General features: G+C 61.5%; 42 protein-coding genes and 3 pseudogenes. 15 read left to right on the top strand and 30 right to left on the bottom strand.

Going from position 1 to position 44,981, the window contains the following annotated elements:
- Positions 1-360: 360 nt before the first annotated feature.
- The 6 genes from ACYQ6W_RS20825 to ACYQ6W_RS20850 form a co-directional block, all read right to left on the bottom strand.
- Positions 361-480 carry a TQO small subunit DoxD gene (locus ACYQ6W_RS20825; protein ID WP_459678071.1) on the bottom strand — a complete coding sequence of 40 codons (120 nt, stop codon included), beginning with the start codon at positions 478-480 and terminating at the stop codon, positions 361-363.
- A 60-nt stretch (positions 481-540) separates the two neighbouring features.
- Complete coding sequence (locus tag ACYQ6W_RS20830) at positions 541-1,689, bottom strand: glycosyltransferase family 61 protein (protein WP_459677992.1); 1,149 nt, start codon at positions 1,687-1,689, stop codon at positions 541-543.
- Between the two features lie 16 nt (positions 1,690-1,705).
- On the bottom strand, positions 1,706-2,176 hold the full coding sequence (locus ACYQ6W_RS20835; RefSeq protein WP_459677993.1) for a hypothetical protein: 471 nt from the start codon (positions 2,174-2,176) through the stop codon (positions 1,706-1,708).
- A complete protein-coding gene (locus tag ACYQ6W_RS20840; RefSeq protein WP_459677994.1) occupies positions 2,173-3,699 on the bottom strand; it encodes a hypothetical protein in 1,527 nt (508 codons plus the stop codon). The genes ACYQ6W_RS20835 and ACYQ6W_RS20840 overlap by 4 nt, the downstream gene beginning before the upstream one ends.
- Positions 3,700-3,792: 93 nt before the next feature.
- The gene (locus tag ACYQ6W_RS20845; protein WP_459677995.1) at positions 3,793-5,181 is read right to left on the bottom strand and encodes a Hint domain-containing protein; all 1,389 of its coding nucleotides are present in this window, start codon (positions 5,179-5,181) and stop codon (positions 3,793-3,795) included.
- Between the two features lie 33 nt (positions 5,182-5,214).
- On the bottom strand, positions 5,215-6,069 hold the full coding sequence (locus tag ACYQ6W_RS20850) for a hypothetical protein (RefSeq protein ID WP_459677997.1): 855 nt from the start codon (positions 6,067-6,069) through the stop codon (positions 5,215-5,217).
- Positions 6,070-6,409: 340 nt separating this feature from the next.
- On the opposite strand from ACYQ6W_RS20850, the gene ACYQ6W_RS20855 reads away from it, so the two are divergent.
- Entirely contained in the window at positions 6,410-9,460 is a 3,051-nt protein-coding gene (locus ACYQ6W_RS20855) for a glycosyltransferase (protein WP_459677999.1), read from the top strand.
- 18 nt (positions 9,461-9,478) lie between these two features.
- Here the strand turns inward: ACYQ6W_RS20855 and ACYQ6W_RS20860 are convergent, their stop codons facing one another.
- The 3 genes and pseudogenes from ACYQ6W_RS20860 to ACYQ6W_RS20870 all read right to left on the bottom strand — a co-directional run.
- A complete protein-coding gene (locus ACYQ6W_RS20860) occupies positions 9,479-10,219 on the bottom strand; it encodes a helix-turn-helix transcriptional regulator (RefSeq protein ID WP_459678001.1) in 741 nt (246 codons plus the stop codon).
- 28 nt (positions 10,220-10,247) lie between these two features.
- Positions 10,248-10,451, bottom strand: coding sequence for a hypothetical protein (locus tag ACYQ6W_RS20865; protein ID WP_459678002.1), 204 nt, complete (start codon positions 10,449-10,451; stop codon positions 10,248-10,250).
- 990 nt (positions 10,452-11,441) lie between these two features.
- Positions 11,442-11,604, bottom strand: a pseudogene (locus ACYQ6W_RS20870) (IS110 family transposase); the annotation flags it as partial.
- Positions 11,605-11,713: 109 nt separating this feature from the next.
- Between ACYQ6W_RS20870 and ACYQ6W_RS20875 the strand changes: the two are divergent.
- A complete protein-coding gene (locus tag ACYQ6W_RS20875) occupies positions 11,714-11,905 on the top strand; it encodes a hypothetical protein (protein WP_459678004.1) in 192 nt (63 codons plus the stop codon).
- On the opposite strand, the gene ACYQ6W_RS20880 is transcribed toward ACYQ6W_RS20875, so the two are convergent.
- From ACYQ6W_RS20880 to ACYQ6W_RS20910, 7 genes are read right to left on the bottom strand one after another with little or no spacing between them, the layout of a single operon-like run.
- Entirely contained in the window at positions 11,902-12,648 is a 747-nt protein-coding gene (locus tag ACYQ6W_RS20880; RefSeq protein WP_459678074.1) for an alpha/beta fold hydrolase, read from the bottom strand. The genes ACYQ6W_RS20875 and ACYQ6W_RS20880 overlap by 4 nt on opposite strands.
- Positions 12,605-13,330 carry a GntR family transcriptional regulator gene (locus ACYQ6W_RS20885; RefSeq protein WP_459678006.1) on the bottom strand — a complete coding sequence of 242 codons (726 nt, stop codon included), beginning with the start codon at positions 13,328-13,330 and terminating at the stop codon, positions 12,605-12,607. Before ACYQ6W_RS20885 ends, ACYQ6W_RS20880 begins: the two co-directional genes overlap by 44 nt.
- Positions 13,331-13,346: 16 nt before the next feature.
- Positions 13,347-14,138 (bottom strand): class II aldolase/adducin family protein, encoded by a 792-nt coding sequence (locus ACYQ6W_RS20890; protein WP_459678008.1) that lies wholly within the window; start codon positions 14,136-14,138, stop codon positions 13,347-13,349.
- 2 nt (positions 14,139-14,140) lie between these two features.
- Entirely contained in the window at positions 14,141-14,887 is a 747-nt protein-coding gene (locus ACYQ6W_RS20895) for an ABC transporter permease (RefSeq protein WP_459678010.1), read from the bottom strand.
- A complete protein-coding gene (locus tag ACYQ6W_RS20900; protein WP_459678011.1) occupies positions 14,884-15,630 on the bottom strand; it encodes an ABC transporter permease in 747 nt (248 codons plus the stop codon). Before ACYQ6W_RS20900 ends, ACYQ6W_RS20895 begins: the two co-directional genes overlap by 4 nt.
- Complete coding sequence (locus ACYQ6W_RS20905) at positions 15,627-16,472, bottom strand: ABC transporter ATP-binding protein (RefSeq protein ID WP_459678013.1); 846 nt, start codon at positions 16,470-16,472, stop codon at positions 15,627-15,629. The genes ACYQ6W_RS20900 and ACYQ6W_RS20905 overlap by 4 nt, the downstream gene beginning before the upstream one ends.
- 21 nt (positions 16,473-16,493) lie before the next feature.
- On the bottom strand, positions 16,494-17,504 hold the full coding sequence (locus ACYQ6W_RS20910; protein WP_459678015.1) for an ABC transporter substrate-binding protein: 1,011 nt from the start codon (positions 17,502-17,504) through the stop codon (positions 16,494-16,496).
- 222 nt (positions 17,505-17,726) lie between these two features.
- On the opposite strand from ACYQ6W_RS20910, the gene ACYQ6W_RS20915 reads away from it, so the two are divergent.
- From ACYQ6W_RS20915 to ACYQ6W_RS20960, 10 genes and pseudogenes are all read left to right on the top strand, one after another.
- Entirely contained in the window at positions 17,727-19,124 is a 1,398-nt protein-coding gene (locus tag ACYQ6W_RS20915; RefSeq protein WP_459678017.1) for an amidase, read from the top strand.
- Between the two features lie 22 nt (positions 19,125-19,146).
- Positions 19,147-20,103, top strand: coding sequence for a cupin domain-containing protein (locus tag ACYQ6W_RS20920; RefSeq protein ID WP_459678019.1), 957 nt, complete (start codon positions 19,147-19,149; stop codon positions 20,101-20,103).
- Positions 20,100-21,449: an LLM class flavin-dependent oxidoreductase gene (locus tag ACYQ6W_RS20925; protein WP_459678021.1), complete on the top strand. Its 1,350-nt coding sequence runs from the start codon at positions 20,100-20,102 to the stop codon at positions 21,447-21,449. Before ACYQ6W_RS20920 ends, ACYQ6W_RS20925 begins: the two co-directional genes overlap by 4 nt.
- Before the next feature lie 12 nt (positions 21,450-21,461).
- Entirely contained in the window at positions 21,462-22,247 is a 786-nt protein-coding gene (locus tag ACYQ6W_RS20930; protein ID WP_459678023.1) for an SDR family oxidoreductase, read from the top strand.
- A gap of 11 nt (positions 22,248-22,258) precedes the next feature.
- Positions 22,259-22,936, top strand: coding sequence for a maleate cis-trans isomerase family protein (locus ACYQ6W_RS20935; RefSeq protein WP_459678025.1), 678 nt, complete (start codon positions 22,259-22,261; stop codon positions 22,934-22,936).
- Between the two features lie 152 nt (positions 22,937-23,088).
- A pseudogene (locus tag ACYQ6W_RS20940) lies at positions 23,089-23,571 on the top strand (hypothetical protein); the annotation flags it as partial.
- A 42-nt stretch (positions 23,572-23,613) separates the two neighbouring features.
- Positions 23,614-25,116, top strand: a complete 1,503-nt coding sequence (locus ACYQ6W_RS20945; protein ID WP_459678027.1) for an HAL/PAL/TAL family ammonia-lyase — start codon at positions 23,614-23,616, stop codon at positions 25,114-25,116.
- Between the two features lie 20 nt (positions 25,117-25,136).
- On the top strand, positions 25,137-25,568 hold the full coding sequence (locus ACYQ6W_RS20950; RefSeq protein WP_459678029.1) for a helix-turn-helix domain-containing protein: 432 nt from the start codon (positions 25,137-25,139) through the stop codon (positions 25,566-25,568).
- Positions 25,569-25,755: 187 nt separating this feature from the next.
- Positions 25,756-26,175: an NUDIX hydrolase gene (locus tag ACYQ6W_RS20955; RefSeq protein ID WP_459678031.1), complete on the top strand. Its 420-nt coding sequence runs from the start codon at positions 25,756-25,758 to the stop codon at positions 26,173-26,175.
- A gap of 509 nt (positions 26,176-26,684) precedes the next feature.
- Positions 26,685-27,284 carry a hypothetical protein gene (locus tag ACYQ6W_RS20960; protein WP_459678034.1) on the top strand — a complete coding sequence of 200 codons (600 nt, stop codon included), beginning with the start codon at positions 26,685-26,687 and terminating at the stop codon, positions 27,282-27,284.
- 365 nt (positions 27,285-27,649) lie between these two features.
- On the opposite strand, the gene ACYQ6W_RS20965 is transcribed toward ACYQ6W_RS20960, so the two are convergent.
- From ACYQ6W_RS20965 to ACYQ6W_RS21010, 10 genes are all read right to left on the bottom strand, one after another.
- On the bottom strand, positions 27,650-28,369 hold the full coding sequence (locus ACYQ6W_RS20965; RefSeq protein WP_459678036.1) for an SDR family NAD(P)-dependent oxidoreductase: 720 nt from the start codon (positions 28,367-28,369) through the stop codon (positions 27,650-27,652).
- Positions 28,370-28,374: 5 nt separating this feature from the next.
- On the bottom strand, positions 28,375-29,145 hold the full coding sequence (locus ACYQ6W_RS20970; protein WP_459678038.1) for an SDR family NAD(P)-dependent oxidoreductase: 771 nt from the start codon (positions 29,143-29,145) through the stop codon (positions 28,375-28,377).
- Between the two features lie 57 nt (positions 29,146-29,202).
- Positions 29,203-30,036: a carbohydrate ABC transporter permease gene (locus ACYQ6W_RS20975; protein WP_459678040.1), complete on the bottom strand. Its 834-nt coding sequence runs from the start codon at positions 30,034-30,036 to the stop codon at positions 29,203-29,205.
- Complete coding sequence (locus ACYQ6W_RS20980; RefSeq protein WP_459678042.1) at positions 30,033-30,989, bottom strand: carbohydrate ABC transporter permease; 957 nt, start codon at positions 30,987-30,989, stop codon at positions 30,033-30,035. The genes ACYQ6W_RS20975 and ACYQ6W_RS20980 overlap by 4 nt, the downstream gene beginning before the upstream one ends.
- Positions 30,986-32,185 carry an ABC transporter substrate-binding protein gene (locus ACYQ6W_RS20985; RefSeq protein ID WP_459678044.1) on the bottom strand — a complete coding sequence of 400 codons (1,200 nt, stop codon included), beginning with the start codon at positions 32,183-32,185 and terminating at the stop codon, positions 30,986-30,988. Before ACYQ6W_RS20985 ends, ACYQ6W_RS20980 begins: the two co-directional genes overlap by 4 nt.
- 678 nt (positions 32,186-32,863) lie before the next feature.
- Complete coding sequence (locus ACYQ6W_RS20990) at positions 32,864-33,289, bottom strand: hypothetical protein (protein ID WP_459678047.1); 426 nt, start codon at positions 33,287-33,289, stop codon at positions 32,864-32,866.
- Complete coding sequence (locus ACYQ6W_RS20995; protein ID WP_459678049.1) at positions 33,289-34,038, bottom strand: DUF2786 domain-containing protein; 750 nt, start codon at positions 34,036-34,038, stop codon at positions 33,289-33,291. Before ACYQ6W_RS20995 ends, ACYQ6W_RS20990 begins: the two co-directional genes overlap by 1 nt.
- Positions 34,039-34,788: 750 nt before the next feature.
- Positions 34,789-37,164, bottom strand: coding sequence for a glycosyltransferase family 2 protein (locus tag ACYQ6W_RS21000; protein ID WP_459678051.1), 2,376 nt, complete (start codon positions 37,162-37,164; stop codon positions 34,789-34,791).
- 210 nt (positions 37,165-37,374) lie between these two features.
- Positions 37,375-37,536, bottom strand: coding sequence for a hypothetical protein (locus ACYQ6W_RS21005; protein WP_459678053.1), 162 nt, complete (start codon positions 37,534-37,536; stop codon positions 37,375-37,377).
- A gap of 72 nt (positions 37,537-37,608) precedes the next feature.
- Positions 37,609-38,136 (bottom strand): autotransporter outer membrane beta-barrel domain-containing protein, encoded by a 528-nt coding sequence (locus ACYQ6W_RS21010; protein ID WP_459678056.1) that lies wholly within the window; start codon positions 38,134-38,136, stop codon positions 37,609-37,611.
- A 44-nt stretch (positions 38,137-38,180) separates the two neighbouring features.
- Between ACYQ6W_RS21010 and tnpB the strand changes: the two are divergent.
- Positions 38,181-38,369: pseudogene (gene tnpB / locus ACYQ6W_RS21015) on the top strand (IS66 family insertion sequence element accessory protein TnpB); the annotation flags it as partial.
- A 537-nt stretch (positions 38,370-38,906) separates the two neighbouring features.
- Here the strand turns inward: tnpB and ACYQ6W_RS21020 are convergent.
- Positions 38,907-39,320 (bottom strand): type II toxin-antitoxin system VapC family toxin, encoded by a 414-nt coding sequence (locus tag ACYQ6W_RS21020; protein ID WP_459678058.1) that lies wholly within the window; start codon positions 39,318-39,320, stop codon positions 38,907-38,909.
- A complete protein-coding gene (locus ACYQ6W_RS21025) occupies positions 39,317-39,583 on the bottom strand; it encodes an AbrB/MazE/SpoVT family DNA-binding domain-containing protein (RefSeq protein WP_459678060.1) in 267 nt (88 codons plus the stop codon). The genes ACYQ6W_RS21020 and ACYQ6W_RS21025 overlap by 4 nt, the downstream gene beginning before the upstream one ends.
- Positions 39,584-39,947: 364 nt before the next feature.
- On the opposite strand from ACYQ6W_RS21025, the gene ACYQ6W_RS21030 reads away from it, so the two are divergent.
- Positions 39,948-41,146, top strand: a protein-coding gene (locus tag ACYQ6W_RS21030; protein WP_459678062.1) for an IS3 family transposase whose coding sequence is annotated in 2 segments (ribosomal slippage) — positions 39,948-40,218 and positions 40,218-41,146 — 1,200 coding nt in all. Because the reading frame shifts where the segments join, the coding sequence is not laid out codon by codon here.
- Between the two features lie 150 nt (positions 41,147-41,296).
- Here ACYQ6W_RS21030 and ACYQ6W_RS21035 read toward each other — a convergent pair.
- Both ACYQ6W_RS21035 and gcvA read right to left on the bottom strand, forming a co-directional pair.
- Positions 41,297-41,767 (bottom strand): helix-turn-helix domain-containing protein, encoded by a 471-nt coding sequence (locus ACYQ6W_RS21035; RefSeq protein ID WP_459678064.1) that lies wholly within the window; start codon positions 41,765-41,767, stop codon positions 41,297-41,299.
- 1,346 nt (positions 41,768-43,113) lie between these two features.
- Entirely contained in the window at positions 43,114-44,016 is a 903-nt protein-coding gene (gene gcvA / locus ACYQ6W_RS21040) for a transcriptional regulator GcvA (protein ID WP_459678066.1), read from the bottom strand.
- Positions 44,017-44,165: 149 nt separating this feature from the next.
- On the opposite strand from gcvA, the gene ACYQ6W_RS21045 reads away from it, so the two are divergent.
- Positions 44,166-44,969: an MFS transporter gene (locus ACYQ6W_RS21045; RefSeq protein WP_459678068.1), complete on the top strand. Its 804-nt coding sequence runs from the start codon at positions 44,166-44,168 to the stop codon at positions 44,967-44,969.
- Positions 44,970-44,981: the final 12 nt, after the last annotated feature.

The following is a 44,981-nucleotide window of genomic DNA, read 5'->3' on the forward strand; positions in this document are numbered from 1 at the left end:
CGAGGCCGAAGCACGCTACTATGCCAGCCTTGAGGTCATGTCCTTAGCCGCGTAACTTAAACCAAATGGCCTCCGGGAAACCCGGTGCGGTTCAATCGTCTCCTCCTAACCCTGTCGCGCCCGCGCACCGCCAAACCCAAGCCCCGTGCTCCCGCCGCAACGCTTACGTCCCGGCCCTAAGGCCGGCTTTTTTAAGGAATGCTAGGACAGAGGAAGCGACAGACTGCCGGCAGTCCACCGAAACCACGCCCTGTCGACCAGGCGCGGACTGCGTCGCAGGAGAAAGTTATCCCTCGCATAAGCACCGCCACCGACAAGGAACAGTGTGATCCGGATGCCAAAACTAGCGGCCGCCATAGTCTATTCATCGATGCACGTCGCCGCCTGCCAACCAAAGAGGAGCATCAGCACGAAGGAGAGCCCGATCGAACTTGCGCCTGCCGCACGGGTGAACAGGCCGATCATCAAGAACAGGCTTATCGAGAGTCACACGACTGGGTGATCACTGCCGCCAGCTACACCCCCGCCCCAGGACACGATCTACGCGAGCGCCATCGAAAGCTCTAACAAGCGTGAAAATTTTGTCGGATCGACTGAGAACGCGTTGCTCCCTTGCCTCAAGGATCGCTGCGCGATGGACCCGAAGATTTCCGAGTAACCGACATCGTGTTGCGCTACCAGGTCCCAAAAAAAAGGATCAGGGAAATCACCGGGGGAAAGGGCTACTACACGAGCCGACGACTTGCAAAAAAGCGCGTTGGTCAAAGACGCTCCTTTGACTCCGACGATCACGCGAGCGCTACGAAAAAGCCGCGCTTGATCCGCCAATGATACGCTCTCGGGCGCAAGCACGGATAAGCCGCTTCTCTCGCAAATACTTGCTATATTGTCTTCGTTAACGAGACGTCGCACTGATGAAGCGCCACGCGTGATGAAGAAGCCCGGGTGCGACTGAATTTTGGAAAGCTGCGAGTGGAGAAAGGCCGCGCGCAGGTAACTCAGCGACTCCGGAGATTTATATAGCGGCGGCACGCTCAGCGGCGAAACGTAGTGCAGCTCATCAAACTGCCAAATCTCATCATCTCGATGCTCCACCATCACTATGCCCGGCGCAAGAGCGGAAGTGGTCTGATGGACGACAGAGCGAAGCGCACACGGCCCGAGATCACCTATGACGATCTGCCAGTCAGCCGGCAGCTCCAGTTTCCACGCAAGAGAAAGAAGCGCCGCACCATCGACAAGCCAATGTCCGTAGTTTCGATACCAGGGCCGCTTTACAAGAAGGGCCGGAGTCTCAATACGACGCACGCCCTCCAGGTTTATTGAGAGGCGGGCCTCACCGGTGCTCTGAAAGTTCGTTGGAGTCACCCCATGCGCAAGGAACTCCGCAGCACTCTCTCGAACAAGACGATGATTTGCTGTGACTACCGAGCCTTGCCCAGTGACAATGGCGTCACGTAAGACCACATGCCTCAACGGCCCGTATTCTTGGATTTCGTGGGCTAGATATGATGCTAGAAGATCTTGCTGATCTGGTTCAAGTTCGGTGACATCCATAGCAACAGGCGAACGTCGACTGTAACGCCCGCCCGGAGAGACATCCTCCACAAAGTCAATTTGCGCCGCTGAACGCTCCGAATCCCCGAGAAGTTCAGGCAGCCCGGCGGGCGTTATCTCTAAGGAATTCATTAGCAAACGTTCTCCTTTATGGAGCAGTCGTTGGGCGATCCTTGGCACTTGTCGTTACAACCGCTGGCGATGCACCACCGACGGCAGCTCTCCATCGTGCGACATCGTCCGCGACCGCGCCGCTTGGGGCGCGCCACTCAAACACTCCTCGAAGCGTATAATGCTCAGCCGCGGACTCCCATTCTCCTGCCTTTACAGCTCTTGCTACATCGGGATTATTCCTGAAATACCACGTCTCAGAAACCTCACTGACTCCCGCACGGCCTTCAAAATAGCCGCTCCGCAAAAAATGATCACGACCGCTGGCAACTTTCCCCTGGCGCACAGCGACTGCAACATCGGGATTTCGACGAAGATATTCTTCTTCGTCAAAATCTGTACATGATGCCGCTATCGAAAGAAGAAATTGGAGCAGGCTGACAGGAATCGAGAGGCGGCCATTTTCCACCTGGGGGAGCATAGCCAGCAATGCGGAATACGGGATCATGAACAATGATGATCTCCCCAAAAGTCGCCTTCAGCACGCGGCGGCTTACTTGATTCGGATGCGGGAACCGTTAGGCGCCTGCCCGCCAAGCCCAAAAGAAAATGAACGAGGGGGTTTAACATCTCCCTTTTCATGCGCTGATGCACCTCTCCACCAGCCATCACTGGTCTAGGTGGCAAGATTTGACCCAAATGCTCAAAACGATACTTTTGTGTCTCAAACTCCGGGCTAGGGTCTATATCCTGAGTGACAGCCGCCCGGAGGAAATGCGCAAAAGGATCACGGTTTGCTCCTATGGCATCGCCGTGCCGCCGCATGTAAAACTCCACATCGAAAAATCTCGTCGGGCTAAAAGCCTGTGTGCGACGATGTTTGAGGAAATGTAGAAGCGGAGAGCATTTACTCGTGAGGTTATACTTCTCCTGATACCACTTGGGTTCGAAATAGATGATAGGGTTAAACCCTTCTCGCTCACCCTCGCTGATGTAATGCGACAGAGGATTCTGTTCCCGCTTCGCACCGAGGTAGTACTCATCATACCAAATAGGGTCAAAATAAGGGTTTGGTCTTCGTCCCTCTCGCCAGCCAAAACGACAGAAGTGATCGATTGCGTCGATGCCGACGGAACGGACATCCGGCGAATTCGCTAGATAATAGTTCGCGTCGAACAAACCCGATTGTCGAATCGCGAGCCTTTCTTTCTCAGCCGCCGAAAGACGCAAAGCCGGGGACGGAGAGGCGATCGTCTCGGACGGCGGCGCCCTGGGCAGGCCTACCTCTGTAGCGCCCAATTTGAGGTAGCGGATTAGCCGGTCCATGCTAGTCGCGCGCCCGTCGGCATCCCATTCCTGATGCCAGGTCAGTTTGAACTCGGGGCTTGGCTGAAGCCCTAAACGCCAGCCGATGGCACAAAAGTGATAGACGGGATCCATTCCACTCTTGAGAACCGAAGGATTGACTTCGCAGTAAAACTTCTCGTCAAACAACGGTGACTTGTTAATTTCGCGATAAAAAGAACTGGGATTGCGTTCATTCGCTAGCCCACGCAGACGATAATCCCCAAATGCGGAAAGACCGAATTGAATAAAAGACCCGTACGCCCGGCGGTACCAATCCGGTTCGAATCCCGGATTGGGGGAGAGTTCCTGTATAGTAAGATGGCTCATGAGATGGGATAGGCAATGATCTCTTGCACCCAAGCTGTGACGAGCCCTAAACCAGTCCGGATCAAAGTGAAGACTTGGCCATCGATGCTCGGCTTCGCCGTAGAGAAGATAATGAACAAGCGGGTTCAGACCTAGATCACGCACATCCGGATTTCGTTCCAAATAAAAGGAAACGTCAAAATACGGGTTGGGCGCATGTCCCTTTCGCCAGCCTCGGTCACAAAAATAGACGAGTGGGTCACCCTGCTCGAAGGTTGCTTCTGGGTAGCACACCTCATACCAGTGACGGTCGAACAAGGCAGATTTTGCCAGTGTGAGGATGTCCTCCGCAATGGAGACAGACGATAAGCCGGTCATCGCGCTAGATCTGCTTCAGAGCAAACCCAGAGGCCGACTGGACGAGCAGCCAGCCGACCCCAGGCCCCGGTGGCGCAGCCGCATAGGGAGCAACTAGGCCGCGGATTCGAGTGTCTCAATGCTTCGAGCACGCTCTGAGAGGAGCCTACGCACCCGATCCAACGCAGGGCCTGTCAACACCAGCGGAGCACACGAATCCTCCCAACTTTTGGGTTCCTCAGTACGATGAAGCTGAACCACGCCATCGACTGAAATTTTTCTTTGTGAGCCAAGATCAAGGAAGGACTCTGTCGGCGCCCCTTCAGCGAGCACCAGGTCATGGGGCTCAAGCTCGATATGGTAGTAGACGAGCCGCTTTCCGCAATCCACCTGGCATATTGTCGTGCCGTTCACCAGCAACCGTGCAGGCACCAGGCCCCCATCAAAGTAGAAGGAATGGTCGGGCGAAACAAAAAGATCCCGAGCCGGTACATTCGATGAAAACGCACCTTTCTGGATTCGTACCGGCATAACTTGGTCTCGATCAGAAAAGGCGGTAGAAACGCTGTTGGCCCCTACCCACCGAACGGCCACCGAACGGCCGTCTGGTGTCATCACCAGGTCACCACTGCGAAGAAGTTCGATCTCCACTTCTCCAGTGGGGGTGGTGATGCGCGTTCCTGCCAGAAAACAGGTGAATACGGAGGCGGCAGCATTAACGGTGATTGTAGACCCGCTCTCATCCACTGTAAGTGGTCCGCTTTGGCCTTGGAACACGGTGCCGGTCGCGAATGGTGTGCCGGCAACGTCCGCAGTAACGAGAGCCACGTTGTTGCTGTTGTAAAGCGCGATTTGCTGCGAGCTGCCGACCGTCGTGATGGAATAGTGGTCCACCGTGCCAGAGACGCCGACAAACTCGATCTCATCGGACGCCGCATCGAACCCATTGATCGTCGTTGAAGACAGGTCGAGAACCGCCCCTCCCGCGTTGGCGACAAACGTCCCGCCCCCAAGCCCATAATTGATGGTCGTATTGTCGAGCACGGAGGCGACCGCCGATCCGTTTCCAAAAGTTCCGCCGTTGTCGAGATACACAGTGAGGTCGCTAAGCGCTCCAGCGAGTGTTCCAGGAGCCACGGTGGCGCTGCCGCCATCAATGTGGACAGAGAGGCCGGAAAGCGCACTGACGGTCGATGAGATGGTAGCATCGCCACCGACATAAATGGTGTTGGGAACAAGACTAGCCAAAGCCACGGTGATGTCGATTGAGCCGACGACACCGGGCGGCACCACATATGTCGAACCGACGAGGGCGGATGCGATGGCCAAAGTTCCGCCACTTGCCGTCAACACGTTGGCCGCTGGAATGCCGTCGACGGTCTGTGGCGTTCCCCCTCCGACCGGAGGTGTAATGACGAGAGTATAAGTCCCCAGCAGCGGATGATAGGTTAACGCATAGGTGACACCATCGGAGTTCGTTGCGGTATAATCATTGGTGGCCATGAGTCCATCCCCCAAGCGAGTTCAGTTTTACCCTTAGAAGATTTTGTGGTCGATGCCGGCGAGGGTGATCTGGGTGCCATCATTCAGGGTAATCGTGTCCCCCAGCGAAGTCACCGTCTCGGTGGGCAAGTTGGTCGCGGAGTAGCCGTATCCGGCGAAGGCCAAGTTGTCCTTGGCATTAAAGCCGATGATGTATTCAGTGCCACCCCCATGACCCTTTATGAAGGTAAATACGTCACTGCCAGTCCCCGCTGTGACCGTTGACGCTCCTGAACCTCCGACAACCGTATCGGCGCCGCTTCCCAGTATTGCGACGAGCGTCCCCGTGTTGCCCAACGGATTCGTCGCGATCGTTAGAGGACCCGATGATGCCGATGCATCGATGCCGGTAGTTCCTGCCTGACCAGCAACACCAAGGCTGTTAGCTCCAGTCATGGTCATGAGGCTGACGCCTGTTCCGCCCACGAGGGTAGAGTTGGCTCCCGAGGACATGCCAGAAAATGAACCAGAGCCTCCTGTTGCGGAGCTGTTCTGCCCTCCCAGAGCAAATGTTGTGGTCCCGGTCGCCGCGCCGAAGAGCGTTGTGGCTGCCGAGGCGGCCGAAATGGTGTCGTTCTGTGAGGCAAAGACGACCGAAGGTGTGTCAACGCTTATCGAATTGCTACCCGTAGCCGTGGCATCGTCAATAGCAGACGCACCGGAAACTGTGACAGCCAAATTCGATTGGCCTATGACGAGAGGGCCCGACACGGAATCGCTGCCGCTTGCGGTGAGCGATTCATAGGTCGAACCCAATCCATAGTAACTGTTGAAGCTTGTGGCTGCTCCGCTCGCGTCCGAGTGGTTGGCGGGACTTACGCCTCCAGACAGGGTAGCTGTGCCGGACATGGTTGATCGCTCCTCCGCCGTTAAATCGCGCTCGCTTGGGAACAAGAAGTAGATCGCCTGATTGGATATATGCGCCCTGTTGCACCCGCAATCACAAATCTCGTCTCTGCGCAGGTTATCACGAGAACGCGATGCAGCGGCGCCAACGTCTAACCGAAGAGTCTAGCGCTTTTGCTTGGGAACGATCCAAAGGACTAGTGAATCGGGGAGTGTTCGGAGGAATTGTCTAGTACCATCCGCGTTTTTGGCGCCAAAGTATAGATCCGGAAGAAATGTTTGTTCGGGACAATGGACATTCTTGCTCTCACGCATCATGCTGCCCAAGAGGAGAGCGCGGGAGATGAGAGCGTTGTTAGACCAGTTTCTCTTCAGCCACTCATTTTATGAGACCAGCTACAATGCTCTGGCAGCACAAACACGGCTGACCGCGACGTATGAGGGAGACGAACTTTGCCAAAAAGCTTTGAGTCTCACTGCCGCTAAGCTTGATTTGGGTGATGGACTGGGAGCCCTTGAGAACATCCTTTATGCGCAGCGGCGAGCACCATCGAACAGTCTGGTCACTTTGCTAGTTGGGGATCTTCGGCTGCATTTGGGCATTCCAGAGGCGGTCCAGCCTTTCGAACTTCTCGCGCGGCGTAGCGGCTGGAACGGTAGTTTCTACCGTCTCGCGTGTGCTCATCTTCGTAATGGCTATCCGGCGCTTGCTTCATGCGAACTACATGAGACACTTCGTCGAAATGCTCCGCTTGCAGATCGCCAGAGTTTGGCGCTTGCGAGCCAAATCGCGAAATCAAACGACGCGATGGGATGGTGCGGCCTTAGCAATAGCGGGCACCTGTACCTCGGTGGACTGGTGGCGACGGCTTCTACAGCCGACCTTGTTATCGAACTTGATGGCAACGAACTTTCTTTTGCAAGACATAAGAGGCCTGATCGGACCGGAGTGCTCCGATGTGAACTAAAGGCAGACATATGGCACGGCACCCTACTTAAGGTTTCCCTAAAGGGCGTTCCTCTCATCGGGAGCCCGATCGAGTTGCGGTCCATCACCCGCGCGGAAGGGTTTGTCGACCGTGTGGCGGGCGCCGTTACCGGATGGCATTGGCTGCCCGGAGAGCCAGACTTTAGGGCGCCAGTCATAGTGGCGTCTGTAGGCAACCCCGACCAAAAGATCATCCAAGTCGCTGAAACTATCTTGGACAGTAAGGAAAACGCGGTCGGTCTCTCTTGGCAGAGGCGCTTTCGCTTTTCTCCAGAAGAACTTCCCACGGGCACCCTCTCCGTGCGCGATATGCGGGGACGCGATCTCTATGGGAGCCCGTTGAATCCGGGTGGCGAACGCACAAGTGCAAGGGTAGCTGCGGCACGTGTAGCTGCGCGCTTTTGGGCGCTGCATCCGCAGCGACCTATTCCAGAAGATGATTCCTGCGAACTGAGCATACCGGTCTATAACGTTGGACCGCCTTATCCGACCCAAGAGAAAGAATTTGCAAGGCGCGAAATGCTGGTAGCGATCCCTGTCTACCGGGGCTACGACGCCACTATACGTTGCATAGAATCAGTGCTCAGGCACCAGACCTCCGAGCGAATTGTTGTTATCTCCGATAATTCACCCGACGCGCGTATCGTGCGCGACCTTCAGAGCATGGCTAAGCAGAATCTCATCGAGTTTCGCCATGAAGAAAGGAATAGAGGGTTCCCTGCGACGGCAAATATCGCACTTCGAGAGGCAGCCGCTGCAGGATTGGATGTTGTTCTCCTCAACAGCGATACGATCGTGGCTGCGGGTTGGCTTACCAGACTCCGTTCCGCCGCCTATTCGGCCCCAAACATTGGAACGGCCACTCCCTTTTCGAATTCGGCCACTATCCTCAGCTACCCAAATCGCACCGGGAGCAATTCGATCCCTGACGTTGACCAAGTGGACGAACTTGCGAGACTGTTTTATGAAGTGAACGCCAATGCGGTTGTCGATCTGCCAACTGGCCATGGCTTCTGTCTCTATGTTCGGCATGCTTGTCTTGCCGAAACAGGCCTCCTCCGTGACGACGTGTTTGCACAGGGATATGGAGAAGAAAATGACTTCTGCATGCGGGCAACACATCTTGGGTGGCGGCATGTTGCAGCGACCGGAGTCTATGTCGGCCACATCGAGGGTCAATCGTTTGCAAACGCGAAGGCGGATCTGATCCGGCGTAACCTCCGCACACTCAATGTGCTGTATCCCGGATATGATAGTCTCATCGCTGAGTGGGAGAAGCACGATCCCGCTGCGCACTATCGCCGCAATGTGGACTGGCGCCGGGCAACAGAAGCCCGGCAACATCGCTCAGCGGTGGGCTTCATCACCCACGCGCGAGAGGGTGGGGTGCTGCGGCAGGTTCAGGCACGCGCAAGACTTGCCGAAAAGCGAGGAGAAGTTCCTCTCATTCTGCAGCCAGCAAAGTGGAGCGATAGTGGGGTCGGCTGCGCTGTCACGACCACGTCAGAGTTCTTGCCAAATTTGCGCTTCACGAAGCAAGAAGCCGCTCTTCTCTTTCAGTTTCTTCAAGAGATGAAGATTGAACGCTTGGAGCTTCACCACTTCCTGGGTCATGATCCGGAGCTCGTCGCAAACCTGGTCGAGTTCAATGTACCTGTCGATATTCATCTTCATGACTATTCCTGGATGTGTCCACGTATCACCCTGACAACTCACGACAATCGCTATTGCGGCGAGCCCAGGTTAGAAGTTTGCGCGGAATGTGTGAGTGATCACGGGAACAATATTGAGTGGAAAATTTCTCCACGAGAGCTCGTTGCATGGACTTCGACTCTCTTCGGCCAAGCGCGCGAAATCATAGCACCAAGCGCGGATGCTGCACGGCGCTTCAGCCGTCGACTTGGTTTAACCCCGACTATTTCAGCATGGGAACCAGACGACCATGTGTCGCTAGCGCGAACGATTCCCCAGATGACAAAAGATCGCTCTCGCAGAGTGTGTGTAGCAGGCGCTATCGGTTTTGAGAAAGGCTATGAGGTCATTCTTGGCTGCGCTCGGTATGCCGCAGCTAATGATATCCCTCTTTCCTTCCAGATCGTAGGATTCACATGTGATGATGCCCGCCTGCTGGAGACGGGAAAGGTGACGATCACGGGTCGATATGATGAGAATGAAGCCGTGACCTTGATTCGGAATCAGGATGCTGATTTCGGGTTTCTTCCCGCACTCTGGCCCGAAACCTGGTCCTTTGTTTTGAGTCAGTTGTGGGAGGCAGGGCTTGCGGTAGTTGCCTTTGACATTGGTGCCCAGGCTGAACGGATTCGAAGGACCGGGGCAGGACTTCTTCTGCCCATTAACCTGCCGATCGGCAAGGTCGTCGACGCTCTGTGCCGGGTTTCCTCCTAGGCGCCTTGTGCGCCCAGTTTAGAAGGATATCGTCCGCAGCTTGCGTTCGGCGTCGAGCGCGAGCTGCGTGCGGTTCGTAGCCTTCGTTTTTTGCATGATGTTTCTGACGTGCGCCTTAACAGTGCTAGGGCTCATTTCGAGTGAATCAGAAATTTCACGATTCGACTGACCCTGCCGGATTAACTCTAAGACGGCACGTTCTCGGCGAGTAAGAGTGACATCCGCCATCGTCCCGGTCCGCGGCTGCGACACTGAGATATGGGGAGAAATGGTGAGAACGTCGTCAAATGTAAAGCGCCGCTCATGGTGGGTCAGATAAAATGCTGAGACCATCAATGCTAGGCTGGCCTTTTGTGGTTGAAGGAAGGCAACTACTTTGCCATTTAGATGTTGAGCGAGTGCCGCACGGTCTGCATTTACTAGATTGGCAATAATCAATAGCCGTCGATCCGGAATCGCTCTACACACATTTACAATCTCAGATGTTGGGTCGGCTCCGGAATCATGAACATAATAAACAACTAGATCAATCGCCGCGTCAGCGTGCGGAAGATAATCATTTATTGAGGTAAACGGTACGATGGCAAGCATCGGTTGTAGCGCCGTTGCTGCGTTGGAGAGACATTCTCGTGTAAGCTGACACCGGTCAATCCATCCAACGCGCAGTGGCTGCAACTTTGGTGAGACTGCAGACCGTAGTGCAGGATCTGCTTTTTGATCGCCAAAAAGCGACGTGTCGTGCTCCAGAAAAGTCCCCATTCTGCTTCTCTCCCGGGAGCTCAAGGCTTCAGTGATCTTCCGCCGATGGCCAATTCTCGATTGCCCCGCCGGCATTGTTGATTTGCTCAACAAAACATATTTCGGAGACTAACAAAATGCAAACGCTTCCGAGAGTGAGGGTGCAATTTTTTAAGGTCACTCCTTTTTGATTGAAACGTTTATATTTTATGTGTGGCTTTGGTTTGTTGCGCTTTGTGTTCTCCTCGGCCATGGAACGCGTCTGTGTTGGCTTGCCGCCGCGATGGCAATTCCATCGCAAACTACTATTTTGGGGGGAGGATGCGATGTTTCTACCACATCCCGCTTCAACCCGCCGAGCCGGTAACATCCTGATTTTCTTGAACACCGGCACGATGTGGCGTAGCGAAAGTTGCGTTATTACACATATTACTCGCCTCGTATTTTGACCTGGTCGAGGCGATGATCACGCAGAGACTAATGGCTCCGGGACATGTATGTCCGTATACGTTCGACTGGTCCTAGACCGCGCCGCCAACGTGTTTCAATCCAAGGTTGTTGGCTTGAAGCGGGCGAGAGTGTGATCGATTAGCTGGCATAATGTTTGTTATGCCAGCTTGAGGATAAACAATCTGTTGTTGGCTCAAGCGCCAGGGACACGGAAGCGAGTCACAGGTGAGGTGGGGCAAACGTCATGTGGGGCCGCATTTGCACATTATAACATCCTTGCATGAGGGTTTTCCGGGGTCAAACCTCATTAAGGAGTGACACTCATTCCCTGAAAACAGCATCATAGCATTTAACTTGGCCGCGGTGTTGCAGTCAGGGGCCGATGCCGATGAGCCGGTGCGTGGAGGCCAGCCCTTGAGGGCAGCGCCACAGCCAAGCATCTTCTGCAGACTCTGCAGTGACTTCAACAGCCAACACCAACGGTCATCGAGAGGCGTCACTGTGTAGGGACCACGCGTTGGGGCGCGGGGCATCTACACGCTTGTCTTGCCTTGTCAGCCCGAGCTCATTCCTCACCTGCGGTAATCGAAACCGAAGAACCTCACATCCGGTCGACGTTGACCGCATCTTCACCAAAATTCCTCGCACCCGAGGTTGTCGAGGCTGGAAGAGCGTTTATCAGGGCATCTTCGGCCAGGACGTTATGGGGTCCACCCGCCGATATACGACGAGGGTTTAGCCAATCCCGCCGATGCGTGGGTATTTTGTGGTGCTGCGCTCGGTCAGGCTGCCTTCAGTCCCGCCCCCTCCGGCACTTCCCGTGTGTCGCATAGCGCCAGAGCGCGATCAGCAGCCGCCGTGTAAGCGCCACGATCGCGATCCGTCGCACCCGACCACGCCCTGTCACCGACACGGGCAGCGAACCAGCGACCTAGCGCGCTGCTAGGTTGGTCTCGGTCCACCCTCGTGGGCTTCCTGAGCAAGGTGGAAAAGCGTACGTTGCGTGAGGCGATCGTGGATTTTGCAACCGGAGGCGCCTGTTTCCAACTTGTGGGTTCGCCCGAGATGGTTGCTTCCAAGATGACCGAGGTGATGCAGGAAGTGGAGGGAAACGGCTATCTCATCGCCCTGCCGGATGTGAGCCGCAAGAGTGTCGCGGAAGTGACGGACGGGCTGGTGCCGGTGCTGCAGCGCCGTGGGCTTGTCCGCCGCCACTACGAGCACAAGCAGTTCCGCGACAATCTGCTGTCTTTCTAAGCGCGCTCCAGGCAGTGGCCCAGCAGGGCCGCGAAGCCGGCCGGGTCTTCCAGCATCGGAAAATGCCCGACGCCCGGCATGAGCCAGGGATCGAGGCCGGAGAGCCGGAGCGCGCTCTCCGGCTGGTGCAGAGGGCTTGAAAGGATCGCGGAGACCGAGCAGCGCAGGCCACCCCAAGGCTCCGCGATTTCCCAGGCGAGAAGCGCGCGCATCTGGGCGAGGCTCGGCCCAGGCTCTTCCGCCCCCATGCGCTGCGCGATTTCGGTGGCCAGGGCAGGACCGCCGGCCAGGGTGATCCGCGCCACCATCGCCGCCATGGTGCCGGGAAAATCCGCGGCAAAGGGGGCCAGCCGCTGTGCGATCTCAGCCTCCGGCCGGGCGGCGTAGAATGCGGCATCCGTGAAACTATCCACGCCGACGAGCATCCGGCACCGGCTTCCCAGCCGGTGGGCTGCCGCCACCGCCACCGCCCCGCCGCGCGAATGGCCGATGAGGATGAAGCGCGCTGCCCCGCTCGCTTCCGCCGCCCGGCACACGGCCTCTGCGGCCGCCGCGATCGATGGCCCGACGCGCCGCGGCGAAAGATCGGGCAGGATCACCGGCCCGATCTCTGCCAGTGCCGCCCGCTGTTCCCGCCACACCCAGCCGCCGCCGCACCAGCCATGGAGCAGAAGCAGGGCTGTGTCCGCCGCCAGGGGCTCAGCCCTCGTCCAGCATCGCCGGCGGAATGGCGGCGATGAAATCGGCCATGTCGTCCCCCAGGAGCGTCACGTGCTCCACGGCCGCCTGGAAGGCGCCATCGGCATCGGCGCGCTCGATCGCCTCCAGAATGCGACCATGTTCGGCAATCGTCGTCACCATCCGGCCGGGCTGATAGGTGACGTAGCGGCGATAGGCGGCGACGCGGCGGCGCAGCGCCCGGGTCTGCGTCGCGATGAACTGCGTCTGCGAGGAATCATAGAGCAGTTCATGGAACTCGGTGTTGATGTCGTAGAAGGGCAGCGGATCCCCGACCGCCAGCGCCTCGATCAGTCGTGCATGGATGGCGCGCAGGCCGGCACGCTGCGTGGGGCTCGCTCTGCGCGCCGCAAGCCGCGCGCAGAGCCCCTCCTGCACCGCCATCATCTGGAACATTTCCAGCAACACCGGGATGGAGATCGTCGCCACCACCAGCCCCTGGCGCGGTCGCATCTCCAGCAGCCCCGTCGCTACCAGCGCCTTCACCGCCTCGCGTACCGGCGTGCGAGATACCTTGAACCGCTGCGCGAGATCGAATTCGTCCAGTCGCTCGCCGGGGCGGAGCTGACCCTCCACGATCATTTCCTCGAGCTGGCTGCGCAGCGTTTCGGAGAGGGTGCCGCGCGCCCGCGCCGGTTCCTCTTCCACCTCCGCGGGCACTTCCGCCAGATCCATCTGCTGTTTCATCTGCCTCTCCCGCCGCTCAATCCCGATAGGACGGATCGAGCCGCTCCAGCAAGCGCAGGAAGGCGGGCCATTCCCGGGTGCCGGCGGCCTTGATGTCCCCATGACGATCGTTGAACTGCGCGGCCGTCTTTTCGGAAATCGCCTGCGGCGGCAAAGCGAGGCGCGCGCCCGAAGCGGTGGCCGCCTGGGCCATCATCTGCACCCGCGCCGCCTTCTCAAAATAATACATCAGGATGAAGGCCTCCGGTATGGTGCGGCCGGTGATGAGCACGCCGTGATTGCGCAGCACCAGTACATTGTGCGGGCCGATATCGGCCACCAGCCGCGCGCGCTCCTCGGTATCCAGCGCCACACCCTCATAGGCATGCACGCCCATATGCCCCTGATAGCGCATGGCGAACTGGGTGAGCGGCAGCAGCCCCTCTTCAAGGGCGGACACCGCCGTCGCCGCCTCGGAATGGGTATGCAGCACGCAGAGCGCATCTTTGCGCGCGGCGTGAATGGCGCTGTGAATCACGAAGCCGGCCTGGTTCACCTCATGGAACGAGGGTTCCACCTTCCGCCCCTGGAGATCGATCTTCACGAAGCAGGAGGCCGTGACTTCCGAAAACAGCAGCCCATAGGGATTGATGAGGAAATGCTCGGCCGCGCCCGGCACGCGCACGGAAATATGGTTGTAGATAAGATCATCCATGCCGAAATGGGCGACGAGCCGGTAGCAGGCGGCAAGCTGCGCGCGGAGCACAGCCTCGTCCTGCGTCTCGGGCTCGGCGATCTCGGCGAGGGAAAGGGCGCGTTTCGTCGTCATCATCATGTCCACCAGACGAGTTTGCGGTCCAGCGCCACGAAGGCGCCGTAGAGTGCGAGGCTGCCGAGGATCGCCACCATCACGGCGGCCCAGACGCTGAGGTAATCCACCTGCGCGGTGGACTGGTAGATGATCTGCCCGAGCCCGGCATAGGCGCCCAGCATCTCGGCCACGATCACGGCGATGGTACTGCGGCTGAGGCCGATGCGCAGGCCGGTGACGATCGCGGGGAGTGCGGCGGGTAGACGCAGCTTCCAGAGGATGCGCAAAGCCCCGCCGCCAAAGCTGCGCAGCAGATCGATATGCCCCTGCTCCGGCTGTTTGAGCCCGGCCAGCGCATTGACGAAAACCACGAAGCCCACGGCCAGTATGGCCATCGCCACTTTCGAACCCATGCCGAGGCCGAACCAGATGAGCGCCAGCGGCACGAAGGCGACGGAGGGCACGGCATTGACGGCCACCGCCAGCGGCAGCAGCATCGGCTCCAGCGGCGGCACCAAGATGAGCAGGATGGCGAGCGCCACGCCGCAGAGCGCGCCGAGCACGAAGCCCAGCACGGCTTCGCAGCCCGTGAGCCAGAGCGCCGATCCCATAAGATGGGATTGATCGAAGATCGCCATGGCAATGCCGATGGGACGCGGCAGGAGATAATCCGGCACGCCCATCAGGCTGGTGCCGATCTGCCAGACGAGAAAGAGCAGCAGAAGCGCGATGACGACCGGGAGATGTCGGGAAAGCCTGTGCATCATGCCGCCCGCCACCAGACGAATTTGCGTTCCATCAGGGCAAGCACGCCATAAAGCAGCGTGCCGAGCAGGCCGGAAGTGATGATGAGCACCCAAACCCGCACCACCTGCTCCACATAGAGCGCCTGCAGCAGCATCACGCCGAGCCCCACCGTGTCGCCGAACCATTCGCCGACGATGGCGCCAGCAAGCGCCAGCGCGATACCCACCTTGAGGCCGATCATGATGCTGGGCAGCGCGGTTGGCAGTTGCAGGCGCAGAAAGATCTTCAACCGCGAGGCGCCGAAGCTTTCGAGCAGCGCGATGCGTGCCGCATCCGCGCCCTGCAGCCCGCGCAGCGTGCTCACGGTGATCGGGAAGAAGGAGAGGAAAAGCGCGATCACCACTTTCGAAAGCAGGCCATTGCCGCACCAGATAACCACGATGGCGCCGAAGGCGATCACCGGCACGCTCTGCAAGGCCACGAAGAGCGGCAGCAGTCCGCGCTCCAGCCAGCGCGACGCTGCGAAGAGGATGCCGCCGCCGATGCCGAAGAGGCAGCCGAGCAGAAAGCCCAGCACGGTTTCGGCAAGCGTATGCCAGAGGCTGGCCAGGAGATCGCGCCAGACGGAGAGCCCATCGACCGCCACGGCGCCGAGGCTCGGCAGATAGCGCGGATTGACGTGCAGCGCCGGCACCATCAGCCACCAGAGCAGGGCGATGAGCAGGAAACCCGGCAGCGGCGAACGGAGGAAGCGCGCCATCATGGCGCAGTAGCCGCGCCTGCGAAGGTCTTCATGCTTTCCTCGCGGATCTCGGCGAGCAGGCGGCGCTTGATGGCAATGAATTCGGGCGAGATCGTCATCTCCTCATCACGCGGGCGGGGCAGATCGATCCGCTCCACGCATTTCACCGTGCCGGGCCGCGCCGTCATCACCACCACCTTGTCGGCAAGGAAAATAGACTCGTCCACGTCATGCGTGATGAAGATCACTGTGCGGCGATGCCGTGCCCAGATTTCCAAGAGCCAGCTCTGCATCATGCTGCGGGTGAGGGCATCGAGGGCACCAAAGGGCTCGTCAAGCAGCATGAGATCGCGCTCGAAGAGGAAAGTGCGCATCAGCGCCACGCGCTGGCGCATGCCACCTGAAAGCTGATGCGGATAATGCTGGCCGAATCCGGTGAGGCCGAATTCGGGCAAGAGTCCTTCCGCGCGCGCCCGTGCCGCCCGGCGCGGCACACCCTCCATCTCCAAAGCGATGGTTGCATTGTCCAGCACCGTGCGCCAAGGAAAGAGCAGATCGCGCTGCGGCATGAAGGCCACCTTGCCGAGCAACCCACGATCCCGCTGCACTTCGCCCGAGAGCAGGATGGAGCCATCATCGTCCGGCGCGATAAGGCCGGCGATCATATTAAAAAGCGTCGATTTGCCGCAGCCTGAAGGCCCGATGACGGTGACGAATTCGCCCGGCTCGATACGCAGATCGACCGAGCGCACCGCCACCGTCTCACGGCCGCGATCCTCGAACCGTTTCCAGACATTGACGAGTTCGAGATGAGCAGGCCGATGGCCGGCCGTGAGGTCAGTCGCAGAATTGGCCAGTGCCATCGGCGTGGTCTCCCCTCTCGCTCACATCGTCTTGTCGGCAGCCGGCACTTTCTCCCAGAAGGAGGGATCGAAGGCAGCCTTCAGATCAATCGGCGTTTTCAGCGCACCGAACTTGATGAGATTATCCTGCACCGCCGCGATCGCCTTCATGTCGAGTGCGCCGAGGCCCTCTGTCTTGCCGAGATTGGCCGTCATCAGCTTTTCGATCTCATCCAGCATCAACTCCTGATGCTTGCGGTTGAGGCCGGAACCCGCCGCCATCACGATGTCGATCGCCTCCTGCTTATGCTCGAAGGCATATTTCCAGCCCTCCAGCGTCGCCGTCACGAAGGCCTGCACATCCTGCGGATGGGTCTTGATCTCCTTCTCCGAGGTGAGGAGCGAATCCTGTTGCGTCGTCACGCCGTAATCGTCCGGCATGAAAAGCTTGATATTGGTGATGCCCTGCTCCTTGAGGGTGTTGAGCTCGTTGTAAAGCGTCACCGTCGCCACATCAAACTGCTTGTCGATGAAGGGTTGCATGGAGAAGGGCTGCGCGATCACATGCATGTCGTGCGGGCTCATGCCCTCATGCGCGAGCATAGCATAGAGCGTGTATTGCGGGCCGGTGAACCAGACCGCAACCTTCTTGCCCTTGAAATCCTTCACCGAGTTGATGCCGGAATTGTCGTAGGTGACGAAGGCGAAAGGCGTCATCTGCTGCGACATGCCGACGCAGACGAGCGGCAGGCCCTTTTCGCGCGCATAGAGCGTGCCCTCGGTGCCGCTGCCGATGCCGAAGGTATCGGCGCCGGAGGCGACGAGGGTTTCGACATTGATGTTCGGGCCGCCGGGATTGATCGTCATGTCCAGCCCGGCGTCTTTGTAGAAGCCCTTGGCCTTGGCGACGTAGATGCCGGCGAACTGCGCCTGCGCCACCCATTTGAGCCGGACGGAAACCTGATCCGCCGCCTGAGCCGCCCCGCTGGCGGCGATGCCGATGGCCAGGGCGGCTACGGCCCCGGTCAAAGCGCGGACGAAAGAAGAAGCCATGCACGAACCCCCAATCTGTCTACGTGGCTCGCTCAGCAATATACATACCACGTGATTTAGTATTCTAATAGAGATGGCGCACGTGAAGTTCGAGCGGAGTTGCGCATATTTTATGGGCAAACTGCGCAGGATTTATGCGGTTTGATTCGGATTTTGGGGAGTTGTTATGCAAAACGACCTGTGCATGTATAATTCATGCGCATTACCTTCCGCAGGCGCCGCATGACCGAACCGCTCTGGGCCCAGTCCATCCTCGACCTCGCGCCGCAACTGCGCAGCGGCCGTCTCTCGCCCGTCACCCTCACCGAACTGATGCTGGAGCGAATCGCCGCGCATGACGGACGCCTGCAGTCCTACGCGACCGTCGCGGCCGCACCGGCGCTGGCCGCCGCGCGGCAGGCCGAGGCCGAGATCGCGGCCGGAGACTGGCGCGGGCCGCTGCACGGCATCCCCCTCGCGGTGAAGGACGTGTTCTACACCACCGCGATCCGTACCCGCCTCGGCAGCCCGATCTATGATGACTGGTCAGAGCCCTATGAATCGACCGCGACCGCGCGCCTCATCGCTGCCGGCGCCGTGATGCTCGGCAAGCTCACCTGCACCGAAGGCGTCTATGCCGAACATCATCCAAGCGTGACGGAGCCGCTCAATCCCTTCGGCGCGGCGTATTGGACGGGCAATTCCTCCAGTGGCAGCGGCGTGGCGCTCACCGCCGGCCTCGCCTATGGCAGCCTCGGCACGGATACCGGCGGTTCGATCCGCCTGCCCTCCTCCTGTTGCGGTGTCGTCGGCATCAAGCCGAGCTGGGGCCGGGTGAGCCGCTGTGGCGTATTTCCGCTGGCGGATTCTTTCGATCACGTGGGGCCGATGGCGCGCACGGCGGCCGACGCCGCACTGCTACTCGGCCTCATCGCCGGCGCGGATGCGGCCGATCCCACCGCCTCACCGTTGCCGGTGCCGGACTATCTCGAAGGCATCGAAGGCGGCATCGCCGGGCTGCGCGTGGGCGTGGACCGCGCCTTCATCGCGCGGCATGCGACAGCGGAGGTGATCGCCTCCATCGAAGATGTGCTGGCAAAGTTGGCCACGGTCGGCGCGGAGATCGTGGCGGTGGAGTTTCCGGCCGTGGAGGCCACGCTCCGCGCCTGGTCTCTGCAATGCGCCGTGGAAGCCGCCCGCGCCCATCGCGAGACCTATCCGTCCCGCGCCGCCGAATACGGCCTGATGCTCACCCGGCTTCTGGAGCGCGGCCGGGCCTGCAGCACCGCCGATCTCGCCGATGCGCTCGCCGCGCGGATGGTGTTCAACGGCCAAATGGCGCGGCTCTTCGCGGGCATCGACATGCTTGTGGTGCCGGGCCTGCCCGTCGCCGGACCGAGCCTCGATTTCATGGCGAGCATGGGCGAGGATCCGGCCGGGGTACTTGCCATCGGGCCCTTCACCGCGCCTTTCGACGTTTGCGGCTATCCCACCATCACCCTGCCTTGCGGCGCGAGCGAAGCGGGCATCCCGATCGGCGTGCAGTTTGCCGCCGCTCCCTTCGCCGAGGCGCTGCTGTGCCGCGCGGGCCATGCCTATCAGGGCATCACCGCCTGGCATACACGGCGCCCCACGCTTTGATCGCACAAGGCCCGAGACCCGCATGACCCAGGAACCGACGGTGGATATGGCCCGCCTGCCCGTGCAGTATTCGCGCGCACCCGCAGGCCCGCCCGCCGCACGCGCGCGCTTCTTCAATTCCGGCAATGCCTTCAACGTGAAGCTACCCACAGTTCCCGCGGCCCAGTTCACGGCCGAAGCGACGGCAGCCCTTGCGGAGTTCTTGCCCGACGAGACCGCCCGCTTCATCGCCTGCGATCAATCAACCGCTATCGCGGCGGAAAGCCCGGCGACCTCGCCGCTGATGCTGGCGCGCTATGCCCGCCTGCCCCCTGGCCACCGGCTGAGCGCAGACATGCAGGCGAGCGGCGTGATCTGGTATGTGATTCGGGGCGCCGGGCGCACGCGATCGGGTGCAGAGGATTTCGCCTGGGGGCCGGGGGACGTATTCCTCACGCCCGGCGGTGCTGGCACGAAGATCGCTGCCGGGCCGGCGGGCGCGGTGCTCTGGCTGGTGACGGATGAGCCGCTCTACGCCTTCGCCGCCATGGCGACCGATACCGCCCATCGTCCGGCGCCCGTGCATTATCCCGCGGCCGAAATCGCGCGCCAGTTACAGACCGTCGTCTCGGCCAAGCAGAATGACACGACTTCGGGCGCCGCGCTCATCTTCTCCTCCGAAGCCTGCGAGGCCGGGCGCAATATCCTGCCCACCCTCACGCTCTCGCTCAACACCGTGCCGGCGGGCGAGCACCAGCGCGCGCACCGGCATAATTCGGCGGCCATCACCCTCATCCTGAAGGGCGAAGGCGCCTATTCGATGGTGGGCGGGGCGCGCTGCGATTGGGTGCCCTTCGCCACCATAGTCACACCGCCAGGGGATGCGCATTCCCATCACAATCCCGGGGACGAGCGGTGCCTCTTCCTCATTGTGCAAGATGGCGGCCTGCATTACCGGGCGCGCAGCATGGGCTTCGTCTTTTTGGAGGACGTGGCATGAGTGGCCCGGCTCAGCCCCGGCGGCAGATGCATCTCGGCCTCTTCATCCTGGGCACGGGCAGCCATGTCGCGGGCTGGCGCATGCCCGGCGCCTTCCATGATTTCCAGGATATCGGCCAAGTGCAGCGCATCGCGGCCATCGCCGAGCGCGGGTGTTTCGATCTCATCTTCATGGGCGACAATCTCTATGCCGATGCCGGTGCCCATCCCTCCTATACGGCGCGGCTCGAACCGCTCACCATGCTCGCCGCCATCGCGATGGTGACGCAGCATATCGGCCTCGGCGCCACCGCCTCCACAACCTATGGCGATCCCTTCACCACGGCCCGCGCCTTTGCCTCGCTCGATCATATCAGCCACGGCCGGGCCGCCTGGAATGCGGTGACAACGGCCAATGCCGTCACCGCCGCGAATTTCGGCCGCCTCCATCCCGAGCATGGCAAACGCTACGAGATCGCCGAGGAATTCATCGACGTGGTGCGCGGCCTTTGGGATGGCTGGGACGAGGATGCGCTGCGCGCTGATCGCGAAAGCGGCCTCTATGTCGCGCCCGAGGGCCTGCACCCGCTGAACCATGCAGGGCCGCATTTCCAGGTGAAGGGCCCGCTCAATATCGCGCGCAGCCCGCAGGGCCATCCCGTGATCCTCCAGGCCGGCGGCTCCGCGCCCGGCCAGCGCCTCGCCGCCCGTACGGCGGACGTCGTGTTTTCCGTGGTGCAGGATATCGACGAAGCGCGCGCCCAGTATCGCGCCCTCAAAGCGCAGCTCCCGACCTTCGGCCGCAGCCCGGACGCCGTGACGGTGCTGCCCGGCGTGATGCCCGTGGTGGGCCGCACCGAACGCGAAGCGCTGGACAAGCTCGCCGCCCTGCAATCCCGCATCTCGGACAGCAACGCCATGGCCCTCCTCTCCGATCGCTTCGGGCGGGACATGAGCGGCTATGATCTCGATGGGCCGCTGCCCGCCGATCTCGGCGCGAACGATGCCTATCATTCCTTCTCCAGCGTGATGCTGGCCAAGGCGCGGCGCGAGGGCATGCGCCTGCGCGACGTCTATAACCTCATGGCCGCGGCGCGCGGCCATTGGGTGCTCTGCGGCGCGGCCGAACAGGTGGCCGATACCTTGCAGCACTGGTTCGAAACCGGCGCGGCTGACGGCTTCAACGTCATGCCGCCCTATTTCCCCGACGGGTTCGACGATTTCGTGGATCTCGTCGTCCCCCTCTTGCAGGAGCGCGGCCTCTTCCGGCGGGAATACGAGGGGCACAGCTTGCGCGATCATCTTGGCCTTGCCCGGCCGGCACTTGCCCGACACAGCACCGCGCCCACCGCGCGGCAGCCCGACTAAAGGAGCCATCTCATGGATCTACGCCTCACCGGCCAAACGGTGCTCATCACCGGCGCTTCGCAGGGCATCGGCGCCGGCCTCGCCCGCGCCTTCGCGGAAGAGGGCTGCCATCTCCATCTCACCGCCCGCAACGTGGAGAATCTCGAAGCGCTCAAGGCCCAGATCGCGGCGGCCTTCCCGGCCCTGGCGGTGACGCTGCATCCGGTCGACCTCACCCAGCCCGGCGCCTGCGCCGCCCTCGCCGAAGCGGTGGGCGATATCGACGTGCTGGTGAACAATGCCGGCGTCATCCCTTCCGGCTCCCTCTTTGACATTGATGAAGAGACATGGCGCGCCGGCTGGGAACTCAAAGTTTATGGCTACATCAACCTTTGCCGTCTCTATTATCCGCGCATGAAGATCCAAGGCGGCGGCGTGATCATCAACAATATCGGCAATGGCGGCGAGATCTGCGATCCGCGTTATATCGCAGGCGCTGTGGGCAATGCGAGCCTGATGGCCTTCACCCGCTCGCTCGGCGGATCGAGCCTGGACGACAAGATCCGCGTTGTCGGCGTCAACCCCGGCCCCGTCGATACCGATCGCATCTACAACATGCTCCGCAAGCGTGCGGCCGACGTGCTGGGAGATGCGAACCGCTTCCAGGAACTGGCCTCGACTTATCCGCTGGGACGGCCCGCCCATGTGCATGAGGTGACGGATCTCATCGTCTTCCTCGCCTCCTTCCGCTCCGGCTATACGAGCGGCACCATCATCACCGTGGATGGCGGCATCGCCTCACGCCGCTCCATCGTCTGAGGATCACCGCCATGGCCCGGCTCGGCATGCTCGTCCCCTCCTCCAACACGGTGCTGGAACCGGCAACCGCCGCGCTATTGCCACCGGAACGTGGCGTTACCACCCATGTGGCACGCATCCGCGTGCTGCGCATTGCCGATGATGCCAGCACCCAGGCGCAGTTCGCCGGAGAAACGATGGCCGATGCGGCCGAGCTGCTAGCCGATGCCCAGGTGGACCTCATCCTCTGGAACGGCACGGCGGCCGGCTGGCTTGGCTTCGCCGAGGATGATGCGATCGTCTCCGCCATCACGGCGCGCACCGGCCTACCCGCCACCACCGCCGTCATGGCGCTCAATGCTCGCCTCGCCGCCCTAGGCGCGCGGCGCATCGGCCTCGTCTCGCCCTATGTGGACGCGGTCGAGCGGCGCATCGTCGAAAATTATGCCAAGGCCGGCATCGCCATCACCGCGACTGCCCGGGCGGACCGCACAGAGAATACGAGCTTCGCCGAAATCACGCCGGAGACGGTGGCCGAGATGGTGCGGATGGTTGCCGCGCAGGAGAGGCTGGACGCCATCATGATCCTCTGCACCAACATGGCCGGGGCCGGCGTGGCGGCGTCTCTCACCTCCGAACTCGGCATGCCCGTTTTGGATTCCGTCGTCGTCGCGCTGGAGCACTGCCTGCAGATGCTGCGGGCGGCATAAGATCACGCAGCGCTGGTTCCGTTTTTAATGCTGGCGGGAGACGCTCCAACCCGGTAGACGGCCTGCTGTTGGCGTGGAACGTGCGGCTTCTCAACCACCTGTTTGATTTCGAGAAGATCCTTGTCCATTAACGGCGGCTTGAAAGTCAGGCCGCTTTTGCCGAAAAGCTGGCCAGCGATCTCGGAAAACCGATGATCGCGTCCGAAGACTGGGAAAGCTGCGTCAAAGGTGCCGACATCGTCGTTGAAGCATCACGCCGGAGCACCCCCAGCCCTCTGCTGAAGACCACGTGGATAAAGCCAGGAGCCTTGGTCATTCCATACGGTACGATGAGCGCGGTCGAGCTTTCCTTGACGGACATCATGTCGAAGATCGTCGTAGATGATTGGGGCCAGTGCAAAGGTGGGAAGTTCGGTAGCCTCCGCGCGCATGTAGAAACGGGGCGCTTATCCGAGGCGACGCTCCATGCAGAACTTGGCCAAATCGTCGCTGGACTCAAGACCGGGCGCACCGACGATCAAGAAACCATCCTTCTATGGCATCGTGGCCTTTCCTTGTCCGATATCGCCCTCGGCCACGCCATGCTCGAAAAGACACGGAAACTTGATATTGGCCAGAGGCTGCGCTTCGCCTGACGCTGTGCATCTGGACCATGTGGTTTGTTCTTCGGTCAAGACGTGAAGCAAGTCCTCATTGGCGCCCAGAGACTATCAGCTGCCGATATCGCATCCATCGCGCGAGACGCCGCGCGCGTGAGCCTAGCGCCTGAAGGGCGTGCGGCGATCGTCTCAAGCCACGCCGCGCTAATAGCGCAAATCGCTTCGGGCAGCGCCATCTATGGCGTAACGACCGGGCTTGGGGCGGCGGTAGACACGCACCTTCCTGCGGGAGACCCGGATCGCGAACGGCGCATTGCTCTGGCCCGTGCGGTGGGTGTGGGAACGCCCGCCTGCTCAGCAGATGTCCGAGCGATGATGGCCACGCGCTTGGCCCGGCTGGCACGGGGCTATTCGGGGATCAGCCTCGGCACCGCAGAGGGACTCATCGCGCTCCTGAACGCCGGCGTGCACCCCGTGGTCCCCATGATCGGCTCCGTGGGCCAGGCCGATCTTTCCCCTCTTGCCCACATCGCCGCCGTCGTTCTCGGCAATGGCGAAGCAGAGGTCGGCGGATCGGTGATGGCAGGTACAGCCGCTCTGGCCAAGGCCGGGCTGTCGCCCCCCTCGCCTGCGCAGAAGGACGGCCTGGCCTTGGTCTCATCGAACGCCGTTTCAGTCGGGCTCGGCGCGCTGGCCATTCATGACGTGCGCCGTATACTCGCGATCCTTCTCTCGGCGGCATGCCTCTCCTTCGAGGCGTTTCGCGCTAATCTCTCGCCCCTCTCCCCCACGGCGGCGGCGCTTCATCCCGTGCCTCATTTCGAGCGCGTGGCAGAGAGGGTATCCGACCTCTTCTCCGGCAGCGATCTTGCTCTTCCCGGCACCGCCCGACGCCTTCAGGACCCGCTGAGCTTTCGCTGCTTCGGCCCCGTGCACGCTGCCGCGCTCACGGCCCTCGACCAGGCGACCTGCATTCTCGACATCGAGCTCAACTCCTCGGACGACAATCCAGCGATCCTTCATCCCGAGGCGCGCGTGCTGGCCAATGCCAGTTTTGACACGACGCATCTCGCTCTGGCTTTCGAGGGGCTTGGGCTCGCCTTGTCCCGCGCAGCGGCGCTTTGCGGTGAGCGGATGATGCAACTCATGTCACCCGCGGCGAGCGACCTTCCGCGTTTCCTCGCACCGCCTCTCGACGGCCGAAGCGGCTTTTCTGCCCTCCAGAAGACTGTTTCGGCCCTCGTCGCCGAGATCCAGCACAGGTCGCTTCCGATGCCGACCGTCATTCTTCCCGTGGCCGATCGCGTCGAGGACTATGGAACCATGGCGACCTCCATCGTCTTGAAGACCCGTGAGATCGCCGATCGGCTTCGTCTGGTCGCCATCATCGAACTGATCGTCGCCGCCCGAGCCTGCGACCTACGCACTGGTCTGGTCCTCGGCAGGCGGACCGCGGAGCTTCACGATGCAGTCCGTCGCCATGTTCCGCCACTCAGCGACGATCGGTCGGCGGCGCTCGACATTGCCGCACTGGGCGAGGCCGCTGATCACGAGAGCCTCTTCGATGCGTTTATCCTCTAGGGCAGAAAGGGTAGCCAGAAGTGTCCCTGACACTGAAGCGTCTTGCCACTCCCTCACTGGATCACGGGGCTAGGAACGCGCATTCCTACGACGGCTCGCGACCTGAGCCACTACCGGCCGCTGCCGAAGGCGACGGCGCGCGCATCCGTCAAATACGGCGCTACCTTGGCTTGTCGCAGCAAAGGCTCGCGAGCCGCAGCGGCGTGTCGCGCAGTGCAATCGCGCAGTGGGAAACCGGTCGCACCGGCCAGGCCCAGTCTAACCTCACCGGAGTAGCGGCGGCCCTTGGCGTATCCGTCCGCTATCTCCTGACGGGCGATGACGGCGATGCAGAAACAGCGGACGAACAGGCGCTCCTCACCCTCTACCGCCAGATTAAGGATGCGGGTCGGCTAGCGCTGCTGCGCCATGTCAAATACATGCTGGCCGCTGCCAGCGACGGGCCCGGCTGATTCCGCTTTCTGCCGCAGCGTCGGAGCGACTGAGCTGAAGCGCTTTATAATGCGACCCAGTTGGCAAGAGCGTTGCCTGCTGAGCTCAGCCGTGTCGCAGGACCGGATTTGTGCCGACGTTCCTGGCTCAGCCCTGCCCCTCGGCAAAGCTCTGGACATCTAGACCTTCGCTGAACCAGATTGTGCTATGGCTACATCCAACCGCAAGACCGACGTCCAATACGGCGCACTTCCGTGGCGGCCCACCCCGTACGGCATTGAGATCCTGCTCATCACGAGCCGAGGCACTGGGCGATGGGTGATCCCGAAAGGTTGGCCGATAGAAGGCAAAAAGCCGCACCGGGCCGCCGAAATGGAAGCCTTTCAGGAAGCCGGCGTGAAGGGGCTGATGAAGAAAAAGCCCATCGGCGCCTACCCCTACGCCAAGCGCCTCCCGAACGGCGAGGAGCGTCTCATGCATATCGAGGTCTATCCGCTGCGGGTAACGCTGGAGGTCGTCAAATGGCGGGAGAGGAAGCAGCGGGAGCGGCGGTGGTTCCGCGCGGAGGAAGCAGCGGAACTCGTGGATGAGGGAGGCCTGGCGCAGATCATCGTGGAATGGGTCTGACCGTCGGCCGCGGCCAGACCGGTGATCGTCACAGGATGATAGAGCCATTGACCCCTGCCCTGCCCCACGTCTCCCCTCACCAACAACCAACAACCAACAACCAACGCCGGACACGCCGCTTCACGGGCGCGGCACGGGCTCCGGCACAGCCAGAGTAACCTCGGGGGTCGGCGGGTTAACCTCGCGGCGCGTGCGGCACCGCATCAGGGATCGAGGGTGCTGGCCGGGCTCTTCGTTACCAGCCCGTCGCGCTGCACCTCACTTCGAATGGTGCGGAGAGCACGTTGGCAGGCGTGGCGCATGGTGTCCTCATGGAGGGAACCGTCTTGGAAGGAGGACCAAAAAATGGTCAAGCAACGGCCCCTCATTGCGTCCAAGCGCTACCTCCATGATGATACCGGATCGAACACCGTCTCCGCGCACAAGAAGGTGACGATGCAACCCGCCCGGCATCTCTCAAGCCTCCTTTCGCTCCCCGAAATAGGGCAGAGCCTCTAGGATCTTTCGCCATGGCTGTCGCCGATCTCTGCAGCTTTTCCTACACGGGAAAGATTGTCAGCTGGACCGTGCCCGCAACGGGCGCCTACCAAATCCTTGCCTATGGCGGCCAGGGCGGCAAAGGCGGCGGCCTCGGCGCCGAGATCGGCGGCACATTCACGCTGCAGGCGGGCCAAGCGCTGACCATCCTTGTGGGGAACGAGGCCGATCCTGCGGACCTCGTCCGCCGCTATGCTTTTGCCGGTGGTGGTGGCGGTGGTGGAACCTTCGTCATCGGCGCCCAGACTACACCGCTTATCGTCGCCGGCGGCGGAGGCAACACGGGCGCTGCCTATTCGCAAAACGGGCTCATCTTCAGCCAGAGCCCTCGACGCTATCAGGATGGCGCCGCCGGAACAGCAGGCAACCGCGGCGGGGCTGAGCTGGAGGTGTTCGAAGCCCCAGCGCACCTGGGGCGCGCGGCCTTGCGCTCCGGACGCAGTTTCAAGTCCGCCGCGGACACCGTCGGCTTCGGTAGCGCTGCCGCGTTTTCCCGCGCCTTTTCCCGGAAATTCGGGTATTCGCCGGTACAAGACAAAGGGCAGGCCGGCAGCACGGTCTCGACTGCGTGACGATGCAAATACCCTACGGTGCCGATCCAAACGACGGAGGTGTCGCCACTTCCCAGCTTGTTCTGCTTCCCGGGCTTCTGTGTAATGCGCACCTTTGGCGTGAACATGTCCAGAGCCTGTCTGAAGTATCGGCCTATCGAGTTGCTGATCTGACACATGGCAAGCCGATCACGGCCCGGGGCCGAAGCCAATTTGGATCGTGCCGCACTTAGTTTCGTTCGGGCTCTGATGTCCGTCCGTTCACGTCAACGATCAGCGTTGGACCGCCCAGAAGAATGCTCCCGCCCGATGATTTGATGCACGTTCTGGCATTTCCCAGCGCGAGCTATTGCCCAGACCACCAGACCTCATGGAGCAGCTCCAATTCAGTTTGCCGTGTAGCCGCCGTCGACGGGGATCGTCACACCGTTAATCAGCGCAGATGCACCGGAGGCAAGGAAGATCGCAGTGCCGGCAAGTTCCTCAGGTTCAGCCCATTCGCCGCGGGGTAGGCGTGCTAGCACTTTGGCACTGAAAACTGGATCCTCGCGCCCCGGTCGACTGATCTCGGTGCGGATCCAGCCCGGTGCGATGGCATTGACGCGAATCCCATCCGCCGCGAAACCGAGAGCGAGTGACTTGGTAAGCGATACCACCGCCGTCTTCGCCGCCGCATAGGCAGGGATATGGGCCGCACCGAAATAGGAATACATCGAAGCGATGTTGATCAGGCATCCCTTGCTCCTGCGCAGCTGTGGTCGGAAGGCATTTGCCAGGCGCAGGTTGCCGACGAGATGGATATCGAGGATCTCCGCGAAAACCTCCGGCTTATATTCCTCCCAGCGCACCAGCCGCCCGGCGCAATGGATGAGGGTATCAAGGCGCGAGATGGAGGCGGCCAGAGCCTCGACGGCCGCGCTATCCCGCACGTCGAGCGGCAAATAGCGGATGCCGGGCAGCTCTTCCGGTGGCGGGCGCAGATCCGTCACGATCACCTCCGCACCGTGGTCGGCGAAGGCACGGGCGAAGGCCTGGCCGATGCCGCCGCTGCCGCCCGAAATGAGCACCACCTGGCCGGCCACGCTGAAACTCGGATTCGTTGTCATGTCATTCACCAGATCGTATAGCCGGCATCGGCCAGCACGATGGAGCCCATGAGCGCGCTGGAAGCCTCGCTCGCCAGGAAGAGAATGACGGAGGCGATCTCCTCCGCCGTCACGGCACGATGCGAGGGTGTATTCTCGAGCCAGATCTGGGCGAGTTCCGGCTTGCGCAGGCCGGGGCCGGACATAGCGGTATCCACATAGGTGGGCGCTACGCAATTCACCCGCACGCCGCGCGCCGCCCATTCGCCGGCGAGAGAGCGCGTCATGTGATGCACGGCAGCCTTGGCCGCATTGTAATGCACCTGGCGCTGCGGCTTGTTGGAGATCACGCCGGACATCGACCCCACGGTGACGATGCTGCCCCGCCCCCGCTCCAGCATATGCCGGCCGAAGGCCCGGCAGCTCCAGTAGCAGCCATTGAGATTGATATCGATCATACGCAGCCAGACATCGTCGGCCATGGCCTCGCCCGGCGTATCCGGCCAGGCGATGCCAGCATTGGCGACGAGGATATCCACGCCGCCGGCCGCATTGAAGCGATCGGCCGCCTCCGTCACCGCGTCAGACTGCGTCACGTCGAGCACGATGCCTTCCGCGCCGGGGGCAATGGCGCGCAGCTTGGCCAGCCCCTCTTCCAGCACCGCCGGATCGCGATCGGCGATGATCGGCCGCGCGCCGCATTCGGCCAGAGCGGTGGCGGAAGCGAGGCCGATGCCGCGGCCCCCGCCGGTCACGAAAGCCGTTTTCCCGGCCAGATCATATTTCTCGCGATACATCGCAGCCTCTTCGCTGTTCCGGCGCGGCGAGCGCGCCCGTTCATGCCCGGATCGGCATTATTTGACGGCCCCGAAGGTCAGCCCGCTGACGAGATGACGCTGGGTTGCGAGGCCAAGCACCATGATGGGCGCCACCGCCAGCAGCGACGCCGCCGAGAGCTTCGCCCAGAAGAGCCCCTCGGGGCTTGAGAAGGTAGCGATGAAAGCGGCGAGCGGGGCGGCCTGGCTCGCCGTTAGATTGATGCTCCAGAAAGCTTCGTTCCAGCAAAGCACGAGGTTGAGCAGGATCGTGGCGGCGATGCCGGGCGCGGCCAGCGGCAGCAGCAGCCGGACGATCTGCTGGCGTGTGGAGGCGCCATCGAGAAGCCCGGCCTCCACGATATCCTTAGGCACATCGCGGAAGAAGGAATAAAGCATCCAGATGACGATCGGGAGATTCATCAAGGTATAGATGCCGATCAGCCCGCTGCGCGTATCGAGCAGATGCAGATCGCGGAAGAGCAGATAGATCGGCACCAGCACGCCGACCGCCGGCATCATCTTTGTGGAGAGCATCCACATCAGCACGCCGCGCGTGCGCGGGCTCGGATAGAAGGCCATGGCATAGGCGGCCGGGAGTGCCAGCAGCAGCGAGACGAGCGTGGCGCCCCCGGAGATGGCCACACTGTTCATCACGAAGCGCAAGTAATTCGTGGTGGCGAAGACGGTGTCGAAACTCTCGAGTGTCGGATGGAAAAAAAGCAACGGCGGGGTAGTGACGGCCTGCGCCTCCGTCTTGAACGCGGTGAGCCCCATCCAGAGAATGGGAAAGGCGATCACAAGGCCCACGCACCAGCCGAGCAGGGTGAAGACAAGCTTGCGGGTAGCGCGCCTGCGCTGCGCCGGACTCATGCGTCCAGGCTCCGGGCGACGGTGCGCACCAGGAAGATCGCCACGATATTGGCAAGCACCACGGCGATGAGGCCGCCAGCCGAAGCACCGCCCACATCGTAATCGAGCAGCGCGGTCTTGTAGATCAGATAGGCCAGGTTCGTAGTGTCATCGCCCGGGCCGCCACCGGTGGTGACGAGGATTTCCGCGAAGACCGAAAGCAGGAACATCGTCTCGATGAGGATGACGACGGTGACGGGCCGCGCCAGATGCGGCGCGATGACACGCCAGAACAGCGTGAATGGGCGCACGCCATCGAGGGCCGCGGCTTCCAGCTGCTCCTGATCCATGGATTGCAGCGCGGTGAGCAGAATGAGCGTCGCGAAGGGGATCCATTGCCAGGCGACGATGATGCCAACGGACAGCAGCGGCGCAGCGGCGAACCAATCCAACCCCGGCAGGCCGAAGCCATGCGCGACCCAGGCGAGCAGGCCGCTCACCGGGTTCATGAACATGTTCTTCCAGATCAACGCACTGACCGTGGGCATGACGAAGAAGGGCGCGATGACGAGCAGGCGCACCGCCACCCGGCCATGCATCGGCTGGTTGAGCAGGAGTGCGATGAGCGTGCCGAGCACGACGCTCGCCGCCAGCACGCCCACCACCAGCGCCAGGGTATTGACGAGCGCCGTGGCCAGAGACGGATCGGTGAGGAGATAGACGTAGTTCATCACGCCGATGAACTGCCGCCCCTCATCCATCAGATTGTAGTGCAGGAGGGAAAACCACACCGTCATCACCAGCGGCACGATCATCCAGAGCAGGAGCAGAAGAACGGAGGGCGCGGTGCAGAGCATCGCCCCGCGCCGCGCGGCTCCGGCGGGGCGGAGCGCCGCCGCCCGCGCCCTCACCCCCCGGCCCGGCGCCACAGCGCCAGGCCGGAGAGCGGCATCCAGGCCCGCGCCCTGTCTCATTTCAGATAGCCGGCGCGCCGCATGATGCGTGCCGTCTGCGACTGCGATTCAGCCAGCGCGGCCTTCACGGTCTTCTGTCCGGCAATGGCCGCCGAGATCTGCTGCCCGACCATGGTGCCGATCCCCTGAAATTCAGGGATGCCGACATATTGGATGCCCGTATAGGGCACGGGCAGGATGGAGGGATGATGCGGATCGGCGCTGTTGATCGCGTCCAGCACGATCGGCGCGAAGGGCGCGGCCTTCTGATAGTCCGCCGATTGATAGGTCGAATAGCGCGTGCCGGGCGGGATGCTTGCCCAGCCCTGATCGGCCGCCACCATCTTGATGTAATCCTTGGAGGTCGCCCAGGTGATGAATTCTTCCGCCACCTTGCTGTTCTTGGAGGTGGAGGGAATGGCGAGCGACCAGGCCCAGAGATAATGCGAGCCGACCTTCGTCGTCATATAAGGCGGCGCGGAATAGCCGACCTTGCCGACGACGGTGCTCTGCTTCGGATTGGCGAGGAAACCGGCGGAGACGGTAGCATCCACCCACATCGCACAGTGGCCGGCTGCGAAAAGGGCGAGGGTTTCATTATAGCCGTTGGAAACCGCACCCGGCGGGCCATCGCGGCGCAGTAGATCGACATAGAAGGATACGCCATCCTCCCAGGGCTTGGTGGTGAGCTGCGGCTCCCATTTCATATCGAACCAGCGGCCGCCGAAGCTGTTCACCACCGGGCCGATCTGGCCCATATTCTCGCCCCAGCCCGCCTTGCCACGCAGGCAGATACCGTAGATGCCGTTCTTGGGATCGTTGAGCTTGTCGGCGGCGGCCGCGATCTCGGGCCAGGTGGGATTGGGCGGAATCGTTACCCCCGCCTTCTCTACAAGATCGGTGCGATAGAGCGTCATCTGGCTTTCGGCATAGAAGGGCAGCGCATAGGGCTTGCCATCATAGGAAAGCCCCTCGCGCACGGGCTTGAGCAGATCGGCGAGATCGTAATCGGCCGGAACATCGGTGATGGACGTGAGCCAGCCGCGCTTGGCCCACATCGGCACTTCGTAGACACCGACGGTAACGATATCCATACCCCCGGCATGGGTCGCGATATCCGTGGTGATGCGCTGGCGCAGCACGTTCTCTTCCAGCGTGATCCAGTTGAGTTTGATATCCGGATGCGAGGCCTCGAATTGCTTCGATAGGCGCTGCATCACCACCATATCCGGGTTGTTTACCGTGGCGATTGTCAGCGTTGTCGCGGCTTGAGCCAGGCGCGCGCCGTACGCAACGGCAGCAATCGCTGCGGATAAAAGCAGAGTAAAAAATTGGAGGCCATGCAAAGTTCTCATTGATCGGTTTTCCGATTCTTTTCTGATTTATACATCAGTCTAAGCGGGTAAATGATCTTTTTTACTCTCCGCTCCTCTTTAGAAAACACCTTTGTATTAACATCTTCTCCAAGCAATCCTTTTCGGCAAAGATTGAGCCTGTCTGGCTCGACGTCTTACCGATCGCGGAAACTTCTCCTTGCCATGAACCGCACCGGTGATAGCGAACCTCCCTCGCTCGTGACCTTGCACCCCAAGCCAAGAGCACCGTCATGCAGATTTAGCGCTGGGTCAAGCAGCTTTGCGCGTAAACTTGCGTTACTCCGCGCATTTATGCCCACTAACATGCAGGCTTCTTTGCACGCGGTTGCAGGTCCGACCGCACATCGCTAACCCCCGCGAAGGCACAACGAAGACTGTTCCCTACGCAGCGCCCTTGCCAGCCGATAGCCTTGCCTACTCGCTGGCGTCGCGCTCTGCGTCATCTCCCCTGGAGCGTGGTTTTGTTCAGGGTTAACGGTTGCGTGCTTCCGCAGCCACGACAGCGGGAGGCAGCAGGGCCTATACTTCCGGCGAGGAAGCGACGTCGATACCCGCCTCTGCCGCGTGCCTGCGGAGGCCCGCGGCATCAAGGCGCAGGTAGCGGGCGAGCAATGTGATATAGGCGGCCATGAAGTTGGGACCGTGGCCGTCGCTGTCGTCCTCCAGGGTCGAGGTCATGGTATGAGCCAGCTCATGCAGCAGGCACCATGAGGGGCAACGCGGTGGCAGCTCGATGGTCAGCCGATCGGCACGGCCTAGGAGCGTCGTTGCGCGCCGCGACAGGGGCCACACTTTGGGCGGATAGCTACGACCGAGATCCGCCCAGATGGCGTTGACCATGGCTTGCGCCTGGCTCCGCGCGATGGTCGTCGGGTCATGCGGCACTACCGCCGCCCGCTCCCAGGCATAGACGCGGCTCCGTTGATAGTCCCGTGCCAATGCCATCACCGCAGCAGCAGCGACGACCCATCTTCGAGGGGCCGGCGGAGGTTGATGCCATCTCCCGCCTGTCGCCCGGTCGCGAAAGCCCGCCGATCGAAGATGGTCGCGCTGCTCTGACGGGCCTGGAGCCTGATCTTCGTCTCGGCGAAGGCAGCTGCAACCGTCGCCTGCTTGGCCAGGACGAGAGCGGTGCCGCGGCTTTCCTCGACCCGCAGCACGGTCTCGCGTGCCTCGTTCAGCGCGTCGAGCCGTTCGGCCAGGCGGGCGGCCAAGCCATGCTGGAAGCTACGCAGCGCGCGCCGCAGCCGCTCCGCCTTCAGTCGCGTCTGGCGCAGCCGGAAGTCGGCAGTCTCACCGGCGATGGCGTGAGCGATGATGCTGTGCAGATAGAGGGCCATCTCCACATCCGCCTCTGTGCCGAAATAAACATAGCGTTTGATGCTTTGGCTGGCAGAGGGGTCAGCGCCGGCGCTATCCTCCAACCAGACGATGCAGTGGCAGAAGCGAGCAATGGCAGGCACACAGGTGTCAAGGGCGCCGCGTCGCTTCCCAGTTAAGGCCACGGCCTTCTGCACGCAGGAGCTCGCTCGGACCTGAACCTCGTCCATTGTCAGCATGTAGCGGTCGAGCAGTCGGCCGATCATCTCCGCGGCGGCAAGGGCCTCGGCATCGGTGCAGCCGTTCTGCACGGTTTTGGCGGCCAGAGCCCGGATGCGGGCCTTGGCGCGTTCGATCTCGGGGGTCGGGGTCATACAGGGAGGCTAGACGCTCGGCGCGAAGAGGCCAACCCAGCAACCTGACAGTACCAGCCTGCGGGATCATGAGGACCGCTGTGAGGCGCCGAGAGTCTTGGCGACGAGGAAATGCCGCCGACTGAGCTATCCTTCGGCTCAGATGGTCCGTGCCCGCGACTCGGGCGGCGCCCCTGACCGCCTGGCGCGACCGGGCCAGGGATCGAGCCAAGCGGGCTGGTATCGGAGCCACAGCCAAGCAGTAGCCGGTTTATCTCGTCCCACACGTCCAATCGCGTCACCGTTGTCGCTTCCAACGAGCGTCGCCGACCCTGCCTCGATGACCCGCACACCAACCGGGTCCGGCGCGCAAACCCGGATGTTCCCTCGCACGCCAAGGCGATAATTTTTGGTTGCCATTTTAATACGTTTTCGTATCATACCGTTATGGCACCGATATATATCTCACCAGGACCGAGCGACGACGACGACGAGCTCCGCGAGGACTGGGCACAGCGGCTTGCAAGCGGTCGTCCCATAGTAACCTATGAGGTGGATACTCCTGTTACCTTGACACTGGATGCCAGGGGCCGGCTCGATATCGACTGCCCATGTCTCCGCGTGAGCGCGTCAGATCTCGCAGGCATCTTGAGGTTAAGGCTTGGCCCTCAGGCACTGTGCCAGTTGTTGAGCTTCTTCCAAGATCTCAATGTCGATTTGGATCCGCTCTGTCTTCACTGAGGAACGGGACGGCTCTATGCGGTCCTTGTGTCAGCAGCAAAGTGCCGCGAGGAACTGCCCGAAATCCGACGGGTCGATCGTATACCGGCTCCGTGACTCTATTCCCAAGGTGAAGTAGGCGTTTTGGAACCCGCGGAGCGTGCCAAGTTCCGACAACGCCAGAGACCATGCTCCGAGACTTCCCACTCTTGCGCTCGTCTTGCAGAACACGAGGCTCTGCGGGACTGGCAGAGTGTTGCTGAGTACGATGTCGGCGCCTCGAAAGAGCGTGGCCTGCTTGACGAAGTTGACCGATTCAATTGCCAACGGAGTGAAGCCATGATGTCGGACAGCAAGGTCCACGAGATCCGCTTCATTTTGACACTCCGGCTCAGAAGGCGATCGCCGGCTGCGTTGGGTCAGGAAGATCCGCTTTATCTGCTGACCCTCCACGGGCGGCTTTTGAAGGTCTAGAATCCGCTCTACAAAGTCGTTCACCATCGGGTTCAGTCCCCGAGATCCGAGAGGGGACATGGGCAGGAGAGCATGCCAGAGCAGGACGCGCTCCTCCGCTGGCGAATAGAACTCGATATCTTTCGAAGGAACGCCGGCCGCTCCCTCAAGAAGACGCGGCAGCCAGTCCGGCGCGGGCTGATCCACCAGTACACGAAAAGGCAGGCGCATTTTCTCCGCAGCGTCGCGCGCCACCCAGATCCGGAAGATCTGTCCCAACACCCCCGCTCCATAGCCGCTGGAACTCTTTCCCGGCAGCACGACGCAGGGCCATCTAATCTGCCTGATCGGCCGTTCAGTGGCTTCGATTTTCGGCTGGATCGCTGGCTCAACCCATCTACCACTGGCGACGTCAAAGCTGCGATCGGCCAGCCAAATGACATCAGGATTGGCGACCAACGCACCCATCATCGAGCGGCAGACGATCTCCGGCCAAGGCTCTCCCTTGTCCGAACCATGCCAGTACTGCACCCATGGAGGAGCAAAGCGCTCAGTGCCACGCACGAGTGGAATAGGCTTGCCGATACCTGCGGGAGCCAAGCGATCGTGGATTAATCCTGGATCTCGAACCTCAATGGGTTGCACATCCTCATCAGCTCCCGCACGAGGGAATCGGTTTTCGATGTACAACGCGGGAAGGTTGCGCTCCGCGTCATGGCCGTCAATCTCGCGGCGGAACTTCGCCTCGGCGAGTTGCTGAAGCTCATTCAGTTTTGGGAGACACCGAAGAGAAGTCAGCTCCTCTTTGACGCGCCGAATCCAAGCCTCAGGGACATGCTCCACCCTGCCGAAGGACCGATTGTTCCCGAACGTAAAAAATTGGTCAAACGATCTAAAATCACGGCCGCGTAGCTTCTTGAGTGCAAATTCCTCGAACGACTTGTTCCAATAGTGATTGATCTGACCGTAAGCGTAAGTCGGTGTCCGATTAAGGCGAAGCTCAGCAATAGGATTGAGGGCATCATCGAGAAACGTGTTCCCCGCTACCACGTGAGGGAGATGGGACGTCGCAAATGTTGTGCACCGACTCAGGCGCGCAAATGACTTGAAGTGATCGCTCCCTCGAAAGCTGTGGAAACGGTCGAACACCAAGCCTTTCTCTCGACGATATGCGGCGTTGCTGATGAACCATTTCCAGTTGAAGAGAACACCAACAGGACCTGAGGGATCACCGTCTAGCTTACCCACGAGATCGTCGAGAGGGCGAGGGCAGGCGGGTTCATCGAAAACGGGTTTTATGAAAAGAAATTCGTCAACGTCAGAAAAGAGAACCCACCTAAATTGCCTCAGCGAATTGTGAAAATGGATTGCGTGTTCATAGGCCTTGGACTGAATCGGAAAGGCGCTCTCTCCTTCCCGACCGAGCCGCGTCTCGTTTATGACGACATGACAAAGTCCAAGCTCAGCAAAGGCTCTCAGAAGCTCTTCAGTTCCATCATCGCTGTCGTTGACGTAAAAGAAGAAGTCATCAAATCCAAGACAACGATGGTGAGCGATCCATTCCAGGAGATTGACGCCCTCGTTGCGGACAGATGTGACGATCGCGGTCCCTTTCGCCGGCTCCATTTTGGCTCGAAAGAAAAAGTTCAGTAGCTTGAACGGTGACCAGCGGCGTTCCGATCGGGTGAACGCCAGATAATCGAACTGACGCGATAGCACCTGGATGCGCTCAGGCGATCGCCGCTCCAATGCCGTCACCAGCGCGTCGACATAGTGCGTATCGACGGGAGATAACTGCGCTTCAGGTCGACTAGTACGCGGTCCTTGCTCGATGCCGGTTATGAGCCAGTCTAGGAGGGTGGCGGCCTGAGAATCCTCCGCCATACACAAAACGGCATCTCTAAGGGCCTGTAACCCGGAAGCGGACAGGTCCTTGTCCATGAGAGCCGCGAATTCTGGCCCATAGATATCCATCCATCTGCCCCTCGTTCTGCTTCCATCCTGCGAGGACAGGGTGGGCGAGGCAAGCCTAAGCAAGTACGACTATCTCACGGCCTGCTGTGAGTCCGAAAGGGGAGCTGCCCTCCTCACAGCCAGAGGTCTCGTGAAACCGGGACTCGCACTCCGCCCGTCCGTTCCCGATCCGGCGCCATGTTACCAATCGCATACATGCCGTGCCTCCGGCTACCAGACGAAGCGCACCCCGCCGCTCAGTGCCTGCGCCGTGCTGTGGCCGTTGATGGCGCCACCGTAGCTGACGAACACCGACAGCGGCCAGGACGTCACCTTCACATCCGCCAGTAGCCCGATCGGTGCCGCGTCGCGCCCAATGGGTGCGCTATCCACGGAATAGCCGCCGCCACCCAGCTGCGCAAAACTGCCCCAGGCATCGCCCGTCTGGCTCGCGAATTCATGTGCCTAGCCCAGGGAGCCCTTTGCCACCACGGCAACGGTGGGGAACAATGCCAACGGGCGTTGCAGGTTTATCCCCAGCACGCTCTGCGCGCTGCCGATGGATTGGCCGCCGATCGTCTGCGCAAGCGCGCCGCCGCCGCTTTCGGTCAGGGTCGCTTCCTGGAAGCGGAAGCCGCCGAAGCCCAGGCTCGGCTCGAACAACCAGGCACCCATGCGCTCTCGCACGCCCACGCGTAGACGGCCGCCGCCGGCCGTGCCGTTCGTGTCGCCACGCGTCGAGACGCCGACAATCGGTAGGCTGCGCGAGACATCCTCCTGCTGATACAGCCCGCCAAGCTGGCCGGCCAAGAAGAACGGGCCGTTCTGCCACTGGCCATAGGTGAAGAGCTGCGCGGTGGTTCCCGTGGCATGGCTGCCGCTGCTGGTCCAGATCTGGCCGTCCACCGTGCCGACGGCGAGGCCGACGCGCCGCCCGCGAGCGCACGGATCCTGCCGGCGAGCAAGCCCGTGGATTTCCGCAGAAGTGCGCACAACCTGGCGGCGCTGGCCGCGGCGGTGCTGGGCGCCGATCCCTTCGCGGCACCGTGCTGGTGTTCCGCTCGCGCCGCGCTGACAGGATCAAGGTGCTGTTGTGGGATGGCAGCGGCCTGGTGCTGGTCTGGAAGCAGCTGGAGGCCACGACCTTCCGTTGGCTGGCGATCGTCTATGGCGCGGTGCGGCTGTCACCGCTGGAGTTCGTGGCGCTGTTCGACGGCATCGATTAGCGACGGGTGCAGGCAATGCGGGAGATTCCCAAACCGGGCGCACCTGCGTAGGCGCACCGCGAAAGCCTCGGTAGGGATTTGGGGATCGCCTTATGCTCAGAGCTTGCCAGAACCTTCGGCTGCCCGCCAACCTGACAATGCCGCCGGGGCCAATGCGCTGCAAGAAGGCGAGGGGAAAGTCACGCACCCTTCCACGGGACCTATATGCCAGGAACGGCTTGGCTCATCTGTCGCCAGCTCTGCACGCTGTCGCCTGGGGAATTACCATAAGATGTCTATTCCTTTCGGCAGCAGCGTCTCGTCTTTACGAACGGCGTCCGTGATCGATGAAGGCCTCGAGTATGCGCCGCGCTAGCGGCGCATCAGCGTCTACCTCGCGTGCCCACCGCAGCCAGTCAGTGACAGGGGCATTCTCACAGGGCCGCGTGACGAACGGCCCCCGGATAGCGTCCAACTCAGCCTGGCTCAGATGATGCTCTGGATCGAACTCGACTTGCTTTCTTCTAGCGGTCATCATCACTCCTTGCGGCACTTGGGCTACGCAGTCAGGGTCTCGAGGCCTCGGCGCGCCGCCGCGGCCAGCAGTTCTGCGTCGCAAGAAGCGAGCGGCAACCCGCGGCGCAGCGCGAGTTCGAGATAGGCGGCGTCATAGAGCGTCAAATTCTCAGCCCAAGCGAGCTCGCGCGTCATGCCCCAGGCATGATGATCGGTCTCTGCATCGATCTGCAGCCTGAGGTCGGTCAGCCGCGCGATACTGCGGTCAGCGTAGTGATCGTCGCAGCGGCCCCGGCGTACTGCGTTACGCAGGACGTTGGCAACCTCGAGCCGCCACAGGGAGGGTACCACCGCTCTCTCAGCAATGACCTGCTGCAACAGACGCCGGGACGCCGCGGTCTGCTCGTCGGAGAAGAGCCAAGTCATGGTCATCGAAGCGTCGAGCACCATGCTCATCCTGGGCGCCCCTCGTCCCGCAATTCGCGGATCGACAAGCCGCCGAGCGTATAGTTTTGCGAGTCCGCGAGGATGGCTGCCCCGGCCTCCTCCGCCTTACGGCGGGCTTCCACCTGGGCGGCTGAGCGACGTATGACGATGGCGCCATCGGCGGCCTCTATTTCAACCGCTTCGCCGTCGATGAGGCCGCAGGCGCGAGCTACGTCGAAGGGCACGCGAACGGCGAGGTTTTTCCCCCAACGACCGACAATCACCTGTGACATCTTCGACTCTCCGTCCTTTGGGATATCCTGGCATATCCCACTAGAATACGCAAGAAACTGTCGCGAAGGCTGCGGGCGACGCTGAGGCAATTGTGGTTCAGATGGCGATCCGTCTCACGGGACCAAACCGTGGCCAGCGGAAAAGGTGACGGGAGTGGCAAAATCCCGGTCTATCAAGCGGCCATGAGGCCGTTCGCTTCCGGGTGCAGCCGGCCATCCAACACAGCGGCACGGACGACGGAGCCTCGATGAGCGCCCTATGGCGACCACCGTGTCCGCTGCTTCTTGGCCATGCGTGGCCTGCCCCTCTTGAAGTGGTCCATCCCTTTTGTAGGTCTGCGGAGCCGTTTGGATGGATTGAGAGATGGCAAGGAAGCGGCACAAGCCGGAGGAGATCGTCGCCAAGCTGCGTCAGGTTGACGTGCCGACGGCGCAGGGCAAGTCGATCGCCGAGGCGGTGAAGACGATCGCGGTGACGGAGACGACCTATTTTCGCTGGCGCGCCGAGTATGGCGGCATGAAGAGCGACCAGGTGAAGCGGCTGAAGGAGCTGGAGATCGAGAACGCCCGGCTCCGGCGGGCGGTGTCGGATCTGACGCTGGACAAGCTGATCCTGAGCGAGGCGGCGCGGGGAAACTTCTGAGCCCCGCCCGTCGCCGGGCCTGCATCGACAAGGTCAGGGCGGAGCTGAAGATCTCGGAACGGCGGGCCTGCGCGGCCCTGGGCCAGCACCGCTCCACCCAGCGCAAGCGCTCGACGGGCCGGGACGACGAGGCCACCCTGACCGCTGACATCATCGAACTGGCCAAGGCCTACGGCCGATATGGCTACAGGCGCATCACCGCGCCGCTACGCCATGACGGGTGGTCGGTGAACCCCAAGCGGGTGCAGCGGATCTGGCGGCGGGAGAGGCTGAAAGTTCCGCAGAAACAACCAAAACGCGGCCGGCTTTGGCTGAACGACGGCTCGTGCGTGCGGCTCAGCGCCGAGCGCGCGAACCATGTCTGGTCCTACGACTTCGTCGAGGATCGCACCCATGACGGACGGAAATTCCGCATGCTCTGCGTCATCGACGAGTTCACCCACGAGGCCCTGGCGATCCGGGTCAAGCGCAAGCTCAACTCCACCGACGTGCTGGAGACCCTGGCCGACCTCATGATACTCAGGGGGCCGCCCGCCTATGTTCGGTCCGACAACGGTCCGGAGTTCATCGCCCAGGCCCTGCGCGACTGGATCGCCGCCGTCGGCTCACAGACCGCCTACATCGAGCCCGGCAGCCCGTGGGAGAACGGCTATTGCGAAAACTTCAACTCCAAGCTCCGCGACGAACTGCTCAATGGCGAGATCTTCTACAGCCTGGCCGAGGCCCAGGTCCTGATCGAAGCCCGGCGGCGACACTACAACACTGTCCGCCCGCACTCATCACTCGGCTACCGACCGCCGGCGCCCGAAACGATCGTCCCCCGCAGCGGAGGCGTCGTGCCATGGGCGAGCCCGCCAGCTCGATTGAAGAAAGCTGGCTCGTCCACTCCAACTATGGCGTCAGAGACCGCCATGCACTAACAACAAAACCGGATCACCTCGCGGGGTCAGGCCACCAGTAGAAGCGGCGGAACCTTCTGGCGACGTTGATGGATCTAGCTTCGAAAGCGTAGTCGGTCACCCTGTGAGCCCTCGTACCGTTAAGGAAAGACAAAAGACCGTCAAATAAGATCAAGCCCGCGGAACGGCGGCCAGCGACTTCACCAGATCGAGAATGTGCCGGCGCACCTCTGGATCCGTCACATGCGCAAAGTGGCGAAGTATTTCTGCGGTATCCGCCGGCAACTCGTCACTCTCCCCTAACCGTGCCTGAGCTTCCGCGAAGGCCTGGAAGCCACCTTCTTCGGCGTTGCCGGCCCCGGGCAGGAAGCCTCCATCGATGGCGTCAAAATCGGGCAGGCCCTCAAAAAAATAATTGGGCGTGACGTGGAAAACCCGACATAGATCGTAGAGGCGGGAAGCACCCACGCGGTTCACACCGCGTTCATATTTCTGGATCTGCTGGAACGTCAGGTTCAACGCATTCCCCAGCTTTTCCTGGGACATGCCGAACGCGCTCCGTCGCCGCCGGATGCGTGCACCAACGTGCACGTCGACGAGACTGGGCACTGACTCTGGGATGTTGGATGCGCGTTTACCCATGCGCCTTTCGAAACACGGTCTCGGAACGAGACCACAGCGGTCGTCAGCCCTCCTCCCTCCGGCCCGCTAGGTAGCCTGCAATGGACGCACGGAGGACTCTCGAAACGATCCAGTTTAACCAATCACTAACGCCCCCACCTATATCACAACCACCGGCTAACACCAGCCACTCCTTACTGAATTTCCCCGGGGCGACCATCCGCTCCTGCACCGCTGGCAGCAGGCCCCTGTGCCACCATGGCTCTGTGCGACGAGTGCCGCGGCGCGGGCCTCGCCCCTTTAGGCGAATTGCCGCGCGAGAATACGGCAGCCGTCGAGGTTCAGCGCGCAGGTGGATTTCGGCGGGGAGACCACGAGGTGGAAGATGTTCTCTTCGATACGGGCACCGTTGAGCCGCTAGGGCACGATGCCCGGGCCTCATGCCGCCTCGGCAAATGCCGCGACACGATCCGCCGAACAGCTAATCGCCATAGGATGATGGAGCCAAGGCCCCTGCCTTGTCCCACGCCTCCCCTCGCCGACGACCACCGCCGGATGCGCCGTTTCACGGCCGCGGCACCGGCGCCGGCACAGCCGGCGTACCCTCGGGAGCCGGCGGATTAACCTCCCAGGGCGTATGACACCGCATCGGATTCAAGGGCGCAGGCCGGGCTCTGTCACCAGCCCGGCGCGCTGCACCTAACCCCGGATGGTGCGGAGATCGCGCCGGCGGGTGTGGCGCATGGTAGCCTCATGGAGCGAATCGTCTCGCGAGGATGGATGGAAAAGCGTTCAGCGACGGCCCTGCATTGGGTCCAAGCGCCGCATCCATGATGATGGCAGATCGCCCACCGTTTCCACGTGCAAGAAGGTGACGATGCAACCCGGCTTGAGCCCTGCTGAAACGATCGGATCGCTCTCGCTCCCCGTAATCGGGCAACACTAGGCAGGCGTATGAGGCTTTCAAAGGCTCGCGTAGCAGCAGGTCAGGTTCGGTCGGCGGTCTGCATAGGCCTACCTAGTGATCAGCTTCCAGAATGCCCCTGTTCCACGCAACGATGACCCTATCCAGCCCACAGGCACGTGAACGCATCGCGCACCCGAAAGAGAGCGCGGAACAGGGGGCTGGGTAGCCGAGCATGCCGGAGGGCAGCACGTCGACGCCGTTCATAGCATCGGCTCCGGTCAAGTTGACGGCAAAGGCATCAGCAAGATCCGCGTCGGCCAAGCAGGTCGAGTTCGCACTGCTTGTTTAGAGCAGAACCTGTCTAATCAACTCTGGACACATTGATGTCGGCTCCTTGCTGTGGGTGGCATGTATCGCAGACAGTTTGCGTATCGTAATATAGTGGTGGCGCCCCTTAGCTCTATGCGCTCCCCACCGCGCCGCTCAGGTTGCCGTTGGCATCGAGCCAGGCGCAGAAAGCAAGCACTCGCTCGTCGGGTGCCGGCGATAGGGGGACATAGGTGCAATAGCTTCGCGCGGCTAGCGAGGGGCCCTCGAATGGCGCCACTAATCGCCCAGTCGCCAGATCATCCGCCACCAACGCCGTCGGCCCCATAGCCACTCCCACACCATCCAGCGCTGCCTGGAGCGTGAGGTAAATGTGATCGAGCACCAAATCCGCCTCAGCTTCCAGCGCCGGTGCACCGGTCTTCGACAGCCAATCTGGCCAGAGTTTCGGCAGGCTGAGCGTGTGCAGCAGCGTATGCAGTCGTAGGTCCTCAACTCCGTGCAAAGGGATCCGCTGCATGAGTGCCGGGCTGCAGACCGGTAGTCTGGTTTCAGAAAGGAATGGCCTCACACGATAGTCATGGAACGTGTCTGGCCCACCGCGGATGATGACGTCCGCACGGTCGGCCAGCGCATCGACCGGGCCATTGGCACTCTCAATGCGCACCTTGATATGCGGATGCACCGCTTGGAAGGTCGCAATCCTGGGTACCAGCCAACGCAAGGAAAAGCTCGCCGGCGCGTTCACCCTCAGGATGGTCGAACCAGCTTCGCCATATTGGGCTGTCGCCGTCGCGACACGATCGAGCGCCTGGCCGACTTCAGCCAGATAACTGCGCCCGCCCGGCGTGAGCGTGACCCGACGATTGAGCCGCTCGAACAGCGGCGCTCGCAGCCACGCCTCCAGGAGGCGCACTTGCTGGCTAATCGCTCCCTGGGTCACGCCGAGCTCACTGGCGGCGGCCTTAAAGCTGCCGAGACGGCCCGCGGCCTCAAACGCCCGCACAGCATTCAGCGGTGGTAGCGTCCTTCGCATTCAGCGTAGCTTTCCTAATATGAATTGGCAGGATTACTGGTTTGTCGGCGGCAGAAGCAATAGCCATTCTCTCTTGGATGAGAGGGCGACCATCTGACCACCAAGGCCGTGCGACCGCGTCACGCTCCTTGGCTCCATCACGCAGTCTGTTGGCTGCCTGTCTTACCCATGCACTGCATGATGGCTACACCGATGGACTTTATGCAGTACTGCCGGTCTGGCAGGCCCAATTCGGCCTGACCTACGCCACCTTGGCGCTCCTGCGCGCCCTCTACTATGGCACCATGGGCGGTCTGCAGATCCCGGCTGATCGTGCCACTCGCAGACTCTCCTCTCGCGCCGCGCTGATCCTTGCAACTCTCCTGGCGGCGGGTGGCTTGGCCATGACGGCGTTGCCTTTGGGGGTTACAGGTCTCTGCGCGGGCCTTGTCCTGGCCGGCATCGGCTCCAGCCTGCAGCATCCACGCGCTTCAATGCTGGTTACCGCCGCCTACGGCGAACACGCTCGCCGGCCACTGAACATCTACAATTTCTCCGGTGACCTCGGGAAGGCTGTCCTACCGGCGCTGATTGCCTTGCTCCTACCCCTCATCGCCTGGCGGCCCGTCATGGGGCTCATGGCGATGCTGGGCATTGGCCTGTCGGCGGCACTGCTGTGGCTGGCGCCCGCGGTCATGCTCATGGAGCGAACTGCGTCCGAGCCGGCTTACGGGTACGGACAAGGTGGGTTCCGTCGGCTGACGGTGATCGGCGCGCTCGATACGGCCACCCGTATGGGTTACCTGTTGTTCCTGCCGTTCCTGATCCATCAGCGACATGGCGGATCGTCGGTGGTCGGCACGGCCCTCGCCTTGCTCTTCATTGGCGGCGCTCTAGAGGGTGTTATGTACTTTCCCACTGGTTTGATTCATACCTGCGGGCATGGAGAGCGTTCGCAAGCCGTATCCCTCTGACGTGTCAGACGA

The sequence above is a fragment of the Acidisoma sp. 7E03 genome, from assembly GCF_054665075.1.

Bases quoted from the DNA above. Each gene is read 5' to 3' on its own strand.
- ACYQ6W_RS20830 (WP_459677992.1), bottom strand. From the start codon at position 1,689: ATGAATTCCTTAGAGATAACGCCCGCCGGGCTGCCTGAACTTCTCGGG.
- ACYQ6W_RS20835 (WP_459677993.1), bottom strand. From the start codon at position 2,176: ATGATCCCGTATTCCGCATTGCTGGCTATGCTCCCCCAGGTGGAAAAT.
- ACYQ6W_RS20840 (WP_459677994.1), bottom strand. From the start codon at position 3,699: ATGACCGGCTTATCGTCTGTCTCCATTGCGGAGGACATCCTCACACTG.
- ACYQ6W_RS20845 (WP_459677995.1), bottom strand. From the start codon at position 5,181: ATGGCCACCAATGATTATACCGCAACGAACTCCGATGGTGTCACCTAT.
- ACYQ6W_RS20850 (WP_459677997.1), bottom strand. From the start codon at position 6,069: ATGTCCGGCACAGCTACCCTGTCTGGAGGCGTAAGTCCCGCCAACCAC.
- ACYQ6W_RS20855 (WP_459677999.1), top strand. From the start codon at position 6,410: ATGAGAGCGTTGTTAGACCAGTTTCTCTTCAGCCACTCATTTTATGAG.
- ACYQ6W_RS20860 (WP_459678001.1), bottom strand. From the start codon at position 10,219: ATGGGGACTTTTCTGGAGCACGACACGTCGCTTTTTGGCGATCAAAAA.
- ACYQ6W_RS20865 (WP_459678002.1), bottom strand. From the start codon at position 10,451: ATGGCCGAGGAGAACACAAAGCGCAACAAACCAAAGCCACACATAAAA.
- ACYQ6W_RS20875 (WP_459678004.1), top strand. From the start codon at position 11,714: ATGGTTGCTTCCAAGATGACCGAGGTGATGCAGGAAGTGGAGGGAAAC.
- ACYQ6W_RS20885 (WP_459678006.1), bottom strand. From the start codon at position 13,330: ATGAAACAGCAGATGGATCTGGCGGAAGTGCCCGCGGAGGTGGAAGAG.
- ACYQ6W_RS20890 (WP_459678008.1), bottom strand. From the start codon at position 14,138: ATGACGACGAAACGCGCCCTTTCCCTCGCCGAGATCGCCGAGCCCGAG.
- ACYQ6W_RS20895 (WP_459678010.1), bottom strand. From the start codon at position 14,887: ATGATGCACAGGCTTTCCCGACATCTCCCGGTCGTCATCGCGCTTCTG.
- ACYQ6W_RS20900 (WP_459678011.1), bottom strand. From the start codon at position 15,630: ATGATGGCGCGCTTCCTCCGTTCGCCGCTGCCGGGTTTCCTGCTCATC.
- ACYQ6W_RS20905 (WP_459678013.1), bottom strand. From the start codon at position 16,472: ATGGCACTGGCCAATTCTGCGACTGACCTCACGGCCGGCCATCGGCCT.
- ACYQ6W_RS20910 (WP_459678015.1), bottom strand. From the start codon at position 17,504: ATGGCTTCTTCTTTCGTCCGCGCTTTGACCGGGGCCGTAGCCGCCCTG.
- ACYQ6W_RS20915 (WP_459678017.1), top strand. From the start codon at position 17,727: ATGACCGAACCGCTCTGGGCCCAGTCCATCCTCGACCTCGCGCCGCAA.
- ACYQ6W_RS20920 (WP_459678019.1), top strand. From the start codon at position 19,147: ATGACCCAGGAACCGACGGTGGATATGGCCCGCCTGCCCGTGCAGTAT.
- ACYQ6W_RS20925 (WP_459678021.1), top strand. From the start codon at position 20,100: ATGAGTGGCCCGGCTCAGCCCCGGCGGCAGATGCATCTCGGCCTCTTC.
- ACYQ6W_RS20930 (WP_459678023.1), top strand. From the start codon at position 21,462: ATGGATCTACGCCTCACCGGCCAAACGGTGCTCATCACCGGCGCTTCG.
- ACYQ6W_RS20935 (WP_459678025.1), top strand. From the start codon at position 22,259: ATGGCCCGGCTCGGCATGCTCGTCCCCTCCTCCAACACGGTGCTGGAA.
- ACYQ6W_RS20955 (WP_459678031.1), top strand. From the start codon at position 25,756: ATGGCTACATCCAACCGCAAGACCGACGTCCAATACGGCGCACTTCCG.
- ACYQ6W_RS20960 (WP_459678034.1), top strand. From the start codon at position 26,685: ATGGCTGTCGCCGATCTCTGCAGCTTTTCCTACACGGGAAAGATTGTC.
- ACYQ6W_RS20965 (WP_459678036.1), bottom strand. From the start codon at position 28,369: ATGACAACGAATCCGAGTTTCAGCGTGGCCGGCCAGGTGGTGCTCATT.
- ACYQ6W_RS20970 (WP_459678038.1), bottom strand. From the start codon at position 29,145: ATGTATCGCGAGAAATATGATCTGGCCGGGAAAACGGCTTTCGTGACC.
- ACYQ6W_RS20975 (WP_459678040.1), bottom strand. From the start codon at position 30,036: ATGAGTCCGGCGCAGCGCAGGCGCGCTACCCGCAAGCTTGTCTTCACC.
- ACYQ6W_RS20980 (WP_459678042.1), bottom strand. From the start codon at position 30,989: ATGAGACAGGGCGCGGGCCTGGATGCCGCTCTCCGGCCTGGCGCTGTG.
- ACYQ6W_RS20985 (WP_459678044.1), bottom strand. From the start codon at position 32,185: ATGCAGCGCCTATCGAAGCAATTCGAGGCCTCGCATCCGGATATCAAA.
- ACYQ6W_RS20990 (WP_459678047.1), bottom strand. From the start codon at position 33,289: ATGGCATTGGCACGGGACTATCAACGGAGCCGCGTCTATGCCTGGGAG.
- ACYQ6W_RS20995 (WP_459678049.1), bottom strand. From the start codon at position 34,038: ATGACCCCGACCCCCGAGATCGAACGCGCCAAGGCCCGCATCCGGGCT.
- ACYQ6W_RS21000 (WP_459678051.1), bottom strand. From the start codon at position 37,164: ATGGATATCTATGGGCCAGAATTCGCGGCTCTCATGGACAAGGACCTG.
- ACYQ6W_RS21020 (WP_459678058.1), bottom strand. From the start codon at position 39,320: ATGAGCATGGTGCTCGACGCTTCGATGACCATGACTTGGCTCTTCTCC.
- ACYQ6W_RS21025 (WP_459678060.1), bottom strand. From the start codon at position 39,583: ATGTCACAGGTGATTGTCGGTCGTTGGGGGAAAAACCTCGCCGTTCGC.
- ACYQ6W_RS21035 (WP_459678064.1), bottom strand. From the start codon at position 41,767: ATGGGTAAACGCGCATCCAACATCCCAGAGTCAGTGCCCAGTCTCGTC.
- gcvA (WP_459678066.1), bottom strand. From the start codon at position 44,016: ATGCGAAGGACGCTACCACCGCTGAATGCTGTGCGGGCGTTTGAGGCC.